Source organism: Mesorhizobium loti, from assembly GCA_014189435.1.
Classification (GTDB): Bacteria; Pseudomonadota; Alphaproteobacteria; order Rhizobiales; family Rhizobiaceae; genus Mesorhizobium; species Mesorhizobium loti_G.
Genome location: CP050293.1, coordinates 1440216 through 1496354, shown reverse-complemented (window position 1 = coordinate 1496354; position 56139 = coordinate 1440216). Strand labels below are relative to the sequence as shown.

Sequence of the window (56139 nt, the reverse complement as noted above, 5' to 3'; positions counted from 1 at the left end):
GAGAGGAAAACCCCGAAATCGTCTGGACCGGCGATCTCTCAGGTGAAACCCACCTCGCCCAGTTCCGCAAAATGCTGGTGACGGATGTCCGCGATCTCACCCCGCACATGCGCCGCATCCGCCTTACCGGTGAGAATCTCAGCCGTTTCGCCAAATTCGGCGGCATGCATATCCGCATACTGTTTCCGACCAGGGAGGTTCGCGATCCGCTTTGGCCTGTGCTCGGCGGCAACGGCTTGCCGGTCTGGCCGGCCGATGACCGGCGGCCGGTGGCGCGCGTCTACACCATCCGCGCGCTCGACGTGGAAAAGGGCATCATCGATGTCGACTTCCTCGTCCATCCCGGCGAGAGCGTCGGCTCGAACTGGGCCATGCAGGCAGCGCCCGGCATGAAGGTCGGCATTATGGGACCGGTCGGCCGCCCGGTGCGGCAGGCGGAGTGGTATGTGATGGGATCAGATGAAACCGGTCTCCCCGCGCTGGCGCGGCTACTGGAAACCCTGCCGGCACAAACCAGAGGCGTCGCCTTCGTCGAAATCGCCGACGAGCGTGAGAAGCAGAAAATCGACAACGCCACCGCCATCGAGCTGCACTGGCTGACGCGGGACGGCGTGCCGGCGGGCGAAGACAGGCTGCTGGCCGAGGCTGTCCGCTCGGTGGCATGGCCGCAAGGTGGCTCGGCCTTCGGCTGGTTCGCGGCGGAAGCCGCTGCCGCCAAGATCGTGCGCGAATATTGGCGCGACACGCTTGGGCTCGGCCGCGATCAAACGCTGGCAGCGGCCTACTGGCGGCGTGGTGCTGCCGGATTGATGGCGGGCTGAGGTCCGAAGCGCCGTTGATGGCAGCGTGGACCGAGAGGCGTCGGCGCTGCCCCTCAGGGCGGCGCTGACCTTGGCCAGCGAGCACTGGTCCCTAGACTTTGCGAATGACCGCCCCGCCATCCGCCCCAATGCCGATAGCGATCCGCTCTCCGGATATAACCCAGGCAATGTCGCACACCAGCAGCGGCATACGGATCTCGTAGAGAAATTCGGCAACGATGGCGCCGACCGCCAGGATCGGGTCCGGCCGCTCCAGAAGAATACCGGCCGGCGCCGTTCCCCGACGGATCGCCTCGGCCAGCACTGAAGATGAAGACGACGAGCCGCGCCCGCTCGGCATGACCAGGATTGTCCCGGCGACATTCTGACCGAGGCCCGGATGGGAATGGTCTATTATCTCGCCGGTCTCGGCATCGATGCCGCCCCAGAAGCTGAGCGGCTGCGAAAACACCAGCGCCTGGCCTTCGGCCGCGCCGGCCAACTGAAAGGTGCCGGTTCGTTCCACCGGTCGCGTCATGAAGCGCTCCGCACGACATGCCCGACCGCAGCGGAGCGGATGCAATCCCTCATCTCCGCGAAGGCGACGGACACGCCGATATTGCCGGGTGCGTAATGCGCCCATTTGCCGGAATTGGTCATCACCACGCCGTCGAGGCGCTCCAGGATCGAGGTGACATAGGTGCAGGTGTCGGCGACCGGGATCAGGCCGAACGCCTCCATGCCATCAAGCGCGCCCTCCTCCTGCAATCGCGTCAGCGTCGCACGCCCGGTGTTGACATAGATCGGGATGCGCCTGCCCGGCGCGATCTCGCGCAGCAACGGCAACAGCCGCATCCATTCCTCATGCGAAAAATGCGGCGTGCCGAGCGAGACGGCCGCCAGCGGCGCGCCATCGGGCACGCCAGACAGCCTGGCCAACGCATGGTCGATATCGACGCGGGTGATGCGGATCGTCTCATCAGGCGCATGGCCCTGGAAAGCCTCATCCAGGGTGCTGGCTTCCGGCGTGATGCCGACCGCATGGAACAGCGCCACAGCACCCGTCGTTGCCGCCGCTGCCCCCAGCGCCTTCAACTGGTCCTCGTCACGCGGTTGCGGCAGGCCTGTGATCACCGGAATGCGGTCGCCGCTCGCTTGCCCGATGATCAGCCCGACACCGACGAACAGGCTGTCGCTCGGTTCGCGGCCCGCGACATCCAACTCGAACAAAATCCGGCCGCGCCGGTTCTCGCTCAGATGCAAGCCCCAGGCCGGCGCGCGGCCGGTCATGGCGCAGCACAGATCGATGAAATCGCCATAGCGGTTCGTGCGCGCGCCGATCACCGAATTGGCAAACACGATGGCGTTGGATTCGCCCCAGGCGATCTGCTCGCCAAAGCCTGGCCGGAACCGCGTCTGGTAAGGCGCGCAAGTGAAGGTCGCCTGGCAGCCAAGCTCCAGATGCGCCTTCATCAGCCGTCGCGCCGGCACCTCTTCCGCCACCGGCATCTTGACCATGCCGGGATGGATGAGATCGAACGAACCGACGTTCAATGTCGTCGGCACCTGGACACGGCCACCGCCTTCGACCAGCCGCTCGACGAAATCGAGACCAGCCTTGCCGTGGTAGAGACAGCCATCGATATGGGCGCCGGCAATGTCGAGCAGACTGCCTGCCCCGACCGCATTGGAAAACGCGACCAGGATTTTCATGGCAGCGGCTGCGGACAGGCCTTGCTCGCCGTCGAGCATGGATCGGTCCTGTGCGGTCAATTCCAAGGTCATCGCGGCTCCGGGCCTTACTCGATTTTATGGCGGGACAGCGCCCCCCTCTGCCCTGCCGGGCATCTCCCCCTCAAGGGGGGAATTTAGCAGCTTCGGCCTTATTGCACTTTTTGCAATGTGGGAGATTTGCGAAAACCAACGATGACAGCCGATCTCCCCCCTTGAGGGGGAGATGTCCGGCAGGACAGAGGGGGGCGCCACGGAACGCCAGCCGTCCTATCCGTCCACAGTCCTACTTAACCCGCCGCGATCAACACCGTACTCTCCGGCGACCAGCGCAGCACGACATCCTGACCTTCCGCCAGCCGTTCCATGCCGGTGTTCTGCACAATCACCTTCAACGTCTGGCCGCCACGCTCGACGAAGTAGGTGCTGTTGTTGCCGGCGAAGATGCGCTTGGAGACCTGCCCCTTGAGCATGTTGGCGTTGCCATCCGCCACCCCGGCATCCGTTCCGATACGGATGCGTTCGGGCCGCACGGCGCAGCTTGCCTTGGCGCCGGCGGCAAGCGTCGCGCCGGCGCCAGCGGCAATCGCCGTGCCGTCCGGCAGCCGGATGCCACTGCCCGTCGTGTCGCCGCGAAAGATGTTGGCGTCGCCGAGGAAGGTGGCGGCAAACTCGCTCTTCGGCCGGTCGTAAATCTCCTCCGGCGGCCCTTCCTGCACCAGCCTGCCGTCGCGCAATATGCCGATGCGGTCGCTCATCGTCAGCGCCTCTTCCTGGTCGTGGGTGACGAAGATGGTGGTGATGCCGATCTCGCGCTGGATGCGCTTCAGCTCGATCTGCATATCGACACGCAACGCCTTGTCGAGCGCGCCGAGCGGCTCGTCGAGCAGCAGCACGCGCGGCTTGGTGACGATGGCGCGGGCGAGCGCCACCCGCTGGCGCTGACCGCCGGAGAGTTGGTGCGGGCGGCGGCCACCGAGCTTGCCGAGCTGCACCAGATCGAGCGCACGCTGCACCTCCGTCGCAATCACTGCCTTGGCCTCGCCACGCACCGACAGGCCGAAGGCGACATTGTCGGCAACACTCATATTGGGAAACAGCGCATAATTCTGGAACACCATGCCGATGCGCCGCTTCTCGACCGGCACGCGCTCGACGCTCTCGCCGCCGATGGTGATCCGACCGGAGTCGGGAAAATCGAACCCAGCGATCTGCCTGAGCAGCGTGGTCTTGCCGCTGCCCGATGGCCCGAGCAACGCATAGAAACCACCATCGGCGAAATCTATGGAGACGTCGTCCAGCGCCTTGTGGGCACCGAAACTGCGCGAAACATTCGATACCTGCACGCCGGCCATTATTTCTCTCCGCCGAATTTGAAGAACCGCGCCGTGAGCAGCATCAGCGCCATCGACACGACAATGATGATTGTCGAGACCGCGTTGATCTCGGGCGTGAAACCCTTGCGGATCGCGGCATAGATTTCGACCGGCAGCGTGGTCTGTCCCGGTGTCGCCAGGAAATAGGACACGACGAACTGGTCGAACGACACGGCAAACGCAAACAGTCCGCCGGCGATGACGCCGGGCATGATCCAGGGCAGCGTGACGCGCCTCGTCACCTGCCACTGGTTGGCGCCGAGCGAGCGCGCCGCCTCTTCCAGTTCGGGCGCGAAGGTCTGCAGCCGCGCCGAGACGACAACGATGACATAGGGCAGCGCCAGTGCGACATGGCCGAGCAGGATCGCATGCAGGCCACGGCCGATGCCGACTCCGAAGAAGAAGATCAGCATCGCCGTGCCGGTGATCAGCCACGGTATGGCGATCGGCGGAAACAGCAGCGCCTGCAGGAATTTCTTGCCGCGAAACTCATAGCGATAGAGCGCCAATGATGCCGCCGAGCCGAGCACGACGCAGATGATCGTGGTGATGACGGCGATCTCGACGCTGTTCCACGTCGCGGCGATCAGCTGCTCGTTCTGCCACAGCGAGGCGTACCATTCGGTCGTCCATTCGAACGGCAATTGGTAGAAGGGCGAGACATTGAACGACATCAGCGCCATGATGATGATGGGCAGATAGAGAAAGGCGAGCAGCAGCCCGATGTACAGGCGGCTAAGTCCTTCGAGGATGCGGGTCGTCGCCATCACGCAGCCCTCCGCAGCACTGGCGAGGCAATTGCCAGGATGACCAGCACCACGGCCAGCAGGATGAAGGAGAGCGCCGCACCGAGCGGCCAGTTGAACACGGCGACGAACTGGTCCTCGATGACCGTGCCGTAAAAAGTGCCGGTGCGGCCGCCGAGGATGCGCGGTTCCATGAACGAGCCGACCACGGGCACGAAGATCAGTGCCGCACCCGCGACCAGGCCGGGCATCGACAGCGGGATGATCACCCGCCTCAGCACCTGCAGCCGTGAAGCGCCAAGCGAGCGCCCGGCCTCGATCAGCGAGTCGTCGATCGCCTGCAAGGTGAGGTAGCAGGTCAGCACCATGTAGGGCACGTAGGAATGCACCAGTCCGATGATGACGGCCGGATAGGAATACATGAGATCAATGTTGATCTTGAACGGCAGCACCGCGTTGAGCGCGGTGTCGAGAATGCCGCCTTCTCGCAAAACCATCGCCCAGGAGAAGATCCGCACCAGACCGTTCGACCAGAACGGCAGGATGACAAGCAGGAAGATGGCCTCGCGGCTGCGCCCTTTCAGCACCTTGGCCAGAACATAGGCAGCGGGATAGCCGATGACGATGCACCACAGCGTCACCTCGAGGCCAAGGCGCAGCGAGGCCAGCAGCAGCGTCAGATAGAGGCTTTGCGAAAAGAAGGCGGCATAGTTGCCAAGGGTGAACGCCCAGGGCTTTCCTGACAGCGGCAGTTCGGTCATGAACGAGAAGAAGACCATGGCAGACAGCGGCAGGAAGATCGCCACCGTCAGCCAGAGATAGGCCGGCGCCAGCAGCGGCAATGCCGATCTCAGCCCGCTTCGCGACGCTGTCGCAGCTGCCATGATACCCTCCTCCCCAGGATTGGAAGAACCAGCCGGCGCGAGCCGCCGGCTGGCCCGGATGTCGGCTTTACTTCACGTCGACCTTGAGCTGCTGCCACAGCGCCAGATAGGCTTCGCGCTGGGCGTCGGTGATCGGCGCCTGGAACTGGATGCGCTTGGCCACTTCGGGGTCGCCCATCACCTTGCGGTTGAAGGCGTCCTCGGGCAGCGCTTCCACCGCCTTGGTGTTGGCCGAGACCGGAGCGCCAACCTTGGTGACCCATTCGACGTAGAATTTCGGGTCGATCATGTAATTGATGAAGGCCTCGGCCCCGGCGACGTTCTTGGCACCAACGGGGATCGAAAACGCGTCGAGCCAGGCGACGGCGCCCTCCTGCGGCACGACCAGCGAGACCGGCAGCTTGAAATGCGTCTTGGCGCGGTCGGCCGAGCCGCTCCAATAGGTGCCGATATCGATCTGGTTGGAGGCGACCATCTGGTTCCAGTCGTTCTCCGAGCTCCAGAAGGTCTTGATCTGCGGCATCAGCGAAGTGAGCTTCGCCTTGACCGCATCCATATCCTTGATGTCGTTGATGTTCTGGCCGGTGGCGATGGCGCCGAACTGCACCGCCTCGACGGCATCGTCGCGAATGACGACGCGGCCCTTGTGGGCTGCATCCCACATCTCGGCAATGCTCGTCGGCGGCTTGTCGAAGGATTTGTCGTTGATGGCGAGCGCCGTCAGGCCCCACACCCACGGCACGCCATAGACCTTGCCGTCATGGACGAGCATAGGCGATCCCGCCTTGTCCTTGCTGATGTCGGCGTAATTCGGCAATTTGGACACGTCGATCGGCTGGATTAGCTTGCCGTCCATCGCCTGATCGTTGAAGGCGGCATTGATCATGACCACGTCATAGAGGCCGGGATTGGTCCGGATCTTGGTCAGCATCTCCTGTTCGGAATTGAAGAAGTCGTTGACGACCTTGTTGCCGGTCGCCTTTTCGAAAGCCTCGACGGCCCATGGCTCGTCGGCGCCGTAACCCTTCCAGTTGAGCACATGCACTTCGTCGGCCTTGGCGGCGAACGCGAGTGCGGAGGTAAAGACGGCGGTCGCCGTCAGCAGAGCAGTCAAGTCAGGCATGCGCATGGTTGGTTCCTCTCTGTGGGTTTGCCCGGTTCCCGGGCTTGTCAGGCTTTCCAGCTGTTATGCATTGGCCTTCTGTGTCCGGCCTGCATCCGACGGGTCGGCGGCATGGCTCAGGAATGTCTGGATTTCGTGATCGGTCGGCGCCGACGAGCCGCCGTGGCGGGTGACCGAAACAGCCGCCGCCGCATTGGCATAGCGCGCTGCCCCGAAGGGCGGGATGCCGCGCGCCAGCGCGCTGACGAAAGCGCCGATATGGGTGTCGCCGGCGCCATTGGTGTCGATGGCGCTGACCTTGAAGCCGGCAATGGTCTGCGCTGACCCGTCGGCCAACCTGATATGGCAACCCTTCGCGCCGGCGCGGATGACCACGCCCGCTGCTTTCGGGCAGTGGTCGGCGAGAAGCCGTGCCGCGACAGCCTCGATATCGCCCGGGCCGGCAATCTCGGCCGCCTCTGTCGTGTTGCAGCTCAGCCATGTGGTGCGGGCAAGCACCCGCGACAGGATGGAGCGTGGAATGTCCGGGATGACCGGCGTCGGGTCGAAGGCGAAAGGTGTTTCAGCCGGCAATGCCTCGATCCAGTCGGTGAGTGCGTCACGGCTTGCGGGGTAGCTCAGCGTATAGCCGGAGGTGAACACCCAGTCTCCCGTCGCCACCGCGACCGGCGCCATCATGTCGAGGCTGAGCACGCTCTCCGCCCCCGGCCACGAGACGAAGGTGCGTTCGGCGTCGCTCGAGATCATGGCGACGCAATTGCCGCTGTCCATCAAGGACGATTGCGGCGTCAGCGTCGCGATGCCCTCGGCTGTGAAAGCAGCACGCAGAAAGTCGCCGTTCGGCCCGCTGCCGAGCTGGCCGCCGAACACCACTTGCATGCCGGTGCGGCTGGCCGCGACCATCATGTTGAAGCCGCCGCCGGCGACCTGCGCAAAGCTCGACGCCGTCTTTTCCATGCCGGGCGCCGGCAAGGCATCGATGCGGTAGACATAGTCGACCACAGCACTACCGATATGGACGAGACGCCCGCTCATGCCGCGGCATCCTTGCCGGAACCGGTTTTCGCCACCCTTGCCGCGACAAGGTCGGCGGCAAGCGCGCGAACCTCTGACATGTCGATGCCGACAAGCCGGGCGATGTGCTTTTGCGGCAATCGGGAAAAACCGCTGCAGGCACCGGCCATGCCGGCGGCGATGGCGCCGATCGTATCGGTATCGCCGCCGAGATTCTGCGCTGATGACGGCTGCTTGCCAGGGGTCACCACGCGCGACTTCCAGCACGGCGAAGGCCGCCGGAGCGGATTCCTGGCTGGCGACGCCGGTGCCGACCAGATCGGTGATCAGCCGGATGGCATCCCTGATCGCCTTGCCGCGCACGATGTCCTGTGCCCAGACGATACGCGCGGCGATGTCGCCGCCGGTGACCCAATGGCCGAGCGTCGCCCCTCGCCTCGCCGCCGCGACGGCGCTCGCGGAAGCATCGCGCCAGTCGCCGCCGGCGACGCCGCGGCTGACGGCAGCGGCAACGGCAGCGGCGGAAGCGATGGCGATCGAGGTGTTGTGGGTCGCCCGGCAGGTCTCCGCCACCTTGGCGACGAACGCCTCCAACGGTTCGAGCGGCATCATGATGCCGACTGGCGCGATGCGCATGGCCGCGCCATTGGTGTCGCCGCTGCGTCCTGCTTCCTCAGCCGGCACGCCATTGTTGATGGCGTCGATGGCCCGCTTGGTCGACGGCCCCAAAAGGTCATAGCTGCCGCGCGCCTTGACCTCGCGCTCCCAGTCGAGCAGCGCATTGACCCAGCGTGCGTGGTCGAAACGGTCGCCGGATTCGACCAGGATGCGGCCAAGCAGCAGCGCCTGCTCGGTGTCGTCGGTGATGGTTCCGGCAGCCAGTCCCTTCGACACCGGATGGTCGGCGAAAGGCGCGATGAAATCCTCGACATGGCCGTAGAGTTCGGCAATGCGCGCCGGCGACAGAAGCTGCGTCGGCATGCCGAGCGCGTCTCCCAGCGCTCCACCGACAAGAGCGCCCATGGCGCGATCAATGGCCTTGCTGGTTGCATCCGACATCGCTCAGAACCTCATATGCAGCGCGAAATGCGCCGGGTTGAGCAGGCTGGTGACATATTCGATCGGCCGGTCGTCGGCCGCACGCGTCAACCGGCGGCCGCGCAGGAACGGCGTGCCTTGCGGGCAGCCGAGGATGGCCGCATCCTCGGCATTGAGCATCTCGATCTCGACCCATTCCTCGCCATGGTCGGGAATGAGGCCGGCGACGCGCAGCGTCTGGTGCAGCGAGCCCTCGCGCAATCCGCGCAACGGTACGTCCTCAAGCTCGGGTGACAATGGCAGCCGGCTGCGCTCGATGGAGATCGCATGGCCGTCGCTGGCGTTGGTGCGCACCCGGTCGACGGCAATGAAGAACGGGCTTTCGATACCAAGCAGCGCAGCCAGATCGGTGTCTTCGATGACCTCCAGCCGCAGCGTCCGCGTCTCGGCATTGGCGCCAGCGTTGGCCAGCGCGCGCGACCAGCCGATGGCGTCATCGACCGGCTTGCCGTCGAAGGTGACGAACGAGCCGATGCCGACCTTGGTGGTGATCAGTCCGCGGCTGGACAATTCCTCGAGGCCCTTGCGGACCGTATTGCGGCTGACGGAGAAGCGCTGGACGAGTTCGTTCTCGCTTTGCAGGCGGTCGCCAAAACCGAGAACGCCGGAGCGTATCTCATGTTCGAGGACGGTGGCGATCTGCTCGGGTTTGCCCGTGCCGGGAGATAGTTGAACCGCACGCCGCTTCATATAGGTACCTGTTCAGTGAACCTGTATAATCCTGTTCAATATATGAGCACCGACGCCGTGTCAACGGATCCAAAAGCAGGCCAACGGGCGCGAATGTTGCGGAATGCCAACAAAACCGCTGACGACAGGCCGGCACACGGATTCCGAAAAACCGACCCCCGATCAACCGAAAAGACCGCAATCAATCAAGAGGATAGCGCCAGGTCTTGATTCGACCTTGGCCGGACACGCTACGGTATCGACACCTCACGAGGCTCAACGAGGATGTCCGCCTCGATCGCGGCGTTGATGAACGCCGCCCGTGCCGCCGAGGCTTCTTTCTTTCCTTCAAGGACGGCCAGGCAGACCTTGCGGGCAACCATGTGCCTTTGCCCGGTCACAACCGGCCAGCGGTTCATCAGGATGTCAGCAGCCTGAGCGACCCTCTCCACATTGAAGATCGAGTTTCGCGATCGGCCGAGCGCAATCCTGACCGGTTCATCGAAACGCTGGTCTTGCACCACCCCACCTCCGGAATCGAACGTGCCGACCCAATTCCCTGTATTGTGATAGGTTCCGCGCCAAAGGTGCAAGATGTCCGATTCCAGTGGCCAGAAAAATCCCAGGCTGATCGTCGTGGTCGCGTTCGATCGCGGCGAGGATGGCGAATTGTTTCCAGCCTTTGGACCCGCCGACCAGCAGAGCGAGGATCGCGCCATACGCACCGCTAAGGCTTTGGCCGCAAAACATGCCGGCGTCATCGCCTGGAGCCGCGAGGCCGACCCGACGCTGGGCGAATACGGCCCGCCAAACACGCTCTTCGTCAGCGGCGACGTACCTGACATGGAATGATCGATTGGCACCAAGGCCGGTGAAATAGAACATCGTTTTAATATATATTCCTCCGAAGGAACTGTTTTCTCTCGATCCCGTTTGTCTGCAGGTCGTTTATTCCAATGGCCTCGACAGAGAGGAATTCCCAAATGAACCTCAAGATGCTCACGATGGGCGCGATGGCGCTTGCGATGATGACTGGCTCGGCTTTGGCCGCCGGCAGCACCGGAACATCGGCACTCGATGATCCGGCGAAGATGTCTCCCTTCTTCACCGATGCCGGCATGAAGACCATGAAGTCCGACGCGGAGTTCAAGACCGCCTGGATGGCCATGAAGGAAGAAGACCGCGCAGGCATGATGAAGGAATGTGGCGACGGGGCCATTGCCAAGTCGCATGACAATTTCTGCAAGATGACCAAGCAGCTCGGCGGCGCGAACTGACGCAGCACGATTTGGGCGCATGCCCGAAAGAACAGCGGATGAAGGCGGGCCAGATGCCCGCCTTTTTCTGTTCAATGGCAAGCCGGCAAAGTGGCGGCCAACACATTACCGTGCTGGAGGATTCAATGGGCGACAACGGCCAGGCAAAGATATAATGTCGGCGTTTGGAGTGGCAGAACGCCGCTCATTTGGCTTTGTGCCCATGTTTCAACCCATTGCGAATATCGAAGACGCGCAGACGCTGGCGCAGGCGATCGTCAACACGATCACCGAGCCGTTTCTCGTCCTCGACGAGCAGTTTCGCGTGCTGGCGGCCAGCCGCTCCTTCTACAAGACGTTTGAAGTCGACCCTGCGCAGACCCAGGGCTCGCTGCTCTACGCGCTCGGCGACGGTCAATGGGATATTCCGGCACTTCGCCTGCTGCTGGAGACGATCATTCCCGAAAAGACCGCCATGGACGGTTTCGAGGTCGAGCATGATTTCCCGCAAATTGGCCGCCGCACCATGCTGCTCAATGCCCGCAAGGTGCTTTACGACCACAGTTCGGCCATCACCATTCTTCTCGCCTTCAATGACATAACGGCCCGTCGCGTCATCGAGCGGGAGAAGGAAGAGCTGCTCAGCCGCACCGAAGATCTGCTTCGGCAGAAGGATGTGCTTCTGCGCGAGATGGAGCATCGGGTTGCCAACAGCCTGCAGATCATTGCCTCGATCCTGTTGCTGAAGGCACGCTCGGTCACGTCGGAAGAGACGCGTCAGCATCTCAAGGACGCCCACCAACGCGTTCTGTCCGTGGCCGAAGTACAACGCCATCTCCACACTTCAGCCGGTGTCGACGAGATCGATGTCGGCTCTTACCTTCCGAAATTGTGCAGCAGCCTCGCCTCGTCGATGGTCGGCGAAACCCAGCCGATCACGGTCACCGTGACGGCCGAAGGCGGCAGAATGGATTCGCAAAGGGCCGTCAGCCTGGGACTGATCGTCACCGAACTCGTGCTCAACGCCATCAAATATGCCTTCCCAAAGGAGAGAGCCGGCGCTCGCATCCAGGTGAGTTACGAGACCGCGGGCAGCGACTGGAAATTGACGGTTTCGGACAATGGCGTCGGCAAGATCGCCAACGATGTACCGGCCACCGGTCTTGGAACAGCCATCGTGGAAGCATTGGTCAAACAGTTGGAGGCCAAGGTGGACGTAGTCAGCGACACTGATGGCACCAGCGTGTCGGTCACAAGGGCGACGTTCACCTCACGGGTGCCGCGAGCGGCGTAAAGCCGCTACCATGATGCCTGCCTTCCTGATATCGCCTCGATCCTGATCTGATAGAAGAGATGGCTGCCCGAAACTGTCGCGGCGTCGCCTGGCTTCAGGGCTCCCGGTTCCCACCAGTTCGCATGCCTCGCCAGAAGCGACCAGGCAAATTTGCGGTCACTGTCGACGGGAGCAGTCATTCTTTCGACGCCGGCGATGCTGCCGTCCAGATCCGGTCCTTTGGGCAACTCCTCGAAAAGGCCGTCCACGACGACGCTCCTCCAACCATCGATACCACCGACGTCATCCACCTGAAGACAGACGTGGGGATTGGCCTGCATCCACTCGACCTTCTTGCCGGGAAGCGAGAAGCTGAAAATGGCGTCACCACCAAAGGCAAAATGGATCGGCACCACATAGGGTCTGTGCTCGCGCACACAGGCCAGGCGGCCAAGCCTTTGCGCCTTCAGCAGGGCGACGCAGTCGAGCCGCGTCATCTCCTTGACGTTCATCGCGATCCTTCTTTCTGGTCAGGCTGAGCGGTCGATGCGGCGGATGACCTTGATGGCCTCTGCTTCCGCCACGCCAATCAGCGCATCTGTTCCCTGGATGGTCTCGATATCCGCCGCAGGACGTGAAGATCATCGCGAATTTCGCACAGTGTTGTCCGCAGCGTCGGGGGCATTGGGGAGCCTTCCGCAACTCAACGATATCGACGCAGACCGGTTCCCTCGCCCACCTAGCAAAAGCCCGCCACGGTGAACCGGAGCGGGCCTTGGAGGAGGACAAGGGGTGGGACCCTCTCCTCTTGTTTCCACGGGGGGGGGTGGACCGAGATCACCTTACAAAAATTTCGAAACCAGCCGGATCACAAGCGGACCCGCACACATCACGATCCGGTGCGCGACAGGCACTGACGCGGTCACGAGATTGCGATCGCTCCCGCGTCAATCGAGCAGCACGGCTAGATCCGCCCAAGCACAACAAGCACGATGAGGATGAGCAGTACGAGCCCAAGACCGCCGCCGCCATAATAGCCGGTTCCGTAGAAAGGGCCGCCGCCGAGGCCGCTGAAGCCACCGAGCAGCGCAATGATGAGGATAATGATGAGAATGGTTCCTAAGCTCATGGCTTTTCCCGCTCCTGTGGGCGCCATCGCGCCGGTTTCAACATCGCGCTATTTCGATGTTGCTGGGATGTGAACGCTTTCAAAGCATTAGCGTTCCGCCCGGCGCAGCGATGCCGGACGGACGGGAACACCCAGGGTAACCACGCAGAAAGCCCGCCAAGGATGGCGGGCTTTCCAACCAGCCGGAGGCCAGGAGAGTGCGGTCAAGCCTCACGGCTGGTTCGGCACTTCCGATCCCGGCACTCTTGGTGTCAGCGGCGTGCGATGAGCAGGCAGAGCTGGCGCAAGTCGCGGTCATAGACCCCGGAACTGCCGAGAACATCGACGCAGCGCTTCTTCATCCGTGCCACCTGGCTGTCCGACATGTCGGCGACGACGCCCGGCAGGTTCGGATGTCCCGGAGTACCAGGGTTACCCGGATTTCCGGGATTGCCTGGATTGCTCGGGTTGGTTCCACCGCCGATGCCGATGCCGACACCAACGCCGACGCCGACGCCGCTCGTTCCACCAACATTGGCGCCGAGGCCGGCGGTGATGCCGCCAGACCGTCCGACATTGGCGCCCACACCGGCATTGATGCCGTTGCTGCCGCCAAGCGAAGCACCGAGACCAGCGCTGGCGCCGCTCGAGCCGCTGACATTGGCACCGGCGCTGGCGTTGACGCCACCGCTGCCACCGACCGAGGCACCTGCGCCAGCATTGATGCCGCCGCTGCCGCCAACGGAGGCTCCGACGCCGGCGTTGACGCCGCCGCTACCACCCACCGAGGCACCAACGCCAAGACCGAGCCCCGCGGCATTCGCCGGCAGGGAAAGAGCCAGGACTACTGCACTACCTGCCAACACACTGGTGACTGTTTTGATGGTAAAAGCCATAACACTCTCCTGTCTTCGTTGCGCTAAGGCAGTCGGCATGGCCGATTGCAATCCCAACTACGTGACAGGTTAGATTCAGTTTCAGAAACGCGACACCCAGAAGGGGTGATGGTATTCATTGTCGAAATCGAAAAACCGAAATAGTAAAAGTATTGAAATTTAATCGTAAGAAATTTTGTTCGCAGATAGATTCCAAAATCGATATCTATTTTACGCCGCGAGAAGAATCGATTTTTATGCCGCTGCCAGTTTCTGAATTATATCTGTGAGTGATTGCGTTCTATCGCCGTCAAACTGGAGAGACAACGGTGGCCAGTTGCCGACAGGCCCGGACAGGGGTTCGGCAGCAAGCACTGTTGTGACAGGACAGGTAGGATGGCCTCCTCATTCCGCGGGAATCCGGGAACCTGCGTAGCGCGGAAAGCTTGCCATCCGCTCGCAAATGCGACCGGCGGCAAGCCCGGTACCAGGGTTGGCGCCCTGTTGTCAGACGATCCCGTAGAACAGCCTGTAGTGGACGCGTTTCATATAGTCCCGGTATTCCGGTGTTGCGGCCAGCAGCGCCTCTTCGCGCAGGATGCGATGCACCTGGAAGAAGGTGATCACCGCGTAGACGGCAAGATTGTAGAAGGAAAAGGCCGATAGCAGGAACAGCACATGGCCGGCAAGGTAGCCGGCATAGATCGGATGCCGCACCAGGCGGTAGGCGCCGCCGGTCATCACCCCGCGATTGCCCGGCAGAATGGCGAACGAACGCCCCAGCGACATCTTTCCCCAGATCACGAACCACAACGCCAGGAACTGCAGCGGCGCCGCAACATAGACCGGGATGATGGCCACGCCCGGTTCCAGATCGATGAAGCCGACACCGAAGCTGGCGATCACGGAGACAACCACCGTAAGCGGGTTCCAGTCGCGAACCGTCGGCCGCCGCGACAGAAGCAGCCAGGTAAAGGTCAGAATCTCGGAAATCGCCACCAGCGCCACGTTGAGGCGGGTCGGATCGAGCATAAGGTGGTATACACCGCGGTAGACGAACATCCCCGCGAAAGCCAGCGCGCAGATACGAAAGAAGCCTTCGCGCAAGTCGACCAGGATTTCGCGCTTTCGGGCTGCGGACAAAATCCTGTCGTCTTTGACCTGCGAAAGGGTTTCACTTTTTGATATGAGCAAGGCAAACACCCCAACAATCCCTCAGGGCGACCTTTGCATGCAACCATTGCCGGGCAGTTAATCAACAAGATCGGATCAGCATTAAACGCACGAAGCGCATTGGCTCCGTTCCATTGCAATTTATGCCTGCACTCCGGAACAAATAAAGAACAACAGGCAAATACCGCCGAGGCGGACCAAGGTTTTGGGGGAGGACTGGCGGACCTAGCGCCCTCAGCACCCCGGACCAGGATTCCCTGATCGACATGGACAAGGTCGGCGCCGCCCTGTTCCACGCCTTCGGCGCAGCGAAGAATGGCGGTCTGCCGGCCGCCCCCACCAGCGACGGAGACTGGTCGCTGCTGGTCGACGCCTTCATTAGCCGGAATTCCTCGAAGCTCAAAAAGCCGACTGGCCCCCTACCCCAGAGTCGAATTGCTGAAATACTTTGCAAAATCAGGGCGTTGCGTCAGAACTTTGCCATCGGCATCGCGCAAAATGCCGGAGGCGAAGAGATAGTCGCCGATCGCATCCATCTTGGCCGGATCCATCGTCCCGATGGCGCCGCTTTGGCTGCGTAGATAGTGGCCGTCGATCAGCGCTTTCAGCGAAGCCTCGATCAAGGCCGGATTGGTCAGCACATCCTTGTTGGCCGCGATCAGCAGCGCTGCCGCCTCATCGGGACTGTCCACGGCGAACTGGTAGCCGCGCCGCGTCGCCTGGACGAAAGCGGCCGCAGGCTTGGGGTTTGCCTGGAGATAGGCTTCGCTCGAAGAGATCAGTGTGGTGTGCTCGTCAGGCACGCCGTAATCGGCATAGACGAAGCTACGCTGCTTGACGCCCTTGAGTTCGGCTTCGACACCCTCCCAGGTCGAGACTTCGAGCGTGAAATCGACCGAGCCATTGGCCAGCGCCTCATAGGCCGAGGTGCCGAGCGTCACCGTCTCGAAATTGCCCTTGCCGCCATCGTGGCGGATGATGGTCGAAATCAGCGCGTTTTCCCAGGCACTGCCGAAGCCGCCATAGGTCAAGCCGTCGAGGTTCCTCGGGCTTTTGATTTCGCTGCGTGCCGCATTGAACACCACGCGACCGGTTTCGGATTGCACCACCGCATAGACGCCCTTCAGGTCCGCCCCGGCGGTCCTCTGGGTGAACAGGCTGATGGTGCCGTTGATACCGAAATCGGCGACGCGGTTTGCGACCAGCGTGCCCGCACCGGTATCGCTGTAGGGCAGGATTTCGACCTCGAGTCCGGCCTCGCGATAAAAACCCTTGTCGCGGGCGACGAACAGTCCGATGTGGTTGGTGTTGACCGTCCAGTCGAGGGCGACGGTGACCTTTTGTGCCGCCGATTGTGCTTGGGCTCGCCCTGATCCGGCAATAGGCGGAAGGCCGGTGGCAAGGGTGAGCAACAAGGCCTGCCGGCGCGTCAAGTCAGTCATGGTCGTGTCCTTTGGATGGGTTGGGGTTGAGGATGATGTCGAGGATTTCGGCCTCGAGCGCACTTGCTTGCCGCGCGGCATCGCCGCCAAGGCTGCGCGGGCGCGGCAACGGCACCTTAATTTCACGCACGATGCGGGCCGGGCGCGCCGACAGCACATAGATGCGGTCGGACAGGAACACGGCTTCACGTACGTCGTGAGTGATCAAGAGCGCCGTCCAGCGGTGGTGCCGCCACATCTGTTCGAGCCAGCGCTGCATGGCAGTGCGGGTCAGTGTATCTAGCGCACCGAACGGCTCATCGAGCAGCAGCATGTCACGCTCCTGCACCACGGTGCGCAGCAGGGCCGCCCGCTGGCGCATGCCGCCCGAGAGTTGCGCGGGAAAATGCCGCTCGAATCCGGCAAGCCCGAACTCGGCAAACAGCGGCGCGACACGCGCCCGCGCCTCCTTGCGCCTGATGCCTTGCACTTCGAGCCCGAGCGTCGTGTTGTCGAGGATGCGCCGCCAAGGCATCAGCGCATCACGCTGCGGCATGAAGGCGAAATGCCTGCCGTGGTCATCGAGCGGCGCGCCGTCGAAGAACATCTCGCCTTCACCGTGCTGCGCCCCGGTGAGGATCTGGAACAGCGTCGATTTGCCGGCGCCCGAGGGTCCGAGGATCGAGACGAACTCACCAGCGCCGACACTCAACGAAATGTCTGCCAGCACGTCGAGCCCGTCGAACGCCTTGCGCACGTGCCGCAGCTCGAGCCGGCTCATCGCCGCGGCCCCTTCCCGGCGGTTTCCTTGCCGGCCCGCTCCCAGGGCATGGCCAGGCGCTGCAGCAGCACAGTCAACCCGAACAGGACAAGTGTCAGCGCGGCGCTGACACCGACGGCGGCCAGCACCAGGTCGGGGCGGAAATTGTTCTTGGCGTTGAGCATGTAGATACCCAACCCCTTCGCGGCCCCGGCATATTCGGCGAAGATGGCGCCGACCACCGCATAGGTGATGGAGATCCTCAGGCCGGCAAAGAAATAAGGCAGCGCCGAAGGCAGCCGCGCCAGCACGAAGATGCGCCAGCGCCCTGCTCCCATGGCGCGCAGCATTTGCCCGATCTCGGCCTCGGTCGCCTCATAGCCCTCGACCAATGCCACCAGCATCGGAAAGAAGGTGACGAGCGCCACCAGCATGATCTTGGGCGCCAGTCCGAAGCCGAACCACAGCACCACCAGCGGCGCGATCGCCACCAGCGGCAAGGTCTGGCTGACGATGAAGACGGGAAACAGCGCACGCCGCAGCGGCTGGAAGAAGTCGACCAGCATCGACAGCGCAAAGGCGGCGCTGAGCGAGCAGGCAAAGCCAAGCAGCGTGGCACGGATGGTCGGAATGGCGTTGTCGGCCAGCGCCTCGCGATTGAGCATCGCTTGCTCGAAGACACGCGACGGCGCCGGCAGTATCGTCGGCTTGATGCCGGAATAGTTGGCATAGAGCTCCCATGTCAGCAGGAGCAGCCCGACCGAGACCATGGCCGGTCCCGCCTTGACGAGAAGGCTCGCGATCGGGCGCGAAGCGACTGATGATGAGACCACGGGAGATAACCTTTGACGGCCGCGCGGAGGCGGCGGCAGCTTCAGACAGCCGACGGGCTGTTGGCCGAGACCGTGACGTCGAGGGTTACATGGCCGGCGCCTGGTCCGAAGCGGCAGAAAGCCTCGTCCAGCGCCGAAAAGATCGCACCGGCATCACCGCGCAATTTCGTGCAGAAATGCTTGGAACGCTCATAGACGCCGGACTGCTTGAGAAAATCGATGCAGCCGTAGATCTCGTCCATGTGGTCGTCGGTGCCCATCACATAGAGCGAGAACTGCGCTGCCGCCGGCTGGCCGGTGGCTTCGGCATTGCGCACCGCCGCGATCGCCGCATCCTTGCGCGGACCGAGTGGCCCGACAGGCCCGCCAAGTGCATCGGAGCGGCAGATCGGATCATCCGGCTCGCCCGGGCAGCCGCGCGAGATGGTGGCCGACAACACGCAATGTCTGCCGCTGCGTGCTGCCGCCACGAAGAGGTCGCGCATGGCTGGAAACAGCACTTCGGGCGGCCCGACCAGCAAGGTCGAGATGTCGTCGGTCTCGATCCTGAGCTTGTCGCGCCAGGGATCGAGCGCGCCGAGCGCGCCAAGGATGACACCGACGAAATCGTCGGCCATGGGATATAGGGAAATCTGTGCGCCTGAAAACATCGCCCGCCTCGCTCCGCTGGTATTACCCAGATCAGCTTCTAGGGTCTGTGGGCTTGCCGCCCCCGTCTCAGCCCCGACCGTACGGAGCACCCCTGTGGATGTGCGGGTTAAAGCACCATTCGAGCTGAAGTGAAAGCCGTTTTTTCCGCGCACTGCGCCAAAAGCATTGCGCCAGGGGTGGTGCCGCCTGAGTGGAATTATGTCGGGAACCTTCGCTGCCGCGACCGGCTCTCCCCATAGTCGCGATGCAATCGCCTTCGTACGCCATCAACCACCTGACCGTGTTTGGCCAGCATGTGCATGCCGCAGGAAATCGACGAAGGCGCGCACCGCCGGCGGCGTATGGCGCTGCTTGTGGTAGCAGAGGAACCAGCCCGGAAAAGTCGCGCACCAGGCATCCAGCAGCGAGACCAGTTTGCCGGCGTCGATCAGCGGACGCACCAGCTCTTCCGCCCAGAAGGCAATGCCGACGCCCTGCACCGCGGCGGCAATCGCCATGTCGCGGCTGGAAACAACCAGCGGACCATCGGCCGCGACCGAGAACCACTGGCCATCCCTGGCGAATTCCCATGCGTAGAGGCCGGCGCTGCCTGGCCGGCGCCAATTGATGCAGCGGTGCTTGAGCAGATCCGCGGGTGCTGACGGCGATCCGTGACGAGCGATGTAGTCCGGCGAGGCCACGGCGAGCTGGCGCTGCGCGCCGCCAAGCGGCACGGCAACCATGTCGGCTTCGAGAAATTCGCCAAGCCTGGCGCTGACATCATAGCCGGCCTCGACACTGTCGATGGCGGCATCGTCGATCGTCACATCGAGCACGATCTCCGGCCATGTCTGATAAAAACGGCCGAGCACCGGCTCCAGATAGGTGGCAGCGGCAACGCTGGGCATATGGACGCGCAAGATGCCAGCCGGCGTGTCACGCAAGGCGGCGGCATCGCCGACCGCCGCCTCCATCTCGGCCATGGCCGGCGCGAAGCGCGCGTGCAGACGCGCGCCGGCTTCGGTCAGCGAGAGGCTACGGGTCGTGCGGTTGAGCAGGCGCAGGCCAAGCCGCGCTTCGAGCTGGCGGATCGTCTGGCTGAGCGTCGATGCCGAAATTCGGAGACCTTCCGCGGCACGAGCAAAATTGCCATGCGCAACGACGGCGGCGAAGGCCTTCAATTCAGCATAGTCACTTCCGCGCATTATGCCAGATTCTCCAATGAGTATAATGGAATTATATCGCATTTTCCGCGAGGCGTCTGTTGTCTAGCTTGAAGACATGTCTCAAACGGCGCCGATCAATCGGCATTGAGCGCATCCGAATCTCCCTCTGAGCAGGAGCAGCGAACATGTGGAAACTCAACGGAAAAATCGCCCTGGTGACCGGTGCCTCCTCCGGTATCGGAATGGCAACAGCGCTTGCGCTGGCGGCGCAAGACGCGGTCGTTGCCATTGCGGCACGGCGCCGGCAACGGCTTGACGATCTGGCCAAGCGCATCCACGACACCGGCGGCGAGGTGCTCGTGATCGAGGCCGACATCACCGACGAGGAGCAGGCAACCGCCATGGTCAGTCGCGTGCTGGAAAGCTATGGCCGACTGGACATGCTGTTCAATGTCGCCGGCGTCGGCGTCGCCGCCCCCTTCCAGAACACCACCACCAGCGAATACCGGGCGATGGTCGACACCAACATCCTGGGACTGCTCTACACGATCAACGCGACGATGCCGGCGATGAAACGGCAGGGTTCGGGCCATATCGTCATCGTCTCGTCCGGCACCGGCCGCTACATCCACCCTTCGGTCGTCTATTCCGGCACCAAGCACGCAGCCAGCGCCATGGCGGAATCGCTGCGCCGCGAAATCGGCAAGGACGGCATCCGCGTCACCGTGATCGAACCGGGCGCGGTCAGGACCGAGTTCACTGCCAACATGCGCGATGACGTGCGCCTGGCGGTAGAGCAAAGACTGGGCGACATGGAGCTGTTGGAGAGCGAGGATATCGCCGCCGCGATGCTCTACGCGGTGTCGCAACCGCCAAGGGTCAACGTCAACATCCTGACGCTCTACCCCACGCAGCAGGCATGATCTGGGATAGTCCGCAAGGCGAGGATCGGGGCTTTGGCCCCGATCCTGTAAACCTTACGAAACCGCCTTCTCGCGGACCGGCAGCTTCCAGCCTGGCCTGACGAAGTGGCAGGTGTAGCCGTTGGGGTATTTCTCCAGATAGTCCTGATGCTCAGGCTCGGCTTCCCAGAAGGGACCCGCCGGCGCGACTTCGGTGACGACCTTGCCCGGCCACAGACCCGAGGCATCGACATCGGCGACGGTGTCTTCGGCGACACGCTTCTGTTCGTCGCTGGTGTAATAGATCGCCGAGCGATAGCTCATCCCGACATCGTTGCCCTGGCGGTTGTGGGTCGTCGGATCGTGGATCTGGAAAAAGCGCTCCAGCAGCGTGCGATAGCTTATGATTGCCGGATCGAAATTGATCTCGATGGCCTCGGCATGGCTGCCATGGTTGCGATAGGTGGCGTTGGCCACGTCGCCGCCGCTGTAGCCGACACGGGTGGAGATGACGCCGGGATAGCGCCGTATCAAATCCTGCATCCCCCAGAAGCAGCCGCCGGCAAGGACTGCGCGTTCGGTCGAAGTCGCCATATCACGTCTCCTCAAAAGCAATTCCGGCAAAAGCGCGTAGCGCTTTCCCTCGGGAATTGCGCAAAAGCAAGTTGGATCTCCCCATAGATGGGCATTGTCGCCTGCTTCGTCCAGCGGGGCCGACGGACCGGCTTCAATTGCCCGGTCGGGTGAGGCTGTCGATCACACTCGGCAACTGCGGCGCGCCGGGCGGAACGGCGGCAAAGCTGATCGCCACCGGCGGTGCCTTGAGCGACCAGTCGAAAAGAACTGTCTTGACCGGGGTGTTGCCCAGCCACGCCTGCAGATAGGGTGGTACGTCGTGCCCAGGCCAGACCAGAAGTATGCCGTGGTCGCGCAGCCGCTGGCTGGTGATCCAGGGGGCGTATTGCATGTTCAGTTCGGTGAAGATCGATGGCTTGTCATAGGCATTGAGGCCCGCCAGCGGCGCAAGAAGGGGATGGCCGCCGACGATGTCGAGCCGACCGGGCGCGGCCGCATGCCAGACGGCCTCAGCCTCGTCCGAGATCTTCTGCGCCGGCCAGCAGACGGCGTCCATGCGTCCACGCAAATTGCATTTCGTCCAGCGGATGCTGGCATAGGCACCGGAGATGCCGATAATGCAGATGAACGCGCAGATCGCCAGCTTTCGCATCTCGACGGCGCCGAGACGATGGCCCAGGAGGGCGAGCGCCACAACGCCGGCAAGATTGTACATCGGCGCGCCCCAGGCCTCGCCTGCACCTGTGAACAGGGACGCCGCCATGACGAGGATCGCCGGGCCAAGCCCCATCCACAAGAGATAGATGAGGGTACTGCGCGCGACGGGTTCTTGCGGCGGGGGCGAGCGCCGCAAGAGCCCCGATATCGCCAGCACCAGAACGAAGCCGCAGAGTCCGGCAATCTGGACGCTGATGTAATAAAAGCGGGAGCGATGGGCCAGCACCCACTGATCGCGCCAGGCGGCATAGGTCAGCGGCAGGAAATCCATGCGATAGAGCTCGACGGCCAGCGGCGCTGCGACGGCAACGAAAACCGCCAGTCCAAGCCAAGGCCAGGGCGTTGCGAGCCGGCTGCGTGCCCGTGCGTCGCACAACAGCCAGAGCGCACCGAACAGCAGCAGCAGGCCGGTCGAGAACTTGGCGTAAAGCCCGACGCCCGACACCAGCCCCATCAAAAGCCACCATCTTGCCCCACCGTCGCGGGTTGCACGCCACAGCAGCCAGCAGATAGCAGCCCAGAAGGGCATTTGCGTGTAGTCATGATTGAACTGCGGGGTCGGCCAGCCGAAGAAATAGAGCGACGGCATCAAAAGCACGGCGGCCAGCGCGCGGGTTTTTCCGAGCATGTCGCGGGCCAGCAGATAGACGAAGACGAAGGTCGCCGAGATGACAAGCTGGGCCAGCAGATATTGCGGCCAGCGGAACGATCCGGTCAGAAGATGGCTGGTCTCGAGCAGCCAGCCGGGAAGCTGCGGATGCTTGTAGGTCAACAGCACCCATTCGCGTCCCCACATGAAGCCTTCGACGACATCGTTGGGCGGTGAGACGTTGACAAGCGCCGGCGCCAAAGTCCAGCACAGGATTTGTGTCAGGCACAAAATCGCCAGCAAATACCAGGGATGACGGATCAGACTGGACCAGATCGATGGGGAATCGACGGCGGCCGCAAGCAATCCCGCCGGCCCCCAGTGATCCATGGATTCATCTATTCCCGCCATGCCGCGCTTAAATCACATAGTCCGGTTTGACGAACAGCCCCAAGCATCGAAGCTTACGAAAAAGTATAGCCGTGTGCCATTGCAGCACCAAGATCGGGCAGGAGTATCGACGCTCCTCTCCCCCAGGCAGGACAGCGCTGCACGCCTGACCCTGTCTGAAAAAATCCGGGTCCCAATGCGCCACCACCATGCCGTCATCCACTACCGTGCGCTCGACTTCTGGATGGCGCGTGCAGCCGTTCTGGTCATCATCTGCCTGCAGCTTCTGGTCATAAACAACCTCTCATTCGGGCCGCGCTGGCTGGCGCCGGCGCTGGAGGCCGCCCTGCTGCTGCCCTTGTCGGTGGCCACGGCTTGGACACAGGCCGCCACCCGAAAGGCAGTCGAGGATCACGAATGGCACGCGATCGGGCAATTTCGCATCATGATCCGCAGAACCGCCTTGACCATGACCGCCATCATCAGCGTCATGAATTGCGGCTCGCTGGTCTTGCTGGTGCGTGCCTTGCTGGAGGGCCATGCCGGCAACAGCGGCACGACGCTGCTGATCGACGCGCTCAACATCTGGGTCACCAACGTCATCGTCTTTGCCCTGTGGTTCTGGAGCACCGACCGCGGCGGGCCGCCGACCTGCGGCCTCGTCAAGCTTGCACAGGCCGATTTCCTGTTTGCGCAGATGACGCTGAACGACCGTGAGCTTCGCGATTGGCTGCCCGGCTTCGTCGACTACTTCTTCCTCGCCTTCACCAATGCAACAGCGTTTTCGCCCACTGACACGCTGCCGCTTTCCCAACGCGCCAAGCTGCTGATGATGGCCGAGGCCATGATCTCGCTGCTGACCATCGCGCTGGTCGCGGCACGCGCGGTCAACATCCTGGCTTGAGGCTTGCCGCCGGTCCCGAAACGCAAAATAGCCCGCCCCGGCGAACCGGAGCGGGCTATGACGAAAGTGTCTCGGGAATCTGTCAAGCAGTCGCCAGCAAACAACACCAACCGGCGCGCCAACAGCTACTCCTCCGGCACCGACTTGAACCGCCTCACGACAAACTCGAACAGGACGTCCGAAATCCACATGGCGCAGACACCGATCAGGAAGGCGGCGGCCAGCGTGGTGGTGTCGTCGGCGGGGTCCGGCATCGGCAAGCCGGTGATCCTGGCGTAGGACACCGCCGGCAGCGTCAAATAGGCCGCGGCAAGCGCGCCGCAGATCGGCGAGGCCACCATTTCGCGCAGCTTGTAGCGATGCCGCGACAGCGCCCGCAGAACGCCACCGGCGAGCCCCGCCGCCACGACCGGTCCCTTGATGCCGAGCAGGTCGAAAAGATCGTGCATCACGGCCTCCATCCACAGAGCTTCCGGCCCTTCTCGTTGTGAGCAAGGATCGCCGCCACCGACGCGCCGGAAAGGGTCGCCACCTCTGCCTGTGTCGGCCGTATGGGATGCGCGACCGCACAGAACGACCCGCCTGATGTGGTACAGCCGGCCAGCGTGAGCGAGAGCGCTATGATTTTGACCATCTGCCCAGCCTCCCCCGGTTGTCGTCCGGCGTCCGGCCGGCGATGGCGTCGTCGATCTTCTGGGCTTCGGTGCGCGCCGTGGCGTCGGCGGCATCCTGCCTGGCCTTCTGGCTGGCCTTGCCCTTGGCATAGGCCGTCCAGAGACCGGCAAGCGCAGCGCCCATTGCAGCGAGATACGGCCAGAATTGGCCAAGCAGTGCGAGCGCTCCCATCTCATGTCTCCTTGGCCGGCGGCGGCGCGACCATGCCGCGCGGACCGTCACGCACCGCGTTGATGATGATCTTGGCCAGCGCAATGGCGCCGCTGATCTGAAGCGCGGTGCGATCGCTCACGCCGAACATCGTCCAGTCGAAGCCGGCCAACGCGCCGCCGCAGATGATGGCGATCAGCGTGTTGAGAAAATTGTGCAGCGCGTTCGTGTTGAACCATGTCATCAGAAGAGACCCCCGAAAAAACCAGTGACGTGGTGCCAGAAGGCCGCGAGCGCTCCCGCAATGAGAACGAGGATGCCGGCCGCGGCAGCCGTCTTGCCGCCGGATGGTGGCGCCGGCGGCACAGGCTGGACCGCCGGTGCTCCACCAACTGATGTTTCGACCCTGAGCGGCTGCGGTGCAGGCGCGGCCACCGGTGGCCATTGTGCCGACATCAACAGGGCCTGAACCCGCACCGACCTGACGCGATCGGACCAGCCGCGCCCGAAGGTTTTCCATGTCGGCAGCCGTTGGAGAAACGCCAGCCGCGTGTCACAAAGCGCATCGATGATGACGCCGGCCGGCCTTGCCTTGACTGCCGCAAGGGTCGCCGGTCCGACCCGGCCATCCTGGGCAACGCCCGCGACCGCTTGCAAATATTTCGCCGCCCGGCCAGGCCCGCTGTTCACCGCGAAATCGAACACGGCAAAGTCGACGCCATCGGGCAGCTCGGCGCCGAGCACCGCGTCCCAGTAGAAACGGCGATAAATCGCGGCGACCTGCGGATCGCTGATCCTGCGCAGATCGGCCTTCGTCGCGTTGGCCTTCACGTAGCGACGGAAATTGGCGAGCGTCACCCCTTCATGGTGGCGCCGCCGGGGTCAGCCGGATTGTCCGACCAGCCGCCTTCCGATTTGAGGACGAGCGCAAGCGCCCGCGCGAAGTTGCGGTCCATGGCGATGGTTCCTTTGAAGATTGGTCGGCAGGGGCCGACGGAGAAATGCGGGACGACGGTGCCGTCCGCAGCGCTTCAGTCGATGCGCAGAGCGATGTTCATGCGATGATCAAGGTAAGGCAGAAGGCTACGCGAGAACCGAGCAGTCAGGCGCCTTGCCAGCAGCTGGACGAGCGAGTTTACTTCTGGCTGCTGATTCCAGCTTGTAGGGAACCGAGATGATCTTAGAAGCCATCCGGAGCGCTCGCGATCTTGGCTTTGAAATTCTTACCAACGGCAAAAGAACGGTAACAGTCCGGAACATCACCTTGTCTTTGGACGGCGTCTCCCGCCGCATGCGATACGTGATGGCCAGAGGCTACGAGGATCAAGACGCGGCTCTCGCTTCGCGCTTTCTGAACCGCCATGACAAGGTTCTTGAGGCTGGCAGCGCGATCGGCTTCATGGCGCTGAACTGTATGATCGACATCGGCATCGAAGACTATTGCATGGTTGAGGCGAACCCTCACCTTGAGACCTCCATGAGGGAGAATTTTCGCCTCAACGGGATCAGCTTGCCCGTTCTCAAGACTGTCGCTGTAGGTCCGTCCGATGGCTATATCAGCTTCGGTATCAGCCAGAATTTCTGGTCGTCCAGCGCGTTGCGTCGAGACAACGAAGCCGAACGGCTCACGGTACCTATGCTCTCAATCCCGACAATCGTTTCAGACCTTCCGTTCAGGCCAAATGTCTTGATCATGGATATCGAAGGCGCCGAAACGAGCATTCCGCCGAACCATTTTGAGCTATTTGAAAAGCTGATTGTAGAGTTTCACCCTAAATTGACCGGCCGTGCCGAAGCGCTGGAGTTGGAGCGGAACATAACCAGGCGCGGATTTACAGAGTTTGGCCGAGCCGGAGGAACAATCGCGTTTATAAAAGCGTGATGATACCGCGGTCGTGGTCAAGGCCGACGTGGTGTGGGCGAATGGCCATCTCTGACAGTGATCATCCGGCGAGATCGCACTTGCAGAGTGGCTAAACTGGCCATCACCTGAATTATGAAAAACACGATAACGATCGGTCGGATCAGCGCAAGAATGTTCTCAGGGCTGTTCCTGTGGGCGTACACCCCAATCGTGGCCGCCACCAGAAGGAACAGAAAAAACACCATACCCCTGCTACGAACTATCGAGTTACTCAGAAACAGGATGCTGGCACCATAAACTCCTCCTGCGATCAGGACACCAAAGAGCCCGCCGATCGCCCAGCAGTGCGCCCATAAATTAGAGGCTAGCCCGTACGTCGCCTGGGAAAACACCTGCTGCTGCAAAAGCTCGTTGAAGCCGCTGCTTCCAAACCCGAAATAGGACGGCACCAGCAGAAACTGCGCCAAGCAATCCCGGACCGTACTCCAAAGCGGATATGAAATATTCAAGGCGACGACTTTTTCAAGCAGCTCATGTGTGCCGAAAGCCTCCCAGCCGGCCTGCAAAGACATCGCGTCTGTCGATGCGAGAATGTCGCTGAAGGACTGGTCGGACTTCAAGGACACGTAGAAAGGTTTGGCATAGAAAATGACGGCTAGCACTGCTCCGGCTGCGCCCACCGATTTTCCGGAAAACAGCGTCCTAATAGCTGGCCGGCCCCACATGAGGGCGATACCCAGAGAGATTAGGGTGATGACCGGGGTAGTGCGATCTGCGCCGACAACGATCAACGCGAGCAGGCATGAGAAGACCGCTCTGGCCCAAGGCACCTGAAAATACCACCCGACGAGGAAACCGAGAGCTATTGCCCATTTCCAGAGAAGCCAGTCGGCGCCGATGTAGGAGCTTATCTCTGTGCGAGCATCGAGCAGCCATAAGAAATTGCCAGATTTGTACGCCAAAGAGCTGTAGCAAAGAATGATAAGTCCGAGCGCCGCCAACAGAAACCGGTTCAAATAGACTGGATGCGGTATTGCTCGGATCGTTGGCTGCTTCTGCGCATAGCCGCTCGTGTCGGCGGCAAGAAGAGAAAGCGCAAAGCCGAGCCATGCCACAGCCATCACCAGCGTGGCCGCATCGGAGGTCGGGGCGTAGTATGCCGACATCTTGCCGGATAAAACCGGCCGAGTGATGCCGAGTAATGTCGGAACGCTATAGGCGCAAAGACCAACGAAACCGATCCAGATCGCCGAAACTGTGGGGAATCTGGTCAGCAAAAGTACTGTCGTCGCAATAACCGTTGCCCACAGCAAAAAGAACATAACTCCTGATAACATCAGGGCTATCGAGTCGCAATTTGCTAGGGCTCGAAATCCCCTGACCAGCCGAACTGACAACCCACAATCCTGTCGCATAAGCCTCCAGGATCACGCGCTCGCCTGGGTCTAGGATGAGATATTTTCCGGCGCCGCCGCCCTTGATCGTGTCCGTCCCGTTGGGATCGATGTTCATGACATGGGTCCCATGCACTCCGGCGAAGCCGATCCGCAAGCCAGGCACGGCCGGGGGCAGCGTATGCGTCCGCGCCGCACCGGCGCCGTTGTTGTGGCAGAAGGCGCGATTATGCAAGCCAAACAGCGTTGTGTTGGCGCTCAGGTTGATCGGCACACTCGATGTCCCCTGCAGGCCGGGATTGTCGCCGCCAATGAACCGGGTCACGATGCCCGCCGTGATGGAGCTGCCAGTGCCGTCACCAACCCATTCCGACATGTCGAAACCATCGACCAGCATTTCGTCGATCACGCCACCGGTGGTCACCCGAAAGGCAATGCCGACGGAAGTCGAGTTCTTCAGGGCGATGTCCCTGAGACTGACTTTGCGCAGCCGTTGGCCCGCGGAAAGGTTGAACCGGATGCCATGCGACTGTGTGTTGCCCCTGATGCCCGTAAGGCTGAGGCTCGCTGGCGTGACGCAATTCGCGATCACAATGGCGTCGGTAGAGCAGTTCATCAGCGTGCCTGGACCGATCGCAAGCGGTGTCTGGTATGGCGCTCCGATTGCGGCTGTGGCGCCGGACGTACCGCCCGTAATTGTCTCGCCACTCGAGAAGATGCCGGCCGAACCGCGCACATAGATGCGCCGGGTCACGCTGCTTGCCGTTTTGGCAACCGCCGAGGTGCCGCCGGTGATTGTTTCAGCGGCCTGGAACGTTCCGCTTGCCGGCAATACCCGCAGCACGTTCGCGAAGAAATCGACCAAGGTGCCCATCGCGCCGGATGAACCGCCTGTCACCGTCTCGCCGAGTTCATAATCGACTGTTGAACCGGCGATGACGATTTCAACATGTTGGAACCGCAGGATTCCGGTCGAGCCAGAGGTGCCGCCGCTGACAGTCTCGCCAGTCGCAAACGATCCAACTTGCGAGCTGAGGGCGAATTGGTACTCGCCGTTGGGCTCCAATTGCAGAGCGGTGTTGTAGCGATCGATGTACCAATTATCGAGCCGGCCGGATTGAATCTGAACACCGAAGACGTTACCGGCCGCACTGCCAGAGAGCCGGTTGCCGGCCGCCTTAACATTCGAAATGACGATCTCGCTATTTGCGTCGGTCGCAGCAACGCCAACCAGGCAGTCATTCGCCACCACGTTGGTGATGATCCCTCGTGGATCTCGCGCGCCGGTCATTTCCACCCAGACACCGGCGGACGGACTGTCGAGATGTGCATCCGCGAAAACCCCGTCGACCAACACGTCGGTGGTGTTGAGGTTTCCCGTATAGGTCAACACGACGCCGTCGCGTTTGCACTTCGCCGACCGGACGTTGCGCACGATCGGCTTGCGGACGCCGGCCACGTAAACCGTGTCGCCAAACTCGCCGCCGGTTGGCGTGACGATGTTGTAGCCGTCAATGTCCTCGATCGTTGGGCTGTCAACACAAAGCGCCATCACGCCGGCAAGGCCAAGATTGCGGACTTTCACGCCGCGGATTGTCGGCCGCTTCCGGCGTGCACCAGTGGAGAGGCCGGCGCGAATGCCGATGGAAGCCTGGTACCCGGCATGTGATCCACCATCGATCGTCAGATCCCCGTCAACCTGCACGTCGTCGGCAGCGATATCGATCACAGGATAGTGGCTGGTGACGGCACCGACTGGCGCGCGCAGGATCAGAGCCGAGCCACCCAGGCATTCGACGCGCTTCTTCGCTGTCGAGACAACGTGGTTGCCGTCGGTCTGGTAGGAGCCGTCAATCAGAACATGCGGATAGCTCCCCGAGAGCAGTGCACCGATAGCGGCGGTGGCGTTCGCACCGCCACCTCGCGCGCCGAGCATGGATGCCGTCACGGGGATTGACGCCAGCGTATACCCCGCCAGCGTCACGCCATCGCTCAAGGTGATCACCAGATCCCCGACGGAGGTCCCGTTCTTGCGATAAACCGCGCCGCTGCCTGCAACCTGGTGGCTGTCGTAGAATGCGGTGCGGATGTATGTCGGGGCGATGACCGGGGAAAACGCCTGAGCGGCCGCGAGTGTCGCGAATTGCGGATCGATCACCGTCGTCATGGCCTCGGCCGCGACATTGGCGGCGGCCTGGGCCTGGTCGATGATGTCTTGCGTGGCGTCTCGGATATCGCCGACGATGTCGTCGGACTGGTAGAAGCTGAGGACGATACTACTGGTTCCAACGACAGGATCCAGCGTCTGGAAGGCAAAGCTGCCCTCACCTCGTCAACAGGTTTTGAGAAAAAATTCCTAGGACTAATTTCCTCAAAGACTTTCGAAGGCAGCGCCTCGCCGCCTTCCGGAGCGAAAACGCTGCTCGCGCGTTTCGATCTTGATCTGGCGCAATTCCAAAGGGAGAGCGCGATGCGCTTTTCCGGGAAAACCGTTTCACACTTTTCCTGGAATTGCTCTGGCCACGGGAGCAATCGCCATGAATGTCGCCAATCTGCAACTCGAAGGCCTGCTGATGGCCGTCGCGTCGGTCAACCGCCTCCTGGTTCAAAAGGGGGTGCTGACATGTGAGGAAATCGACGTGGCCTTGCGCAAGACCGAGGCCGGCGAGACCAACCAGGAGCGATCCGAAGGCATGTCCGCGTCCAGCCGTGACGCCGTCAACTTCCCGATCCGGCTGCTGGAGCTCGCCAATCAGTGCCAGCCGGAGGCGGACATGCCCTCCTTTTCGAAGCTGGCCCGCATGGTCGGCAAGATCAAGGAACCCTACAACGACCAGCTATGAGGGCGCCAAGGCAGCGGACAACGAACCGGCGCCGGCAAGCCCGTGGAACTCCCGCCGGCTGGCTGGTCTTTGGCCGACGGCTGTGGAATCATTAGCCAACACGCATGGAATGATTCCCCGTCACACGGCCTTGTGGGAGAGGACGATGGACAGACCAGCCATGGCATCCGTGTTCAGGATGCGGCATGCGCCGGCCACGGTTTCCGGAGTGCGCAGCACCGGCCAGGGTCAGGCCGATCCGGTCATCCGCGTGCGTTCGCTCGGCGAAGCGATCCGCTTCGTCGCCCACGCCTATCCCCAATACGATATCAGCGCCGTCGCCATCATTTCGAGCGATCCTTCGGCCCTCCGCCTCGGCAGCCTGGAGGTGAAGGCGCTTTGGCGCGAATATGGCGAGCGCCTGACGCAGGAATAGGCCACTTACCCGTGGCTCGGCCCTGCCTCACGCCCTGCCCGGCCATCCCAAATTGAGCGAAAGCACTCTGCCTGGACCTTGCACTGCCGCGAACAGCAGTCCGGCCAGGAAGGAAAAATGGTCGATGAAGAAGCCGAACTCGGCCTGGTTGCCGGCCCAGTGGCTGGGTCCGTGGAAGGCAAGGGCGAGGAACAACACATAGGCGGCGGCGACCAGGGCCGCCTGGGTGAAGAAGGCGCCGGTCAGGAAGCACAACACCAAAGCGACTTCCAGGATCGCCGCGCACCAGGCCAGGAACAGCGGAAACGGAAAGCCGGCGGCGGCGATGTAGCCGGCGGTCGCCTCCATGCCCATGAATTTGAAGGTCACGGCCATCAGGAAGACGCCGGCGAAGATCAGCCGGGCGATGAGAAGGGCCGCGGTCTGCCACGGCGATTGAGTGATTTGCGACGACATGCTTGGTCTCCAGCTTTGCAGGTTCGCTCCTAGGACGCGCGACGACCGCCAGCTCCGACACATCAGGCCATTTTTTTCTCGACAAGTGCGATGCAGGCGCTCCGCAAGGGACCCGGGATGCCTCTTGAAACCAGGCGCGGTGCCGGCAGGACCGATTTTCGGTTTGCCGGCTGACGGTATATTATTGCCCGCTCAAAGGGGGGGAATCGGACATGGCCAAGGCATTGACCATCGGCGCACCGCAGCATCCGGCGATGAGCACCGCCTATGAGCAGGAGTGCAGGGAGATGCTCGTTCCCCATCTCGACGCGCTGCTGGACAAGGTCGAGGCCGCCGGCTGGGATCGCGAACAGGCCGCATCAGTGCTCATGTATCTTGCCGCGATGCGGCTGAAGCCGGTCTGATGGCGGGCCTCGTCAGCCCCGACGGCGTCCTGGGCGCCGCCCGCGAGAATCATGAAACTTGTTGGTAACCGCGATCGTGCTATTGTTAGCTGGGGCTAATGTACGGGGTATACCGGTGCAGTTATTTCGGGCGGGCTGAAATTGAGCACACGCGTCAGATTTGAGGCAAAATCCCTTGCCGTCCGGTCGACGGCACTGGAATGCAGCGGCTGCGGCGGCGCCGGCCAAATCTTCCAATGCCCGCGCTGGACGAGTTCCAATGGCAATTGCTGCCCCGCCGGCACGCATCAGCGCGGCTGCCCCGGAGTCAGCACCGCCTGCTCCGAATGTGACGGCGATCACCTTTCCAACACCGACCCGATGCGGCCATCGGCCTGACACAGGCTGGTTGGGAACCTGGCTAATCGTTCCTCGTCATGGGCGCAGACGCCCGTCGCTTCGTCATCCACGGGCGGAGCAAGGAGCGCAGCGACGCAGCGCAGACCCGAGGATCCATGCCGCGACTTCCGGGCGTCGCCACGGGGCCAAATTCTGCTCCGCTGTGCTCCTCGACTAATGTCACGGCATGGATCCCCGGGTCTGCGCGACGGAGCTTCGCTCCTGCTTCGCCCAGGGATGACGACGTTGGGGGCCCGGCCAATCCTGGGTCCACCGAAACGAACGATACCATGGCGTTATTGTCGTGCCGGTGGAACCAGCGACGCCGATCTGTGTTATGTCCTGTTGATCGCGGGATCGGGCGCCGACGGCTGCGCGTTTCCCCGACAACAGAAAGTGAGGCCTGAAATGGCTGACGACAAGTCGAAGACGAAACAGGACCGCAAGCTGGTCTCGAGCGAAGAGCCTTACGAGGTCGCTGCCTTTGCCCGCAAATACGGCATTCCGCCAAGCGAGGCGCAGACCATCATCAAGCGTTACGGGCCATCGCGCAAGAAGCTCGACGCCCATATGGCGGCGCGCGGCTAGAGCGTTTTCCCGGGATCGGGACGGGATTCTGTCCCAGACGAGCCGATGCAGGCCCTGTCTCGGACGAGCACCTGTCCCACCCGGCCCGCAGCGCCATGCATTGAGGGAGGTTGCCATGTCCGACACCATACGCAGGACCGGCAGTTGCCTGTGCGGCGGCGTGCAGTTCTCGGTCAGCGGTGCGCCGCTGCGCATTGGTCTTTGCCATTGCAAGGATTGCCGCAAGGCCGGCGGCTCGGCCTATTCGGCCTTTGCCATCTGGCCGCGCGAGGCCTTCGAGACGACAGGCCTCGTCAGTTCCTATGGCACGCGCAGCTTTTGTCCGACCTGCGGCGGCCGCGTCGCCTGGGTCGACGACAACGAGGCCGAGGTGATGATCGGCAGCCTCGACATCGCGCCGACCGATCTCGTACCCGAATATGAATTGTGGACCTCAAGGCGCGAGGCCTGGCTGCATGCCTTGCCCGGCACCGAACAGTTCGAGCACGACCGGCCGGCGGCGCACAACGCCGAAGTGCCGGCGCCGAGGTCGCTGTCGGACGTCGATGCGGCCGAGTGAGATTTGATCTCTGGCGCAGGGAACCCTGCCCTGCCGCCGACGTTACTGGACGCCTCTCGTGCATGTCGCCGAGCATTTTTCGCGGCATGCATCAGTCACGGAGACGACCGTTGAACGACAAGATGTTTCCCCGGCCCATCAGGTTGAAGTTTGCCCCGGAGCGTGAGCGTGTGGTGCGCAGTGCTTGGGAAGGCCTGGAATGCCTCGGCGACTGGCCGGCTGGCCGGGGCCGGCGCTACCGGGCGGCATTGCGCAGCTGTCGCGATGCGCTGGACGGCTGGACGCCGCCGGAAAAGGCGATGCGGGCGATGATCGACGCCGCGCGCGAAGCAAAATTCCTCCAGTAGCGGAAACCAGGACATGGCCGAGTTGATGCTGTCGACGCCGATGCGGATCAGGCCGCATGGCTCCGACACGATCCGCGACATCACCACGCTCGGGGATGCCAGCGAAATCCTCATCGACTGGCCGCACGCCAAGCGCGGCCCGTTTTATCAGGCCGCGCGCGAACAGGTCGAAGCAGCGTTGGAAAGCAAGGCGGGCGCTGCCGAGGCGCAGGAAGCATTCGCCGCGCTCTGCAACCATGCTGGTGTGCTGGTTCGGTAAGGCATGAAAAAGCAGGCGAGGCACCGTGCCTCGCCTGCTTTTTTGTTGAAAATCGGTATGATTACTCGGCGGGAAGCTCGCCCTGTACGATCGGGGTAGAGCTTTCGAGATCCAAAACTCTTTGGCGCCAATAGAACCAAAGCAATCACAACGGCAATCGACGCCAGCAATGTGGCCGTGGTCGCAATGTCTCTCACGATAATCTCTCCAAATTCCCAGTCCTGAGAGAAACGTTCCTGAGAAACCGAGGTTCCATTAGCTTGGGCGATGATACCGGCGGGCCTGCGTTTATTGTTTCGGCGGCTGGGGCGGCACTTCGCCCGGCTTGATCACCGGCGTCTTGCCTTCATCAGGCGCCGGCGCGGCCATTCCCTGGTCGCCGGTGGCGGGCGGTTTCAGCACGCCGCCGCAATCGTTGAGCTTCTCCGTCAGATCGTCGCTGTCAGGCTGCTGTTTTGCACCTTGCTCCGTCTGGACCCGGCATTTGTCGGCCTGCGGAGCCTGGCTGTCGTTCTGCTGTTGGGCGGCGGCCGGCGCTGCCAGCGCCAGCACCAGGCTGAATGGGACGATGGCGAGAAGTCTCATCTCGGCCTCCTTCTTCCTGTCTCGGTCGCCTGCGCGACCTTTCCCTTCACAGGGACAACGCCTGTCGATGAAAAAGGTTGGCCGCTTCCGCCCGTTGCAACCAAAACCGATCGCCACCCGTTGCGCGTGCCGGAGGCGACCATGTTCGATGATTTTCAAAGTTCGGAAATCGACACCGGCGCTGCCGGCATATTCTCGCTGCGTGCCGGTAGCGGACCACCGCTGCTGTTGCTGCACGGTTTTCCGCAAACACATCTGATGTGGCGCGACATTGCGCCCGTCCTGGCCGACCGCTTCAGCGTCGTCTGTGCCGATTTGCGCGGCTATGGTGGCAGCTCCTGTCCGCCGTCGGACCCCGATCACGCGCCCTATGCCAAGCGCGCCATGGCCGACGATATGGTGGCGCTGATGGACAAGCTTGGATTCTCCCATTTCATGGTCGCGGGCCATGATCGCGGCGGGCGTGTGGCCTACCGCATGGCGCTCGATCATCCACGCAGCATCGACAAGCTCGCCGTCCTCGACATCGTGCCCACCGCCGACGTCTGGGACCGGGCCGACGCCAGGCTGGCACTGGGCTACTGGCCGTGGTCGTTGCTGGCGCAGCCCAAGCCGTTGCCGGAGAAGATCCTGTCCGTCGCCACCGAGGCGATCGTCGACAACGCGCTGAGCGGCTGGGGTTCATCGCCATCGGTGTTTCCAGCCGAAGTGCGTCAGGCCTATGTCGATGCCTTGCGCGATCCATCCCACATCCACGCGATCTGCGAGGAATACCGGGCGGCGGCCACGCTCGACCGCGAGCACGACCGTTCGGACAAGGTTGTCGGCCGGCGCATCCACTGTCCGCTGCTGGCACTGTGGAGTGGCCAGGGCGCACTCCAGGACTGGTATGCCGGCGAAGGCGGGCCGCTGGCGCTGTGGCGCGGCTGGGCCGACGACGTGCGCGGCCAAGCGATGCCAGGCGGACATTTCTTTCCCGAAGAGAACCCGGCGCAGACCGCCGAGGCGCTGGCCGGCTTCTTCGGCTTCGGTGAACCGGGCCAGGCCGCCAAGAATATCCTTGCGCGCGGGTGAGCCCCTCAAGGGCTGAACGACGGCTCGGGCTCGGCAGCAGGGATCTCTGTGCCGAGCTGCGGAACGATGATCGAATCCAGCGGCGCCGTCAGCGACCAGCTGAGATGGCCTGGGCTGCGCTCCAGCACCGCCGAGCCGTTCAGCGATTGCGGCGCGACCCGCTGCAGGACGACGGTGCCAAAACCCTTGCGCGTGTTTTCGTCTTGCCGCTCCCCTGGTCGCTCCTCTTCATGCACCGGCATCGTCTCGTCCCAGACGAGATGGATTTCCCGCTTTCCCGAAACACCGGTGGCGATCTGCCAGGTGATCTCGAGCCGCCCGGTATCATCAGCCAGAGCGCCATATTTGGAAGAGTTGGTGCCGAGCTCATGAAATGCCATTCCGAGATTTTGCACGGCGTTCGGCTGCAAGGTCAAAAGCGGTCCGGAGAGCGATATCTGCTCCTCGTGGCCGAACGGCTTGAGCTGCTCCTGGACGAGATCGAAAAGGCTGGCGCCCGCCCATTCCGAGTTCACCAGCAGGTCGTGCGATCGCGACAGCGCCATGATGCGAGAGCGGATCAACTCCTCGAATTCACGCGGATCGGTCGAGCGTTTGCTGGTCTCCCGGATCATCGAGAGGATCACCGCGAACTGGTTCTTGACGCGATGGTTCACCTCCCGCAGCAAAAGCCTGATCCGCCGCTCGCTCTCCTTGGTCGCAGTGATGTCGCGGGCGATCTTGGAAGCGCCGATGATCTCGCCCGACGCATTCCTGATCGGCGAGACGGTCAGCGATACGGCAATGATGCCGCCGTCCTTGCGTCGCCGGATCGTCTCATAGCTGGCCACGACTTCGCCATTGCGAACCCGGCCGATGATGTCGGCCTCTTCATCTTTCAGGTGGTCGGGAATGAGCATGAGCACTGATCGGCCCACTGCCTCCTCGGCCGTGTAGCCGAACATGTTCTGCGCTGCCCCGTTCCAGCTGGTGATGACGCTGTTCAGGTCCTTGCTGATGATGGCATCGAAGGACGAAGCCACGATCGCCGCCAGCCGTGCGTGGGCGGTGATTTCGAGCAGGCCATCGATGCTTGCCAATTCCGTCATTGCCCCCACCTTGCGGATCACGCCAGCGTCCAGCTTGCGTGAGGATTTCCCCTCCTGCCAGCAATGCCTGGCCGGGCATTTTGGTTGCAATCGGCGCACAACATTCCGCATCCGCATCGCCGGGGGGCCTTTCCCGATGGTGCCCGGCCGTCCGTTTCGGCAATGCCTCAGCGGCCGTAGATGCCGATATCGTCGAGCCGCGGCAAGCCGATGATCGCTTCGCCCTTGGCCGTCCCGCCGGCCTGCTTCTTTAGCGCCGCGTCGAGTTTTTTGCCGCCGTCCCCGTTCGGGTCGATGGTCGCATCGACGAGGCCGTCGAGCGAGATGCCGAGCTTGTCCAGCCCGAGCTTCTTTTCGATCGCCATGATGGCTTGCGCCGAGCCTGGCTTCGCCTTCAACGCCTCGACGGCCCGCTTGAGGTCGGCGCCATAGGAAGCCACCGACGCATAATCGCTCAGTTTGATGCCGAATTCCTCGCCCAGCCTTTCGATCAGCTTGATCTTCGCCGCGGTCGGATCGATCCTGGTCACGCTGAACATGGCATCGGATATTTTTGCACGCGCCTGCGTAAAGGGCGAACCGGTGCCGGAGCCGGCATGGCCAGACACGCCGAGATCGGCGAGACCGCTATCGCCCGGTCCGGCCAACGTGCGGGACTGCTGCAGGATCAGCAAGGCTGTGGTGTTGACTGGAGGTATCGACATGCCCGGGCTTCCTGGCCGGTCGCGTTCCACATCGAACGGCGCGCCGGGGATTCAAGCCAGGGCATCATGCCCGCGCGATCATGTTTGACAAAACTGGGTAGAAATTTTCTTAACGCAATCCACCTTCCGCCGTTCTGGGTCGGCCAGTGTCGGCGTCGCCAGGCGGAGCAACGGGCACTGGATCGGCCGAAGGCTCCCTTTGCGGGCAATCCTCGTAGCTGTGGTCGCGGCCGCCGCAGAACGAACAGCACATGGCTTCGCGATCCCCGTTTCCGGGCCACCATTGCGGCGTTTCGTAGGGCTTCCTGCTGTCCATTCCCAGCAATGCGCGACGCGCCATTTGGTTGCGCTGCAAAAAAACGCCCAGCCGGCTGTTGCGGAACCACCGGCCGGGATGCGAGTTTTTGCGTGACACGCTCACTTGAGAGAACAGCCATGCCCATCCGCCGAATTGCCTTGATGACGGCAGCGATCCTGCTTGCCGCGACCAGCCTGGCCGACGCCCGGCCCGATACCCGCACGATGACTTGCGACCAACTGCGGCAACTGATCCAGAGCCATCGCGCCGTGGTGCTGACCACCGGCCCCAACACCTATGACCGCTATGTCAGGCAGTTCGGCAACGAATGCGACTGGCCGGAGGTACCGATGTCGGCCTATGTGCCGACCCGTGACGGCCACTGCCCGGTCTACCGCTGCGAGGAACCGGTCAACAACTTTCCGAACTGATGTCGCTTGCCGCCAGCCTTTGCCGCCGCACTGCGTTGATCCCGGCGCGCGAACCGGCTAGGGGTGTGGGCGCACTTGCATCTTCCCGCTTCGTCTAATGGTAGGACAGCGCCCTTTGAAGGCGTGAATCGTGGTTCGAGCCCATGAGCGGGAACCAGCAATGTTGGACGACATAGAAGTCTGGACAGCGTCAGAAAAAATTGGACTTGAGTGTGGGCCGAGAACTGCCAGTCCGCTATCCGGACTAATTTCCGACAAGCAGCCGTTTCGTTGACGACTCAAAGCGGACACCGCCCGGAGCTGATTGCCACGCGCAGGTTTTTCCTGGCGAAGATAAGTGAGCCGCATCTAAGATGCGACAGCCGGAAACTGCCACCACATCAGTTATCGCCATGCTAACTACCGAAAAAGAAGCCGTCCACTTGTTGTTCTCGCACGGGCCGAAATATCTCGTCCGCAGTAACCTTTTCCATAATTGGATCGCGGTTCCATGGCTCATCAACGAGACACCAATCGATCATAACATCGCCATCCAAATAGGAAACTTGTACGCCTACACCTGTCTTCGCTTGTGAAAGGTACTTCCCTGCTGTTGTGAGGAATTGAAGATATCCGCCTCGTTTTTCCCTGTCAGCGTTTCCAGCAGGAATGTCAGGGTGGAGCGCGGAAAACACAAAGCTAGTGTCGGTGCCCTCGTAGTAAAACCGGTATGGTTGCAGGAACTGCCCCGTCCTCGAGGCTACCAGGCACCTGTCTAGGCGCTCCTTCGCAGCCTTCCAAGCAGCCCGCGGCACTCGTGCAAATTCAACCATAATCTTGGCATACTCGTTGATGCGGTCATCCACTTCGATGTGATCCGCGAGGTTGCCGAGGATTGATGAAAGATTGTAGCTGTCGATATCGTCCATCAGTCTCGTTAACGCGGTGTGCGAAGTCGGTGTGGGGACAAGCTGCGCCAGTGTATATGCTGCGATTATATCGTCTTCAGTGACGCGTATTTTGTGCCCCGCCAGCTTCAGAAGCGAGGCTTGTCGATAATCTAGGTACCGACGGATTTCCTCCGGTGCAATGAGGATATTTAGAGCACGGTCGTAGTTATCCTGATCGAAAATATGGATGAAACCGACTGATTGGCTCTCCTTGTATTGAACTCCCCGACTTTCGGCAGGGAGAGCTCGTCCACTCTTATAGATGACTACTTTCTTCACTTCACGGAGGTTGGCTTTCCGAAGCTCGAAGCTCTGATTGCGAATGTTTGAAACTGGAATCGAACCGCGCTCATCCAAAAATCGCATCGAATCTTTGATCTGCTTGATAGCGGTCTTCATTACTTTGTTGTTGAACCACCGCCGTTCCGCCTCTGGATCCTCAGTTTCGGCAACCCTCTCTTTCATTTGTATGATGATCGCGACGTCGCCGAACCAGACAACATTGTCAGCCAATTCGGCCTCACCACCGGCGACGCGAAGCTTCAACTGAGTGAAGGTAAACTCCTTCCAGAAAGTGGTACCGTTTTGCTGTCCGATAAATTCTTCCAGAGTCATTCCACGGCCCTTATGACCGACTGTGCAGCCGGTATCTGTTTGAAAATGTAGCAATGCAAACTATCAAAATAAAATTGGATGACCGCTGTGGGCCGGAAGCCGACAGTCCGCTTCCAGGTTGCGAATGCGGAAAGCTGCCGCACTAGGATAGCTACAATTCTATGATTTCATGAACCTGCTGCTCTTGGTTCCGAGCCGTATTGCTGGCTCCACAACCCCAAAAGCTTTTGATTGTCGGATAGCCAGAAATTGCCATCAGGCATCACTGCGGTGTGGATGGTGTCGTTCACTGGATGCGCAACGTCGGGAGCGACCCATGAAAACAGCCTCGCCGCAACTAGACGATCTGCAAATGCCTTGAGATCAAGCCTCGACTTCGCCGCTGCTTGCCGCAAGGTCTGTTCATTGAGATCCAGTCCGCCAAGGCTCATGGCCATGCCGAAGATTACGTACTCTTCAAGCGTGACGGCAACAGGCTCCCACTGATCGGCCGGTGTGTCCGCGAGCTGCTTCTTGCTCAACGTGCTATAGTGGAACATCCAACCCTGGACTGATCCGTTTATTACGACTTCACCAGTTAGGAGCGGTGCGATGACCTCTTTTGTCAGGCTGTCATCGACAGGAAACTGTGCGTTGAACTCGTTCCCGAGGCGCGTCCAGATCAGTTCGAGCAGCAGTGCGAAAGGCGCTGTGCGGGTGGAGCCGAATAAGTTCCAGCGTTCGTCATCTCCGACCGGGGAGACGAAAGGGTGGCCGTTCATCTTGAGGATCGCGTTCTTGCGGCAGATAATGAGGTTAGGAAGTAGCGCGGGCCCCGCCATACCTCCAGGCGCGTCCCGCAGGGCGTCCAGGAAGCCTTTTCGAAGGCCTGTCTCGTCTGCGTAACCGTTATAGCCGAAGACAATCCTGACGGGTGACAACTGCTCGTGGGCAATGGTCCGCAAGATCTCTCCCCCGACCCCTTGGAAGTCATCTAGCTCTCCGGGCGATGGAAAGCGCCCCATGAGACGTGCGAACGCGTCCTTGGACGGGCCGAGTTTCACCTGCTTTCGTTTTGAGGCCATCAGCTCCTTCTGCTGGAGCGAGATCACGCGCATCTTTTCGATGCTATCGACAAGCTGGTTTCCAAAGAGGTTTTTTTGACCTCGAATACGGCAAGAACGTCTTCGATGGGCCAAATCCACTGATCGGTCTTAGGTATTCGTTGCCCTTTCTCTCCCATTACCAGCATAGCATCGGTCTGATGGCCGAGTTTTCCATCGACACCGAGCACAAAGCCGTCCACCAGGCGAACGTTGAGCTCGCCTGGTATGGCCCGCTCAAGAAGCTCTCTGGTCAGGCCCTCGTACATATCGCCGATCGTCGGACCATGCGTCACGGACTGTTCGGCGAGGATGGCAGCTTCTTTTTCCTGAAGCTTCTCGAGAAATTCAGTGAAGGACGTGATCATAAGGACTCGGTAACCTCCGTTGCGAAGTGCCCACCTCAAGGCTCGCTAAGCGCCGACATCAGTCGACCTTCTGGATGCCGAAATGCATACTCTAGCTGCTACTCTTATGCATTTTCAAGGCAGCCCGCATCAGGTTCGAGAAGCTCTCTGATGACCGAACTGCCGCTATGATTTCATCCTCAAAGTCGCGATCTTGCGGCTCAGGCGTGGGCGTCGCTTCAAGGAAAGCTTGAAGTTTCGGCAGCATTTTAGCAGATATCGGCACTTTTTCGCGGAGAATCTTCGAAATATGGCCCTGCTTGACGTCCAGCCGTTCGCCTAGCTGAGCCTGCGTCATTCCGAGCTCGAGCCTGCGGTTCTCCACACGTTTGAGAAGTCTGGCGTTCTTGCGATACATATGCATTGCATATATGATGCTTAACATGAGTTCCAGAGCCGAGCAATTCAAGCACTACTCTCCGGAAGATGAGATCATGCCCGGCGTTCGGTACGGGCTGAGCGGGTGGGTGCCGACACCAGCATTCTGGGTGGCGATGGCCGATCTCGAAGGCGACGACGCTGAGGACTACGTAAGTCCGAAAGGCACGCCCCTAGCCGAGGATCTCGCCTTCTGCCTACTTGGCGGATACGGCGTGAAGATGGAACTCAATCAGGCCGCGTGGGATCACCTTTTTGACGCCGGGGTCTTTGCAGCTGATCCGGTGCCATCTCGTGATGAAATAGAACGCTTGTTGAGCATGCCGCTGTCCGTCAACGGACGCCTGCAGAAATATCGTTACCCGCGGCAACGAGCCGATCGGCTCAATGTCGCTCTCAATTCAATTCGCCTACGGCCCCCCCTCGGACAGACGACCCGCTGATCTTTCGGAGGGAACTGATGGAGTTGCCAGGGATAGGTCCAAAGACCGCATCCTGGATCGTGCGGAATTGGCTCGGCAGTGATGAGGTCGCTATTCTCGATGTCCATGTTCTGCGTGCGGGCACAACTATCGGATTGTTCCCGCAAAAGTACCGACTGCCTCAGGACTACGAGGCATTGGAACGGCGCTTTCTGGATTTCGCTCGAATCTTGAAAATCCGCGCATCACTGCTCGATGCAATTATGTGGCGGGAAATGCGAATACTTCACAGCTAGGCATTTCTTACGCCTCGATCTGCCGCGTATTGTTCCAATGGGAGGCTGATTCGATGGCAGGTAAGAGTCCTAAACCTCAGGCGCAACACGGCTCTGAGCGAACACCTATTCCCAAAGTGAAAAAGCCTGGGTCCGGCAGCGGAGGTGGTGGTGATACGCCCGAAGAAGGCAGCGATCCTTGCGGCATCCTGATTGAGGCAGACCTTGAAAGCGTGAGAGCCGACGTTCTCGCTACCGTACGGGTTGGTGACACTCTTCGCGTGGAAATTTTCGAACGCGGTGGCATCCCGAGCGCCGTCTGCCGGACCGCCGATCGTTCACCTGTTGGCTCGCTGTCCGCCCTTGAGGGACTTACCCAACTAATCCGCTGTCTCCGCAACGGCGTGAATTATGTGGTTACGATTACAGAGTTGGAAGCTGGTCGTTGCCATGTTCGCGGCACTCGCGTCCCATGATCGTAGCCGGAGGCGTATATCGCGAGGAATGCATTTGGCCGTATTGGTCCCGAATCTACGGATCTGCGGGACGTGCCGCTGCGGCCATTTCAGTCCTTTCACCTGACAGCCGTCTTGTCGCCTATGCATGCCGCGGCTGGGCTGACGACGTAAGACAGTCGATGCAGCAGTTCGGCGTGACACCGGACTTGACCGAAATCAACGAAGATATCGGATTCCACTATCTCCATCCGCTATCAGCGGCAGAACTCGTTGGTGCCTCGGAAAGACGGAATCCGGCGCTCCAAGCCGATGGAGATGTTGTGCTTCGCTTTGGTATGGTCGAGGGCGATGCCATCGTGAACGCCAAGCGCGCGATCTATGACCCCCAGAACCCCTACGATGTGCTGCGTTTCCGAGAGAATGGTTCAACAGCTGGCAGCCTAGCTATCGTATTGAACGAGGTCGAGTTGGAGGTAAGCGTCGGTATCCAGGGAAAGGACGGCGCACGTGCTTTGATGTCAATGACCGGCGCCAGCGCCGTGGTCGTGAAGATGGGACCCGCCGGCGCCCTGGCGGTCGATGATCGGATCAATACCAGCATCCCGGCCTATGCTTCGGAAGCTGTTTTCAAGATTGGGTCAGGGGACATCTTTAGCGCCGTCTTTGCCCACGTCTGGGGAGAATTGCACCAGGACGCTGCTTCTGCAGCAAGAGCAGCTTCTCAGGCGGTTGCGAGATACGCTGCTTCGCGAAGCGTCCAGGTCTCGCTGGACGGTCTCGAACAACTCACCCCCATCGCTCGCACGAACCCTGAGGGGCGCATTTACATCGCAGCACCTTTCTTCACTCTTCCTCAGCGTTGGCTGGTCGAAGAGATTCGTCGATGTATTCATATGCTCGGTGCCAATAGCTTCTCACCAATTCATGATGTCGGATCCCATGGCACGCCGGCCTTCATCGCGAGCGAAGATCTGGGAGGTTTGAAGGACTGCACGGCTGTGCTTGCTGTTGTAGACGGCGAAGATGCGGGAACGCTCTTCGAGGTCGGGTACGCTCACCGGCTTGGAATTCCTGTCATTGCGTTGGCGGAATCTCCGAGGCCGGAAAGCTTGACGATGCTGGAAGGAACTGGGTGCCGTGTGACGGCCGACTTCACCACTGCTGTCTACGAAGCGGTCTGGCAGGCGGCGCGATGAAAGCTTTGCTGTTTTCTGGCGGACTCGATTCATCGGCAATAGCCTGGTGGCTGAAGCCCGATCTCTGCGTAACCATCGACTATGGCCAGCGCTCGGCTGGCGGTGAAATGGCCGCGTCAACCGCAATTTGCGAAATCATCGGCCTCAAGCATCGCGCCATAAAGATCGACCTGTCAGCGTTGGGCTCTGGGTCGATGGCGGGCAAGGCTGTTGCTACCGGCGCCTCGGCGGCGGAGTTCTGGCCGTTTCGCAACCAGATGCTGGTGACCATCGCCGCCATGAAGTTGATGCCAGAGGGTGTGAACGAAATCATGCTCGGCTCCGTATCGACGGACAGGCATGCTGACGGGAAAGCTCCTTTCCTGCGAGGTCTGGATAAGACGATGTCCGTTCAGGAGGGAGCCGTGCGCTTGACTGCGCCAGCTCGAAAGATGTCGACTGTGACGCTGCTGACGACGTCGGCTTTTCCTTACAGTCTCATCGGCCTGACGTTCTCATGCCACGTTCACGAATTTGCCTGCGGTCAATGCAGCGGCTGCACCAAACATCGTGAATGTGTCGAGCGTGCCTATGGCCGCTCTGGCGGGAGGGCCTGATGGCGGGATTTTCGCCAAGGCATATTCAAAGAGCACCGGGCGGCGCTGCGCCTACCAAGGTCGGAGACGGTTGCGACTTGGAGTTTCGTCTGGATCTCGTCGGGATCCGCACAGAAGTGACGTCCCTTCTTGCTGTTGGGGAAATCTTGACGGTCCGACTTGTGGAGCACGGAACGGCGCGAAGCATCGTCTGCACGAACCTCACCGGTGAAGTTGCGGGAACATTGGCTGCATTCCGGGGTCTTGCGCAATTGATTGGGTGCATGGACGCGGGCGCTGCCTATATTGCGGCCGTCGAGCAATCTTCAGCCACTCGCTGCGCAGTTCAGGTGACCCGCCAATGATCGTCGCGGGTGGCACCTACGGAGAACGATGCATATATCCGAACTGGGACCGCATTTTCGGATCCGGTCTACGAGCCGCTGTTGCTGCCAGTGGTCTTTCTGACAGCGTGACGCTGCACACCTATGTTCCGGACGAGTGGCGTGATGATGTTGAAGCGACACTATCAGCCTTCGGCATTAAGGGAGAAATCAAGCCGAGCTCCGACCCTATTACGTTCAAGTACCTCGACAGTCTTGAAAAGTCGCTCATCCCCACACCGCCAGAAAAACTCGAACCGACGCTCGACGTCGAGGGAGATGTTGTTCTCCGGTTTGGGATGATGGAGGGCGAGGCCAGAGTCAAAGGCGACCGTGTCGTCTACGACCCTCAATCCGCGGGCGTTGCCTTCACCGGCAACGGGTCTTCTGCGCGGATACTCGCGATGATCATCGCCCAAGGCGAGTTGCTGCGTCTGGTGGCGGGGCTTCGTGGCCAGCATCCCGCGACAGCTGCGGAGATTAAGTTACGGGATGCCATCGTCGCGGTGCAGGATTCGCCATCTCCTCCACAGATCATCGTGGTAAAAGATGGCTTTGGTGGATTGACCGTCTTTTTGGGCGACGAGCCCACTATTATCCCTAGCTATGCTTCTGAGAGCTATTTCCGCATAGGTGCTGGCGATGTCATTGCGACAGCGTTTGCGCATGCTTGGGGTGAGCTCGACATGGAGCCGATTTCTGCGGCGGAATATGCAGCACGGTCTGCCGCCTATTTTGTCGAGGACGCGCGACTGCCACTTATACCGCCGGCACTTCTCGGCATGCGAACGCTTTCCCGCGATCATGGCCAGAATTTGAGGATCTTGGGGTTCGGCGACTATGAGGTCCGATCCCTGGTTTTACGAACCGAGAACTGGATCTGGGAGTTGCAGGGCTCGATTGAGCAGGTTGTGCTGGATGAGCAAGATCTGGCTTTCAACCCACGTCCAATTGATCTCGTTATCATAGGTTCCCGGTCGACACCCACAAAGGTTGAGGAGATCGCGCGGTTAGCTGGAACGCCTGCAGTCGTTTTCTGGCCTGGGGGCGAATGTGAGCAGATTCAACATCTGTTCCCACGATCCATCATTTCCCGCGACTACCCATCCGCCTTGTATCACGCAATGAGAAGAACCGTCCCGTGAAGTCGCCGTCCGTCCGAAATCTTGGCCCGCGCCAGGCCTATCGCGCCTCTTCTGAGGGTATTGACCGACAGAAGTTGGAGGATTTGGTTCGCGAAGCGCAGCGGCACTGGATGCGTTTCATGGAGTACATCGATCAAAAGACACACACGCGTTGGGTGTTTCGCGGCTGCGGCTCGGACATGCACAAATTTATCCCTTCGGTTGGGCGACCTCCGGCCATCTACAGCCCGTTGAATGAGGAGCGGGTCTTCCGCGCGTTCCAACGAGCGGCGGTGCCATTCATGACCACGCCTCTTGCCGGCGATTGGGACTGGCTCGCGGTCGCGCAACATCACGGTCTGCCCACACGTCTCCTCGATTGGTCGTCTAACCCTCTCGTGGCTTGCTTCTTCGCGGTTTCAAGCGGTGACCAAAAGGATGATGCCGTGGTGCACGGCTACAGCATTTCCGAAGGAGAGATCGTCGATCCGTTGAAGGACACAAACCCTTTCGAGATCGATCGAGTGCTCTTCCTCGTTCCTAGCCGGTCAGCGTCGCGAATCGTCAACCAGCGGGGCCTCTTCTCTGTTCACAACGAACCCGACAAGCCTTGGTTGGCGAAGGGAGCAGAGAGCTTCATCATCCCGGCCAACATGCGCGCGAGGTTCAGACGTCGGCTGTTCAAGCTCGGCATGGACCATAGCCACATCTATCCCGACCTTCCGGGCCTGTGCGATACGCTCAAGTGGCGCTACGAGGCGGGTATAGGCATTGGCACGCCGATGATTGGATAACGCGAATGGACAACCAGGAACGTCAACTGAAGCAGCAACGGGTTGCTCTGGCAGTGCAGGATATGGAGCCGAACGAAACTGAGGCATGGGCCGATCTCGCTCTTTTGTCGTCGAATACCCGCGTGGACACGGTAGAGACATTTGAAAGGGAGGTCCGGATCGATGGTGCCCAGTTCTCGGGTCCAATCACCTGGTACGTTGTCCTGCAGTATGGCGCGCGCGATGGCGACGACGGCCTGACGACGTCTGAAAGCTTTCCGGGCACTTTCGAGGGGCATTTTGACGGGGAAACGCCGATTGTGGATCGGATGACCGTCGATACGTCTTCGTTCTACGCGTGACCATGACCTGATGCTCGGATCAACTCCAATCGCGCCACGGCGGCCAAACGCTCTTTCCCAAGCCGACGCGCTACATCCAACGTTGCGTATGCTTTATAACCACCTGCGAACGCATCCGCAAAATTCACGATAATTGAGCAAGAGGGGTATCATGGCCGATTATCAGATAAAAATTGAAAGCTGCAACAGCATAGATTGCGCAGATATCGTTATCAAGAAAGGCAGCCTAAACATAAAGTACGGCCCTAATGGATTAGGAAAGAGCACAATCGCCAAAGCAATAGTGAGTCAAGCTCGTAACGACGGAACTCTTCAGAATCTAGTGCCCTTCAAAGGTCGGGGTAAGGTTGGATCTGGCCAGCCGAAGGTAAGTGGTATCGATGGAATCACATCGGCTCTCGTATTTGATGAAGAATACGTCAATCAATTTGCGTTTCAGCAGGACGAAGTCGTAAAAAACAGTTTTGATATATTTATCAAAACCCCAGAGTATTCCAACACAATGCTTGAGATTGAGGCTCTATTTGCAGGTATCAAAAAGGCATTTTCAGACAATGCCGAAATAGAGCAGACAACAAAAGACCTCAAGGAGCTTCGTGACGCTTTCGGTAAAACCAATGCGGACGGCTCAATTCCAAAATCGAGTAAACTCCTCAAAGCTTATGGCTCGGGTAACAAAATTGAAAACATACCGGAAGCGCTTAAGCCCTTTGAATCGTTCATCAAAAGTCAGGACCCATCGAAGTGGATCGGTTGGCAGATCAAAGGCAACGAGTTCTTAAAGCTTGGGGATACATGCCCATACTGCTCAACAGCCTTGCCCGAGGGGCCTCTAAAAGACATCCCCCTGGCCGTCGCCAAAGAGTATGACGCAACCGCGATTGGCCATCTCAACACCCTCAAGGCTGTGATTGAACGTCTCGGGAAATATTTCAGCGCCAAATGCCAAGAAAATCTTGAAAAGATCACCAAAGCCAAGCTCGAACTAACAGCTCCGGAGAAAAGTTTTCTGAGCGGTCTCAAAACGGACATTGAAGCGCTCATCGTGAAGCTCGAAGGGCTTCGAACAATCTCGTTCTTCTCCTTGCGGGACGTTGACGAGATCGGCGACAAAATACAGCTTCTTAAAATTGACCTCGGCATGATCGACAAGCTAGAATCCGTCGAAACTCGCAATGTGACTGACCCGATTAACGCGCAGCTCGAAGCGCTGATGAAGCAGGTTGGCGCCTTGAAAGGCAGCGTTAGCAAGCACAAATCAAAGATTAAAAAGGCAATCGAAGAGAATCAGGATAGTATTAACAGCTTTCTTAAGTCAGCCGGATATAAATACTCGGTGGTTATTATTCCAGAACCAGACTCATATAAAATGAAGCTGCTACACAAAGATCTTGTCGACCATATCGATGCAGTTTCTAAGCATCTCAGCTACGGCGAAAAGAACGCATTTGCGCTAGTCCTTTTCATGCATCAGGTCCTCAGCGAAAATCCTGATATTATCGTTCTTGACGACCCTATATCGTCCTTCGATAAAAACAAGAAGTTCGCAATTCTGTATGAACTTTTCCGGGGCAAGGCAAGTCTGCGAGATCGCACGACACTCATGCTAACACACGATATCGAGCCAGCAATCGATGTGATCAAGAGCACGGCTAAGGTGTTTCAAGGGTCTCACCCCTCTGCGACATTCCTGTCATCGAGGAATGGAAAGGTAACAGAGGTGGAGATTAAGTCTGGTGACATTCACACGTTCGCAAGAATTTGTACGGAGATACTGGCCACTCATGATGACGCGTTGATTAAGGCAATATATTTGCGGCGTTACTATGAAATAACGGACAACATGAGTCTGGAGTACAATCTTCTCGCAAGCTTGTTTAAGAAGCGACCGACACCAACCATCCAATCTGCGACTGAGACCCGCGATATGACGGTGGCCGAGAAAGCCCAGGCCGAATCAAATATTAAGATGCGTATCGCGGAGTTCGATTACGATTTGCTGTTGGGCGTAGCGGGCGATGATAAAGCCATGAAAGACAAGTTCTTTGCGACTGATGTTGGATACGAGAAAATTCAGCTGTTTCGCATCATAAGGGGAAAACATGAGGACGACATCATAACGAAATTCATCAATGAATCCTATCATATTGAAAATGAGTATGTGATGCAGCTCAATCCTCACAAATTCGAGAGTGTACCTGAGTATGTTGTTGATGAGTGCACGAGGCTACTCAACATCGCATAGAATCTCCGTGGGTATTATTAAATTAGATTCACCCGCTGACGGAAAAAACCTAGTCATGCCTACGGATAAATCAGAGCTTTCGTATTAAGCTCGCTCCATGGTGGGACAGTGACTTGCGTTCTTCAAAAGGCGTCAGCTGATAAAACGAGACGTTAGCCGAGCACGAACGACCGGTTTCGCGCAATACCTCCCCATGCGGTGGTCACCCGCGATGTCCGCTACCGGGCGGAGCAAGGTTTGCCTCCATAGCCGCGATGAAGCGCATTGCCGGCGGTGCCGCCTGGTAGCACTTGGGTAGAAAGCGATCAGCAGTTTTGTCTGACACGGAAATTCTGACCTGCTATTTCGAGTACGTGGCCTTGTTGTCGCCTGGGGGTAGGTTTTGAGCCGAGCACTGATAAATGAATATCGCGGTGACCTGGATCGCCTGCGCGCCGTTTCTGGTAGTCGGCGGGAGAGCGTGCTGCGCGAGGCTTTCAAGGATCTGCTCAAGCGCTGGGGCCGTGCCAGCGATCTGCAATTCGTCTCCGAACACGACATCGTCACTCGGCAGAAGAACCGCATCTACCTCGATGGCGCGCTGCTGCATGCCCTTCGCGTCCCGTTCGGCTATTGGGAGGCGAAAGACGCCGACGACGATTTGGATGCCGAGATCGTCGCCAAGTCGCGTAAAGGCTATCCGCGCGACAACATCATTTATTCGGATGATCACACCGCGATCCTGATCCAGGACGGCTTAGAGGTGGCGCGCGCGCCGATGGACGGCACCGAAGCGCTATATGACCTGCTGATCACCTTCTTCGCCCACGAACGGCAGGAGATCGCCGATTTTAACAAGGCGGTTAAACAGTTCGGACAGGATCTCCCTGCCGTACTCACCGCCCTGCGCGAACTGATCGCCGACAAGCGCAAAGCGTCGAAAAATTTTGTGAAGGCCGAGAAGGCATTCCTCAAGCATGCGCAGGACGCGATTAACCCTGCGGTGAACGAGAGCGACGTTCAGGAAATGCTGATACAGCATATTCTGACTGAAGACATTTTCGCCAAGGTGTTTGACAACCCCGATTTCCACCGCCAGAACAATGTCGCCTCCGAACTCTATAAGCTGGAGGAAAAGCTGTTCGGCTATGGCGAGAAGCAACGCCTGTTACGCGCGCTTCAGCCTTACTACGCCGGCATCGCGCAGACCGCGGCAGTCATCCAGAGCCATTCGGAAAAGCAGGGTTTCCTTAAGGGACTCTACGAGAATTTCTACAAGGTCTACAACGCAAAGGCGTCCGACCGGTTGGGCGTCGTCTATACGCCGGGCGAGATTGTCCGCTTCATGATCCGCTCGGCGGATTTGTTGTGCGAGAGGCATTTTGGCAAGAACCTGATCGACAAGGGCGTTGAGATTCTCGATCCCGCCACCGGCACCGGCACGTTTATCGTCGAGCTGCTCGAACATTTCCGTGGTGATCATGCCAAGATGCGTCACAAATATAAGGAAGAGCTTCACGCCAACGAGGTAGCAATCCTTCCCTACTACGTTGCCAACCTGAATATCGAGGCAACCTTTCAGGCGATCACGGGCCAGTTCGCAGAGTTCGAGAACCTGTGCTTTGTCGATACGCTGGATAACGTCGATGCCCTCGGCATCCACGCCGGCCACCAGTTCGATTTGTTAGGCACGCTGAGCGACGAGAATATCGAGCGGATCAAACGCCAAAACCGTCGCAAGATCAGCGTAATCATCGGCAACCCGCCCTACAACGCCAACCAGCAGAACGAGAGCGACAACAACAAGAACCGCACCTATGCCCACATAGATCGACGTATCAAGGAAACGTACATCAAGGCGAGTACCGCGCAAAAGACCAAGCTCTACGACATGTACGCTCGCTTCTATCGCTGGGCGAGCGACCGGCTCGGCGACGACGGGGTGCTGGCGTTCGTCACAAACCGTAGCTTCATAGAAAGCCGGACTTTCGACGGTTTTCGGAAGGTCGTCGCCAAAGATTTTAATGAAATGTGGCTAATCGACCTGGGCGGAGACGTGCGAGAGAACCCCAAGCTTTCAGGAACTCGGCACAACATTTTTGGTATTCAAACCGGAGTGGCGATCGCTTTTCTAATCAGAAAAAAGGATGCACGAAGTTTTTCATTAAAGTACGCTCGTCGTCCAGAAGAGGAAATTGCGGAAGATAAACTAGCATGGCTTGGGGGTGCCAAGATCGAAACACTCCACTTCACGACCGTGAAGCCTGACGCCGCTGGAAACTGGATTCAGGTAGGCGGCAACGAGTTCACGGACTTCCTGCCTGTTGCGGATAAAGCGACGAAGACAAAGCAATCTGCAACTCGTGATAAAGCGATATTCCGCCTGTATTCACTTGGAATCGTCACCGCTCGCGACGATTGGGTATACGATCAATCCCGGGCGAATTTGGTCGCTAAAATTACGCACCTGAGAGAGAATTATGAAGCTGCGATAGGCGATCTCACGCCATTTTCTTCGACAGATAGTGCGGAGCCGAGGTTTGGTAGTCAGATCAAGTGGACTCGTTTGCTAAAATCGCTGGCGCGGTCGCGAAAAATGCTAGCGGAAATCCCTTTGAGGCCTGCTGCCTATCGGCCTTTCACATCACGGTGGCTGGCCTACTCACCACAAGTAAACGAAGTTCACTACCTTAACGAGCAAATTTTCCCGGTATCGATTGAAGCCAAAAATCTTAGCATCACGTTTACCGGACCAGATTCGCAAAAGCCATGGCTGGCGCTCGCTGTAAATCAGGTGCCTGATTTACACTTCGTGGGCAGCGCGGCAGGCACAATGGAACTTCCACGCTACCGCTACAGCAAATCAGGTGAACGGATCGACAACATCACCGACTGGGGGTTCAACAAGTTCGTTGCACACTACGGCAGAAAGGGCATAACCAAGGATGCGATCTTCCGTTACGTCTATGCTGTCCTCCACGACCCCGTGTATCGCGAGACATATGAATTGAATCTTAAGCGAACATTTCCGCGCATTCCCTTCTATCCCGATTTCGCCAAATGGGCTGCATGGGGCGAAACGCTGATGACGATGCACGTCGGCTATGAGGATGTTGTACCCTGGCCGGCCAAGCGGATCGACACACCTAGCACCCGTGCCGCCGGCACACATCCCAAACCCTTGCTCAAATCGGATTCCGCCGCAGGCGTCATCCACGTTGATGCTGATACCCAGATCACCGGAATCCCTTCAGAGGCATGGGGCTATCGCCTCGGCAACCGCTCGGCCATCGATTGGGTGCTCGATCAGCACAAGGAGAAGAAACCCCGCGATTCCATGATCGCGAAAAAATTCAACACCTATAGCTTCGCCGACCGCAAGGAGAGCATGATAGCGCTTCTCTCCAAGGTCGTGCGCGTCAGCGTTGACACTGTCGCGATCACCGAGGCAATGAAGGCTGCTCAGCGCTCGGCATAAGTGTCCGCGTCATGAAGGGACGTCATTCAGACTGGGTCTCCATGCCTTACGACTTTCAGCAACTTTCACCGCACGACCTCGAGACTCTTGTCCGGGACCTTCTTCAGGCCGAGTGGGGCGTCTTACTAGAAAGCTTCAAGACCGGCCGCGATGGTGGCGTCGATCTCAGATACGCCCGCGGTCCGCACAACTTGGTGGTCCAGGTGAAGCACTACGTGAAGACGGGGGTGACGGGTCTTATACGCGACCTAAGGCTTGAGGTCGCTAAGGTCACGGCGCTGAAGCCGACCCGCTACATTCTAGCGACCTCGGTCCCGCTCTCGCCTGCCAACAAGCGGGCGATCGCCGAAGTCTTTGATGGCGCGCTGGCGGTTCCGGATGTTTTGGGTCGGGAGGATCTCAACAACCTGCTCAGCCGACGCCCGAACATCGAGCACAAGCACTACAAGCTGTGGCTTGCCAGCCGTGCGGTTCTCGACAGGGTGATGCACAGCGACGTCCTTACCCAGACCGAGTTTCAGGTCGAGAAGATCCACGCTACTATCCGCCGCAACGTGCGGAGCGACGCTTACCCAAAGGCGCTAGAGATTCTCGACCGAGACCGGGTGGCTATCATCTCGGGAGCGCCGGGAGTGGGTAAAACGACCTTGGCTAACATGCTGCTTTACGCGCACCTGGAGCGTGACTGGGAGCCAGTCGTCATTCGCCGCGATATCGCTGAGGGCCAGAGGCTATTCCAGCGAGGCAAGTCTCAGATCTTCTATTTCGACGATTTCATGGGCGCGACCTTCCTCGGCGATCGTGCATCAACCTTACTGGGCAACGAGGATCGTGCCATCTCCGATTTCATCGACGCGATCAGGGCCTCGCCAAACGCCCGCCTAGTACTGACGACGCGTGAGCACATTTTCGGACAGGCCGTGGCGGTCTCGGAGCGATTGCGTCAAGCGGGCCTCGACAGCCACAAAATAGTGCTCCGGATCAGTGACTACAGCTTCGGCCAGAAGGCTCAGATTCTCTACAACCACCTCTACTTCAGCGACCTCTCCGACCCATACAAGGACGTGTTGTTAGAATCCGACTTCTATCTTGAGGTCGTCCGGCATGCGAAGTTCAACCCCCGCCTCATCGAGTGGCTGTCGAGCTTCAGCCGCATTCAGTCAGTCCCGCCGAGTGGCTATCGTGATTTCATTCGCAATCTCCTTAGAGACCCTTCGGAGGTCTGGCTGCACGCCTACGAACAACAGCTGAGCGACGCCGGCCGCTCCCTCCTGCTCGCGCTTTATAGCCTCGGCGGAAAGGCGGAAGGCTCACTCCTCCAACCGGCCTTCAAGAAGCTCCACGAGGCCCGCGCAACGCGTTGGGGACTGCTGCGACGGCCGGAGGATTGGGCGACCGCCATGTCCGAACTCGCCAATGCGTTCCTTCGGCCGACGGGCATGAACGCCTTCGAGGTTCTTGACCCCTCGGTGATGGACCTTGTGAACGCCGTGATCCGTAAGGCTCCGGAGAACGCGGTTGATCTGATCCTTGGCTCAGTCGATTTTAGCCAAGTCGAACGGGTGTGGGAGATCGGCAAAAGAGGCGTCCCCGGCATCAGGGCGGCTCTGGTCGAGGGCGGCGCGCCGGTCGCCGCGGCCATCAAGAGCCGAGTCCTGAGGCCGCATCGGCTGGTCGCCTTCGGGGCTGAACTCGGTTTGATGCGGTGGACTGGGGAGGCCCGTCTCGCCGCCACCCTGCCGCTTGCCGACGCAATGAAGACCCAAGATATGCTCGATCTCGCCAAGTCGCTTGAGGATGCGCTGATCGCAGAGTGGCTCGATCGGGGTGTGCGAATCAATGATGGTGTCGAGGCTCTGCGTGTCCTTGAACGGGTTTCATGGGAACCGCTTAAGGCCCCCGAACTGGAGCGCCAGCTGGCCGAACGCCTCATAAAACGGGCGCAGCTTGGCTGCCGGTCGGATGAGCTTCGAGAGATCGTGAGCGTACTCGACCTCGAGGACCCCGAGAACGCGGCAGCCCTGACGTCCTTGCGAGCCGCATTCGAAGCTTCAAGGGAATCCATCGCATCTGAGATCGGAGACTGCCGCAAGGATGACGAGTTCAAGGGCCTAGAAGAGGACTTCGAGCTTTTCGCATCAAGCCTTGGCGTTGACGTCAGTCGGGAGATGGAGCGGCTGCACGCGGCCTACTCCGAGTACAATGACTACGAGGAGCAGCGGGCCGACCAGATGATGGATGAGTATAAGGATCGCCACCGCGAATCCCGCGCATCCGAGGATAGCGTTCGGGACATGTTCGGTTCGCTGCGCGGCGACCGCGGGGACTAGCACCGGCCACACTACGCCAGCTATCACTGACTATGGGCTGGAAGCGGCCGTTCAGCTTCCGGGGTGAATTGCTCAGTAAGCTGACAGTCCGCTTCCGACTCGCCCGAGCGCGTAGGCATCGCCAGGTTGCCCCAGGAAATGAAATAGCAAAGGTCGTATGCCTGCTCATTGTTAAAAACGCCGCTGTCTTCCTGGGTAAGCTTGCGCTATCCGTTGTCGTCCTTGTGCGGGTTCAAGGCGGTGGCTGGCGCTGAACGCTTGAGCGCTTCCGACAGTACGGACATTCGACTGTGTACGCCGGAGCCAGCCCGAAAATGCTCCGCGTTGTGGTACGCTTCCGCGGTCGCCCTGCCCTTGGCGGCTTGGCCGAAAATGGACTCCCGAAATAGTCCTTGTGTGATGCCTCTCCAGCTTCGGAAAGCTCAATCGGATAGCGCGGCTCAAACGTCCTGTCGGTCAGTTCGAGCGTCTGAATCTTGTGGTAAAAAAGGTCTTCATCCCTGAGCCACTGGTAGCCACCCCTCAGATCCCAGACGCAGAAATATGGCGCGACAATTTGGATGGGAAGCGCGACGATCAGGATGAAGAGTTTGGTGGCCGCG

At 60.2% G+C, this 56139-nt stretch carries 59 protein-coding genes, 1 tRNA gene, 3 pseudogenes and 1 riboswitch (1 of these 64 cut by a window edge); of the genes and pseudogenes, 28 read left to right on the top strand and 35 right to left on the bottom strand.

The genetic code is table 11. The features are described from left to right. Nucleotides 1-821, top strand: partial view of a siderophore-interacting protein gene (locus HB777_07295; GenBank protein QND63723.1) — the 3' portion only. It extends 265 nt beyond the left edge of the window; only the last 821 of its 1086 coding nucleotides appear in the window; the start codon falls outside the window, past its left edge; the stop codon is at nucleotides 819-821. Between the two features lie 91 nt (nucleotides 822-912). On the opposite strand, the gene HB777_07290 is transcribed toward HB777_07295, so the two are convergent. From HB777_07290 to HB777_07245, 10 genes and pseudogenes are all read right to left on the bottom strand, one after another. Continuing rightward, nucleotides 913-1338, bottom strand: coding sequence for a DUF126 domain-containing protein (locus tag HB777_07290; GenBank protein ID QND63722.1), 426 nt, complete (start codon nucleotides 1336-1338; stop codon nucleotides 913-915). Beyond that, nucleotides 1335-2585: a DUF521 domain-containing protein gene (locus HB777_07285; protein ID QND63721.1), complete on the bottom strand. Its 1251-nt coding sequence runs from the start codon at nucleotides 2583-2585 to the stop codon at nucleotides 1335-1337. The genes HB777_07290 and HB777_07285 overlap by 4 nt, the downstream gene beginning before the upstream one ends. Before the next feature lie 236 nt (nucleotides 2586-2821). Further along, entirely contained in the window at nucleotides 2822-3886 is a 1065-nt protein-coding gene (locus tag HB777_07280; GenBank protein ID QND63720.1) for an ABC transporter ATP-binding protein, read from the bottom strand. After that, the gene (locus HB777_07275) at nucleotides 3886-4674 is read right to left on the bottom strand and encodes an ABC transporter permease (protein QND63719.1); all 789 of its coding nucleotides are present in this window, start codon (nucleotides 4672-4674) and stop codon (nucleotides 3886-3888) included. The genes HB777_07280 and HB777_07275 overlap by 1 nt, the downstream gene beginning before the upstream one ends. Next, nucleotides 4674-5537 carry an ABC transporter permease gene (locus HB777_07270; GenBank protein QND63718.1) on the bottom strand — a complete coding sequence of 288 codons (864 nt, stop codon included), beginning with the start codon at nucleotides 5535-5537 and terminating at the stop codon, nucleotides 4674-4676. Before HB777_07270 ends, HB777_07275 begins: the two co-directional genes overlap by 1 nt. A 67-nt stretch (nucleotides 5538-5604) precedes the next feature. Continuing rightward, complete coding sequence (locus tag HB777_07265; GenBank protein ID QND63717.1) at nucleotides 5605-6666, bottom strand: ABC transporter substrate-binding protein; 1062 nt, start codon at nucleotides 6664-6666, stop codon at nucleotides 5605-5607. 57 nt (nucleotides 6667-6723) lie between these two features. After that, nucleotides 6724-7695, bottom strand: coding sequence for a ribokinase (locus tag HB777_07260; GenBank protein QND63716.1), 972 nt, complete (start codon nucleotides 7693-7695; stop codon nucleotides 6724-6726). Next, a pseudogene (locus HB777_07255) lies at nucleotides 7692-8733 on the bottom strand (ADP-ribosylglycohydrolase family protein). Before HB777_07255 ends, HB777_07260 begins: the two are co-directional and overlap by 4 nt. Nucleotides 8734-8736: 3 nt before the next feature. Next, nucleotides 8737-9462, bottom strand: coding sequence for a GntR family transcriptional regulator (locus tag HB777_07250; protein ID QND63715.1), 726 nt, complete (start codon nucleotides 9460-9462; stop codon nucleotides 8737-8739). A 230-nt stretch (nucleotides 9463-9692) separates the two neighbouring features. Further along, complete coding sequence (locus HB777_07245) at nucleotides 9693-9962, bottom strand: DUF982 domain-containing protein (protein ID QND68698.1); 270 nt, start codon at nucleotides 9960-9962, stop codon at nucleotides 9693-9695. Nucleotides 9963-10035: 73 nt separating this feature from the next. Here HB777_07245 and HB777_07240 point away from each other — a divergent pair, with 73 nt between their 5' ends. The 3 genes from HB777_07240 (at nucleotide 10036) to HB777_07230 (ending at nucleotide 11991) form a co-directional block, all read left to right on the top strand. After that, nucleotides 10036-10293 carry a hypothetical protein gene (locus tag HB777_07240; protein QND63714.1) on the top strand — a complete coding sequence of 86 codons (258 nt, stop codon included), beginning with the start codon at nucleotides 10036-10038 and terminating at the stop codon, nucleotides 10291-10293. Between the two features lie 131 nt (nucleotides 10294-10424). Beyond that, on the top strand, nucleotides 10425-10718 hold the full coding sequence (locus HB777_07235) for a hypothetical protein (protein ID QND63713.1): 294 nt from the start codon (nucleotides 10425-10427) through the stop codon (nucleotides 10716-10718). A 202-nt stretch (nucleotides 10719-10920) separates the two neighbouring features. After that, nucleotides 10921-11991 carry a PAS domain-containing protein gene (locus HB777_07230; GenBank protein QND63712.1) on the top strand — a complete coding sequence of 357 codons (1071 nt, stop codon included), beginning with the start codon at nucleotides 10921-10923 and terminating at the stop codon, nucleotides 11989-11991. Nucleotides 11992-11996: 5 nt separating this feature from the next. Here HB777_07230 and HB777_07225 read toward each other — a convergent pair whose 3' ends face one another. From HB777_07225 to HB777_07185, 9 genes are all read right to left on the bottom strand, one after another. After that, a complete protein-coding gene (locus HB777_07225) occupies nucleotides 11997-12482 on the bottom strand; it encodes a pyridoxamine 5'-phosphate oxidase family protein (protein ID QND63711.1) in 486 nt (161 codons plus the stop codon). A gap of 452 nt (nucleotides 12483-12934) precedes the next feature. Next, nucleotides 12935-13099: a DUF3309 family protein gene (locus HB777_07220; GenBank protein QND63710.1), complete on the bottom strand. Its 165-nt coding sequence runs from the start codon at nucleotides 13097-13099 to the stop codon at nucleotides 12935-12937. Between the two features lie 251 nt (nucleotides 13100-13350). Continuing rightward, the gene (locus tag HB777_07215; protein QND63709.1) at nucleotides 13351-13974 is read right to left on the bottom strand and encodes a hypothetical protein; all 624 of its coding nucleotides are present in this window, start codon (nucleotides 13972-13974) and stop codon (nucleotides 13351-13353) included. A gap of 486 nt (nucleotides 13975-14460) precedes the next feature. After that, nucleotides 14461-15156 carry an isoprenylcysteine carboxylmethyltransferase family protein gene (locus HB777_07210; protein QND63708.1) on the bottom strand — a complete coding sequence of 232 codons (696 nt, stop codon included), beginning with the start codon at nucleotides 15154-15156 and terminating at the stop codon, nucleotides 14461-14463. Nucleotides 15157-15545: 389 nt separating this feature from the next. Next, nucleotides 15546-16568, bottom strand: coding sequence for an ABC transporter substrate-binding protein (locus HB777_07205; GenBank protein ID QND63707.1), 1023 nt, complete (start codon nucleotides 16566-16568; stop codon nucleotides 15546-15548). Beyond that, entirely contained in the window at nucleotides 16561-17328 is a 768-nt protein-coding gene (locus HB777_07200; protein QND63706.1) for an ABC transporter ATP-binding protein, read from the bottom strand. Before HB777_07200 ends, HB777_07205 begins: the two co-directional genes overlap by 8 nt. Next, nucleotides 17325-18140, bottom strand: coding sequence for an ABC transporter permease (locus tag HB777_07195; GenBank protein QND63705.1), 816 nt, complete (start codon nucleotides 18138-18140; stop codon nucleotides 17325-17327). Before HB777_07195 ends, HB777_07200 begins: the two co-directional genes overlap by 4 nt. Before the next feature lie 41 nt (nucleotides 18141-18181). Continuing rightward, entirely contained in the window at nucleotides 18182-18790 is a 609-nt protein-coding gene (locus tag HB777_07190; GenBank protein ID QND63704.1) for an HMP/thiamine-binding protein, read from the bottom strand. Beyond that, nucleotides 18781-18894: riboswitch (TPP riboswitch) on the bottom strand. It overlaps the preceding gene by 10 nt. Before the next feature lie 163 nt (nucleotides 18895-19057). Further along, nucleotides 19058-19975, bottom strand: coding sequence for a LysR family transcriptional regulator (locus HB777_07185; GenBank protein QND63703.1), 918 nt, complete (start codon nucleotides 19973-19975; stop codon nucleotides 19058-19060). Nucleotides 19976-20121: 146 nt separating this feature from the next. Between HB777_07185 and HB777_07180 the strand changes: the two genes are divergently transcribed. Next, nucleotides 20122-20859, top strand: coding sequence for an SDR family NAD(P)-dependent oxidoreductase (locus tag HB777_07180; protein ID QND63702.1), 738 nt, complete (start codon nucleotides 20122-20124; stop codon nucleotides 20857-20859). 54 nt (nucleotides 20860-20913) lie between these two features. On the opposite strand, the gene msrA is transcribed toward HB777_07180, so the two are convergent. Both msrA and HB777_07170 read right to left on the bottom strand, forming a co-directional pair. After that, nucleotides 20914-21432 carry a peptide-methionine (S)-S-oxide reductase MsrA gene (gene msrA, locus HB777_07175; protein ID QND63701.1) on the bottom strand — a complete coding sequence of 173 codons (519 nt, stop codon included), beginning with the start codon at nucleotides 21430-21432 and terminating at the stop codon, nucleotides 20914-20916. A 133-nt stretch (nucleotides 21433-21565) separates the two neighbouring features. Then, entirely contained in the window at nucleotides 21566-23131 is a 1566-nt protein-coding gene (locus HB777_07170) for a glycosyltransferase family 39 protein (GenBank protein ID QND63700.1), read from the bottom strand. 175 nt (nucleotides 23132-23306) lie between these two features. On the opposite strand from HB777_07170, the gene HB777_07165 reads away from it, so the two are divergent. Then, nucleotides 23307-24014: a hypothetical protein gene (locus tag HB777_07165; GenBank protein ID QND63699.1), complete on the top strand. Its 708-nt coding sequence runs from the start codon at nucleotides 23307-23309 to the stop codon at nucleotides 24012-24014. Between the two features lie 125 nt (nucleotides 24015-24139). Here HB777_07165 and HB777_07160 read toward each other — a convergent pair whose 3' ends face one another. From HB777_07160 to HB777_07145, 4 genes and pseudogenes are all read right to left on the bottom strand, one after another. After that, nucleotides 24140-24463 (bottom strand): hypothetical protein, encoded by a 324-nt coding sequence (locus HB777_07160; protein ID QND63698.1) that lies wholly within the window; start codon nucleotides 24461-24463, stop codon nucleotides 24140-24142. A 169-nt stretch (nucleotides 24464-24632) separates the two neighbouring features. Next, a complete protein-coding gene (locus tag HB777_07155; protein ID QND63697.1) occupies nucleotides 24633-24860 on the bottom strand; it encodes a hypothetical protein in 228 nt (75 codons plus the stop codon). 1 nt (nucleotide 24861) lies between these two features. After that, nucleotides 24862-25083 carry a hypothetical protein gene (locus HB777_07150; protein ID QND63696.1) on the bottom strand — a complete coding sequence of 74 codons (222 nt, stop codon included), beginning with the start codon at nucleotides 25081-25083 and terminating at the stop codon, nucleotides 24862-24864. Further along, nucleotides 25083-25795, bottom strand: a pseudogene (locus HB777_07145) (glycoside hydrolase family 108 protein). The gene HB777_07150 and the pseudogene HB777_07145 overlap by 1 nt, the downstream one beginning before the upstream one ends. Before the next feature lie 218 nt (nucleotides 25796-26013). Between HB777_07145 and HB777_07140 the strand changes: the two are divergent. Then, the gene (locus HB777_07140) at nucleotides 26014-26721 is read left to right on the top strand and encodes an FkbM family methyltransferase (protein ID QND63695.1); all 708 of its coding nucleotides are present in this window, start codon (nucleotides 26014-26016) and stop codon (nucleotides 26719-26721) included. Nucleotides 26722-26738: 17 nt separating this feature from the next. On the opposite strand, the gene HB777_07135 is transcribed toward HB777_07140, so the two are convergent. Together HB777_07135 and HB777_07130 are read right to left on the bottom strand one after the other, a co-directional pair. Continuing rightward, nucleotides 26739-27980: a hypothetical protein gene (locus HB777_07135; GenBank protein ID QND63694.1), complete on the bottom strand. Its 1242-nt coding sequence runs from the start codon at nucleotides 27978-27980 to the stop codon at nucleotides 26739-26741. Next, entirely contained in the window at nucleotides 27916-30264 is a 2349-nt protein-coding gene (locus HB777_07130; protein ID QND63693.1) for a hypothetical protein, read from the bottom strand. Before HB777_07130 ends, HB777_07135 begins: the two co-directional genes overlap by 65 nt. On the opposite strand from HB777_07130, the gene HB777_07125 reads away from it, so the two are divergent. From HB777_07125 to HB777_07115, 3 genes are all read left to right on the top strand, one after another. Further along, the gene (locus HB777_07125) at nucleotides 30241-30726 is read left to right on the top strand and encodes a hypothetical protein (GenBank protein QND62431.1); all 486 of its coding nucleotides are present in this window, start codon (nucleotides 30241-30243) and stop codon (nucleotides 30724-30726) included. The two genes, HB777_07130 and HB777_07125, sit on opposite strands and share 24 nt — an antisense overlap. Further along, a complete protein-coding gene (locus HB777_07120; GenBank protein QND63692.1) occupies nucleotides 30635-30940 on the top strand; it encodes a hypothetical protein in 306 nt (101 codons plus the stop codon). The genes HB777_07125 and HB777_07120 overlap by 92 nt, the downstream gene beginning before the upstream one ends. A 145-nt stretch (nucleotides 30941-31085) precedes the next feature. Beyond that, nucleotides 31086-31355 (top strand): hypothetical protein, encoded by a 270-nt coding sequence (locus HB777_07115; protein QND63691.1) that lies wholly within the window; start codon nucleotides 31086-31088, stop codon nucleotides 31353-31355. A 27-nt stretch (nucleotides 31356-31382) separates the two neighbouring features. Here the strand turns inward: HB777_07115 and HB777_07110 are convergent, their stop codons facing one another. Beyond that, a complete protein-coding gene (locus tag HB777_07110; GenBank protein QND63690.1) occupies nucleotides 31383-31811 on the bottom strand; it encodes a DoxX family protein in 429 nt (142 codons plus the stop codon). 212 nt (nucleotides 31812-32023) lie between these two features. Here HB777_07110 and HB777_07105 point away from each other — a divergent pair, with 212 nt between their 5' ends. The 5 genes from HB777_07105 (at nucleotide 32024) to HB777_07085 (ending at nucleotide 34346) form a co-directional block, all read left to right on the top strand. Next, nucleotides 32024-32215: a hypothetical protein gene (locus HB777_07105; protein ID QND63689.1), complete on the top strand. Its 192-nt coding sequence runs from the start codon at nucleotides 32024-32026 to the stop codon at nucleotides 32213-32215. A 786-nt stretch (nucleotides 32216-33001) separates the two neighbouring features. Next, the gene (locus tag HB777_07100; GenBank protein ID QND63688.1) at nucleotides 33002-33181 is read left to right on the top strand and encodes a DUF3606 domain-containing protein; all 180 of its coding nucleotides are present in this window, start codon (nucleotides 33002-33004) and stop codon (nucleotides 33179-33181) included. A 115-nt stretch (nucleotides 33182-33296) separates the two neighbouring features. Next, complete coding sequence (locus tag HB777_07095; protein ID QND63687.1) at nucleotides 33297-33740, top strand: GFA family protein; 444 nt, start codon at nucleotides 33297-33299, stop codon at nucleotides 33738-33740. 110 nt (nucleotides 33741-33850) lie between these two features. Next, on the top strand, nucleotides 33851-34087 hold the full coding sequence (locus HB777_07090; protein QND63686.1) for a DUF982 domain-containing protein: 237 nt from the start codon (nucleotides 33851-33853) through the stop codon (nucleotides 34085-34087). 13 nt (nucleotides 34088-34100) lie between these two features. Next, nucleotides 34101-34346, top strand: coding sequence for a DUF982 domain-containing protein (locus HB777_07085; protein QND63685.1), 246 nt, complete (start codon nucleotides 34101-34103; stop codon nucleotides 34344-34346). A gap of 288 nt (nucleotides 34347-34634) precedes the next feature. Here the strand turns inward: HB777_07085 and HB777_07080 are convergent, their stop codons facing one another. Beyond that, the gene (locus HB777_07080) at nucleotides 34635-34931 is read right to left on the bottom strand and encodes a hypothetical protein (protein QND63684.1); all 297 of its coding nucleotides are present in this window, start codon (nucleotides 34929-34931) and stop codon (nucleotides 34635-34637) included. A 141-nt stretch (nucleotides 34932-35072) separates the two neighbouring features. On the opposite strand from HB777_07080, the gene HB777_07075 reads away from it, so the two are divergent. Then, nucleotides 35073-36005 carry an alpha/beta hydrolase gene (locus HB777_07075; GenBank protein ID QND63683.1) on the top strand — a complete coding sequence of 311 codons (933 nt, stop codon included), beginning with the start codon at nucleotides 35073-35075 and terminating at the stop codon, nucleotides 36003-36005. Between the two features lie 5 nt (nucleotides 36006-36010). Here the strand turns inward: HB777_07075 and HB777_07070 are convergent, their stop codons facing one another. Next, complete coding sequence (locus tag HB777_07070) at nucleotides 36011-37093, bottom strand: PAS domain S-box protein (protein ID QND63682.1); 1083 nt, start codon at nucleotides 37091-37093, stop codon at nucleotides 36011-36013. A gap of 167 nt (nucleotides 37094-37260) precedes the next feature. Further along, nucleotides 37261-37797: a hypothetical protein gene (locus HB777_07065; protein ID QND63681.1), complete on the bottom strand. Its 537-nt coding sequence runs from the start codon at nucleotides 37795-37797 to the stop codon at nucleotides 37261-37263. A gap of 435 nt (nucleotides 37798-38232) precedes the next feature. Here HB777_07065 and HB777_07060 point away from each other — a divergent pair, with 435 nt between their 5' ends. Together HB777_07060 and HB777_07055 are read left to right on the top strand one after the other, a co-directional pair. Then, nucleotides 38233-38526, top strand: a complete 294-nt coding sequence (locus HB777_07060) for a hypothetical protein (protein QND63680.1) — start codon at nucleotides 38233-38235, stop codon at nucleotides 38524-38526. Between the two features lie 83 nt (nucleotides 38527-38609). Continuing rightward, nucleotides 38610-38683, top strand: a tRNA-Gln gene (locus tag HB777_07055). Between the two features lie 238 nt (nucleotides 38684-38921). On the opposite strand, the gene HB777_07050 is transcribed toward HB777_07055, so the two are convergent. The 4 genes from HB777_07050 to HB777_07035 all read right to left on the bottom strand — a co-directional run bounded on the left by HB777_07050 (nucleotide 38922) and on the right by HB777_07035 (nucleotide 41917). Further along, nucleotides 38922-40070: a hypothetical protein gene (locus HB777_07050; GenBank protein ID QND63679.1), complete on the bottom strand. Its 1149-nt coding sequence runs from the start codon at nucleotides 40068-40070 to the stop codon at nucleotides 38922-38924. Nucleotides 40071-40237: 167 nt separating this feature from the next. After that, a complete protein-coding gene (locus tag HB777_07045) occupies nucleotides 40238-41167 on the bottom strand; it encodes a hypothetical protein (GenBank protein ID QND63678.1) in 930 nt (309 codons plus the stop codon). Next, nucleotides 41158-41520, bottom strand: a complete 363-nt coding sequence (locus HB777_07040) for a hypothetical protein (GenBank protein ID QND63677.1) — start codon at nucleotides 41518-41520, stop codon at nucleotides 41158-41160. The genes HB777_07045 and HB777_07040 overlap by 10 nt, the downstream gene beginning before the upstream one ends. Nucleotides 41521-41611: 91 nt before the next feature. Then, nucleotides 41612-41917: a helix-turn-helix transcriptional regulator gene (locus HB777_07035; protein ID QND63676.1), complete on the bottom strand. Its 306-nt coding sequence runs from the start codon at nucleotides 41915-41917 to the stop codon at nucleotides 41612-41614. A gap of 16 nt (nucleotides 41918-41933) precedes the next feature. Here HB777_07035 and HB777_07030 point away from each other — a divergent pair. The 10 genes and pseudogenes from HB777_07030 (at nucleotide 41934) to HB777_06985 (ending at nucleotide 55537) form a co-directional block, all read left to right on the top strand. Then, a pseudogene (locus HB777_07030) lies at nucleotides 41934-42655 on the top strand (hypothetical protein). 451 nt (nucleotides 42656-43106) lie between these two features. Then, a complete protein-coding gene (locus HB777_07025; GenBank protein ID QND63675.1) occupies nucleotides 43107-44288 on the top strand; it encodes a nucleoside 2-deoxyribosyltransferase in 1182 nt (393 codons plus the stop codon). Continuing rightward, complete coding sequence (locus tag HB777_07020; protein QND63674.1) at nucleotides 44285-44884, top strand: 7-cyano-7-deazaguanine synthase; 600 nt, start codon at nucleotides 44285-44287, stop codon at nucleotides 44882-44884. The genes HB777_07025 and HB777_07020 overlap by 4 nt, the downstream gene beginning before the upstream one ends. Beyond that, nucleotides 44884-45228 carry a hypothetical protein gene (locus HB777_07015; protein ID QND63673.1) on the top strand — a complete coding sequence of 115 codons (345 nt, stop codon included), beginning with the start codon at nucleotides 44884-44886 and terminating at the stop codon, nucleotides 45226-45228. Before HB777_07020 ends, HB777_07015 begins: the two co-directional genes overlap by 1 nt. Beyond that, nucleotides 45225-46391, top strand: coding sequence for a hypothetical protein (locus HB777_07010; GenBank protein QND63672.1), 1167 nt, complete (start codon nucleotides 45225-45227; stop codon nucleotides 46389-46391). Before HB777_07015 ends, HB777_07010 begins: the two co-directional genes overlap by 4 nt. A gap of 110 nt (nucleotides 46392-46501) precedes the next feature. After that, nucleotides 46502-47164 (top strand): FRG domain-containing protein, encoded by a 663-nt coding sequence (locus HB777_07005; GenBank protein ID QND68697.1) that lies wholly within the window; start codon nucleotides 46502-46504, stop codon nucleotides 47162-47164. 5 nt (nucleotides 47165-47169) lie between these two features. Further along, nucleotides 47170-47505, top strand: coding sequence for a hypothetical protein (locus tag HB777_07000; protein QND63671.1), 336 nt, complete (start codon nucleotides 47170-47172; stop codon nucleotides 47503-47505). A gap of 151 nt (nucleotides 47506-47656) precedes the next feature. Continuing rightward, entirely contained in the window at nucleotides 47657-49750 is a 2094-nt protein-coding gene (locus HB777_06995; protein QND63670.1) for an AAA family ATPase, read from the top strand. A gap of 382 nt (nucleotides 49751-50132) precedes the next feature. Further along, nucleotides 50133-53207, top strand: coding sequence for an N-6 DNA methylase (locus tag HB777_06990; protein ID QND63669.1), 3075 nt, complete (start codon nucleotides 50133-50135; stop codon nucleotides 53205-53207). Nucleotides 53208-53248: 41 nt separating this feature from the next. Next, nucleotides 53249-55537: a hypothetical protein gene (locus HB777_06985; protein QND63668.1), complete on the top strand. Its 2289-nt coding sequence runs from the start codon at nucleotides 53249-53251 to the stop codon at nucleotides 55535-55537. Nucleotides 55538-56139: the final 602 nt, after the last annotated feature.

Coding starts and splice junctions, on each gene's coding strand:
- HB777_07265 (QND63717.1), bottom strand. CDS start 6,666: ATGCGCATGCCTGACTTGACTGCTCTGCTGACGGCGACCGCCGTCTTT.
- HB777_07035 (QND63676.1), bottom strand. CDS start 41,917: ATGTATCGCAAGAACGCCAGACTTCTCAAACGTGTGGAGAACCGCAGG.
- HB777_07130 (QND63693.1), bottom strand. CDS start 30,264: ATGACGACGGTGATCGATCCGCAATTCGCGACACTCGCGGCCGCTCAG.
- HB777_07215 (QND63709.1), bottom strand. CDS start 13,974: ATGGCTTTTACCATCAAAACAGTCACCAGTGTGTTGGCAGGTAGTGCA.
- HB777_07005 (QND68697.1), top strand. CDS start 46,502: ATGCGTTTCATGGAGTACATCGATCAAAAGACACACACGCGTTGGGTG.
- HB777_07085 (QND63685.1), top strand. CDS start 34,101: ATGGCCGAGTTGATGCTGTCGACGCCGATGCGGATCAGGCCGCATGGC.
- HB777_07080 (QND63684.1), bottom strand. CDS start 34,931: ATGAGACTTCTCGCCATCGTCCCATTCAGCCTGGTGCTGGCGCTGGCA.
- HB777_07040 (QND63677.1), bottom strand. CDS start 41,520: ATGATCACGTCCTTCACTGAATTTCTCGAGAAGCTTCAGGAAAAAGAA.
- HB777_07270 (QND63718.1), bottom strand. CDS start 5,537: ATGGCAGCTGCGACAGCGTCGCGAAGCGGGCTGAGATCGGCATTGCCG.
- HB777_07140 (QND63695.1), top strand. CDS start 26,014: ATGATCTTAGAAGCCATCCGGAGCGCTCGCGATCTTGGCTTTGAAATT.
- HB777_07235 (QND63713.1), top strand. CDS start 10,425: ATGAACCTCAAGATGCTCACGATGGGCGCGATGGCGCTTGCGATGATG.
- HB777_07020 (QND63674.1), top strand. CDS start 44,285: ATGAAAGCTTTGCTGTTTTCTGGCGGACTCGATTCATCGGCAATAGCC.
- HB777_07110 (QND63690.1), bottom strand. CDS start 31,811: ATGTCGTCGCAAATCACTCAATCGCCGTGGCAGACCGCGGCCCTTCTC.
- HB777_07180 (QND63702.1), top strand. CDS start 20,122: ATGTGGAAACTCAACGGAAAAATCGCCCTGGTGACCGGTGCCTCCTCC.
- HB777_07280 (QND63720.1), bottom strand. CDS start 3,886: ATGGCCGGCGTGCAGGTATCGAATGTTTCGCGCAGTTTCGGTGCCCAC.
- msrA (QND63701.1), bottom strand. CDS start 21,432: ATGGCGACTTCGACCGAACGCGCAGTCCTTGCCGGCGGCTGCTTCTGG.
- HB777_07120 (QND63692.1), top strand. CDS start 30,635: ATGAATGTCGCCAATCTGCAACTCGAAGGCCTGCTGATGGCCGTCGCG.
- HB777_07165 (QND63699.1), top strand. CDS start 23,307: ATGCGCCACCACCATGCCGTCATCCACTACCGTGCGCTCGACTTCTGG.
- HB777_07290 (QND63722.1), bottom strand. CDS start 1,338: ATGACGCGACCGGTGGAACGAACCGGCACCTTTCAGTTGGCCGGCGCG.
- HB777_07060 (QND63680.1), top strand. CDS start 38,233: ATGCCCATCCGCCGAATTGCCTTGATGACGGCAGCGATCCTGCTTGCC.
- HB777_07000 (QND63671.1), top strand. CDS start 47,170: ATGGACAACCAGGAACGTCAACTGAAGCAGCAACGGGTTGCTCTGGCA.
- HB777_07160 (QND63698.1), bottom strand. CDS start 24,463: ATGCACGATCTTTTCGACCTGCTCGGCATCAAGGGACCGGTCGTGGCG.
- HB777_07185 (QND63703.1), bottom strand. CDS start 19,975: ATGCGCGGAAGTGACTATGCTGAATTGAAGGCCTTCGCCGCCGTCGTT.
- HB777_07220 (QND63710.1), bottom strand. CDS start 13,099: ATGAGCTTAGGAACCATTCTCATCATTATCCTCATCATTGCGCTGCTC.
- HB777_07015 (QND63673.1), top strand. CDS start 44,884: ATGGCGGGATTTTCGCCAAGGCATATTCAAAGAGCACCGGGCGGCGCT.
- HB777_07155 (QND63697.1), bottom strand. CDS start 24,860: ATGGGAGCGCTCGCACTGCTTGGCCAATTCTGGCCGTATCTCGCTGCA.
- HB777_07070 (QND63682.1), bottom strand. CDS start 37,093: ATGACGGAATTGGCAAGCATCGATGGCCTGCTCGAAATCACCGCCCAC.
- HB777_07240 (QND63714.1), top strand. CDS start 10,036: ATGTCCGATTCCAGTGGCCAGAAAAATCCCAGGCTGATCGTCGTGGTC.
- HB777_07050 (QND63679.1), bottom strand. CDS start 40,070: ATGACTCTGGAAGAATTTATCGGACAGCAAAACGGTACCACTTTCTGG.
- HB777_07095 (QND63687.1), top strand. CDS start 33,297: ATGTCCGACACCATACGCAGGACCGGCAGTTGCCTGTGCGGCGGCGTG.
- HB777_07230 (QND63712.1), top strand. CDS start 10,921: ATGTTTCAACCCATTGCGAATATCGAAGACGCGCAGACGCTGGCGCAG.
- HB777_07170 (QND63700.1), bottom strand. CDS start 23,131: ATGGCGGGAATAGATGAATCCATGGATCACTGGGGGCCGGCGGGATTG.
- HB777_07190 (QND63704.1), bottom strand. CDS start 18,790: ATGTTTTCAGGCGCACAGATTTCCCTATATCCCATGGCCGACGATTTC.
- HB777_07285 (QND63721.1), bottom strand. CDS start 2,585: ATGACCTTGGAATTGACCGCACAGGACCGATCCATGCTCGACGGCGAG.
- HB777_07275 (QND63719.1), bottom strand. CDS start 4,674: ATGGCGACGACCCGCATCCTCGAAGGACTTAGCCGCCTGTACATCGGG.
- HB777_07225 (QND63711.1), bottom strand. CDS start 12,482: ATGAACGTCAAGGAGATGACGCGGCTCGACTGCGTCGCCCTGCTGAAG.
- HB777_07025 (QND63675.1), top strand. CDS start 43,107: ATGATCGTAGCCGGAGGCGTATATCGCGAGGAATGCATTTGGCCGTAT.
- HB777_06985 (QND63668.1), top strand. CDS start 53,249: ATGCCTTACGACTTTCAGCAACTTTCACCGCACGACCTCGAGACTCTT.
- HB777_07100 (QND63688.1), top strand. CDS start 33,002: ATGGCTGACGACAAGTCGAAGACGAAACAGGACCGCAAGCTGGTCTCG.
- HB777_07045 (QND63678.1), bottom strand. CDS start 41,167: ATGCGCGTGATCTCGCTCCAGCAGAAGGAGCTGATGGCCTCAAAACGA.
- HB777_07075 (QND63683.1), top strand. CDS start 35,073: ATGTTCGATGATTTTCAAAGTTCGGAAATCGACACCGGCGCTGCCGGC.
- HB777_07200 (QND63706.1), bottom strand. CDS start 17,328: ATGAGCCGGCTCGAGCTGCGGCACGTGCGCAAGGCGTTCGACGGGCTC.
- HB777_07115 (QND63691.1), top strand. CDS start 31,086: ATGGACAGACCAGCCATGGCATCCGTGTTCAGGATGCGGCATGCGCCG.
- HB777_07260 (QND63716.1), bottom strand. CDS start 7,695: ATGAGCGGGCGTCTCGTCCATATCGGTAGTGCTGTGGTCGACTATGTC.
- HB777_07105 (QND63689.1), top strand. CDS start 32,024: ATGGCCAAGGCATTGACCATCGGCGCACCGCAGCATCCGGCGATGAGC.
- HB777_07010 (QND63672.1), top strand. CDS start 45,225: ATGATCGTCGCGGGTGGCACCTACGGAGAACGATGCATATATCCGAAC.
- HB777_07250 (QND63715.1), bottom strand. CDS start 9,462: ATGAAGCGGCGTGCGGTTCAACTATCTCCCGGCACGGGCAAACCCGAG.
- HB777_07205 (QND63707.1), bottom strand. CDS start 16,568: ATGACTGACTTGACGCGCCGGCAGGCCTTGTTGCTCACCCTTGCCACC.
- HB777_07150 (QND63696.1), bottom strand. CDS start 25,083: ATGACATGGTTCAACACGAACGCGCTGCACAATTTTCTCAACACGCTG.
- HB777_07065 (QND63681.1), bottom strand. CDS start 37,797: ATGTCGATACCTCCAGTCAACACCACAGCCTTGCTGATCCTGCAGCAG.
- HB777_06995 (QND63670.1), top strand. CDS start 47,657: ATGGCCGATTATCAGATAAAAATTGAAAGCTGCAACAGCATAGATTGC.